Raw genomic sequence first — 46,666 nt, 5'->3', positions numbered from 1 at the left:
CACACTCCTCCTGCCTGCGCAGGTTCTAGTGTGTTGCATCGACCGGTTGAATCCACAGGCCATTGCAGTCATTAGTATCTCTGATCTCGAGTGTCGGCTATGCACCGGATTGGAGACGGGACCGAGACCGACGACTCGCCGCTATTCCCCATGTAACTCCCGCAAGCCCTCCCGGTACTGATCCTGGAGCGTCGCACATTGCGCTCACTTTTCTCTTGGCTATGCTGATGTGACGGTCCGCTCAATATTTTTCTGTCCGTCTATACCTATATCCACCGGATAGGCACTGCCTTTCTGCAAGCTCCAGGAGAATTGAAAGTGTTTACTGCCCGTAAATCGTTATTGGCCATGACCCTGATTGCGGCGAGCCTGGCGGCCAGCCCGCTGGCGCAAGCCAAAGACTGGCCCGATCCAATACTGAAAACCGCCGGCACGCCAGAAAACGTGGCCAAAGGTATGGAATACGACGCCTATGAACAGGGCTTGTCGGCCTATATCTGGGGCTATCCGCTGGTGCGCATGGAACGCGTCATGCGCGAATACATCGACGTGCCGGACCCCAAGCCCAGCACCAGCTACCGCGCACCAATGAACCAGATCGGCTGGGCGCGTGAACTGGCGACACCCAAAGCGCTGGACATGCCCACGGCCAACAACGACACCGCTTACCTGAGCGCGGTGGTTGATCTGTCCAAAGGTCCGTATGTGTTGTCGGTGCCGGACACCCACGACCGCTATTACGTGATTGATACCTTCAACATGTGGCAAGAGCTGGAACACTATATCGGCCGCCGCACCACCGGCACCAAAGCTGGCCGCTTTGCGCTGGTGGGGCCGGGCTGGAAAGGCAAACTGCCGGCCGGGGTGAAACGCCTTGATATCAAGACCAGCAAGGTCTGGCTGTGGGGCCGCATGCGCGTTTCGCCGGGCGAGGACATGAGCAAGTTGCACGCCCTGCAAGACCAGTTTGATCTGCGTCCGCTGTCCGCGCTGGGCAAGAAAGACTGGAAAGCCCCGGCCGCCTCGCTGACACCGCTGCCGGATATCGGTGACGATCCGCTGGGTTTCTACACCCAACTGGCTGCCGTGCTGAAAGACAACCCGGTGCGCCCGGATGACAAAGCGCTCTACGGGCAATTTGAGCGCATTGGCTTGACCGACAAGGGCTTTGACCCGAGCAAACTCAACGACGCGCAAAAGAAAGGCTTGATGCGCGCCGTTGAAGATGCCCCGTACATTGCCGTGGCCTCGGTCACGCAGATATCCGAGTCCCGCCAGGGCTGGAGCTTCAACAAGGGCATGGACAATTTCGGGTACAACTATCCATTCCGGGCGGTGGTGGCCGGCCCCTACCTGGGCGGCAATGGCGAGAAAGAAGCGGTCTACCCGCTGCGCTATACCGACAGCCAGAACCAGCCGCTGGATGGCAACAACGCCTATAAGGTGAAGTTCTCGGGTGAGCCGCCCAACAACGCCTTCTGGTCGCTGACCATTTACGACGCCACCACCAAAATGCTGATCGAGAACCCCATCAGCCGTTACAAGTTTGGTAGCGACACCCCGGGCATCAAGAAAGACGCAGATGGTGGCTTTACCGTCACCGTCTCGGCCGACAAACCCACCGACGGCACCAACTGGTTGCCCGCACCCAAGGGTGGTTTCTACGCCATTCTGCGCATTTACCAGCCCAAGGAAGAAGTCTTGTCCGGTGCCTGGAAGTTGCCGGAGTTTGAGCGCGAAGCCAAATAGTCAGCCCGCCAGAAAAAAAGCCCCTACGCAGTCAGCGCCGGGGCTTTTTTATCGACCAGATCAACCGGGGGTTAGAGTGTGCCCTCTTCAAAATCCGGCATCTTGAAGATGTTCTGATTCATCTCATCGGTTGAAGTGTTGCAGATTCTGATTATGTGTGTGATTGATTCCGGGTAATGCTGTCGACAGTTGCGGCTATGAAACCGGGGGGCCCCCATGGCTGTCTGCAAATCGGCCGAAGCAGACATGGCGACTTCAGTTCCTCAACGTCTGCTCCCCCACCCATTGCTGCCACACCAATCGTCCCGTTGCCCATCGGCCCTGGCTTGTCTGCGTGGTCGAATAATCCTCATCTGCCCTCTTGGCTCCCAGGCACAAATCGGCATGTCTGCCTAAGATAATTCATTGCCTTTGGAGACCTCGCATCAGTCGAGGCGCTTGTTTTTTTGCAATGGATCGACCGGGGAGAACGAAGTGGATAGACGCAATTTTTTGCTGGCAAGTGCAGCAACGGCAGTAGCAAGCACAGTGACCCTTTCTACCAGCGAAGCGCTGGCTGATACCGAACCCGTCAAACTGACGGGCGCAGCGGGTGCCAAGGGCGAGCCATTAGGTGGTCAGCCGCCTGCGGGTGCCAAAACCTCGATCAAGGATTTCGATTACGAGGTCAAATACCACCGCGCCTTTGAAGCCATTCTGTGGAACATGCCCGCGATTGCCATCTACAGTTTTCGGCGCGCGGCTATCGATGAACTGGGCCTCAAAGACAACGACATCATTACCTATTCGCGCCCCGCAACCCCGAAGCTGGAGGCCATCACCGCCAACAGCGTGACGCCGTATATCTCCGCATTTACCGATTTGCGCAAAGGGCCGGTTGTGCTGGAGTTGCCCGCAGCCGGGCCCGATGGCAGCCTGTACGGGCAGGTGGTGGATGCCTGGCAATACACGATTGCCGATGTGGGGCCGTCCGGTCTGGACAAGGGTAAAGGCGGCAAGATCCTGTTTACCCCACCCGACTTCAAAGGCGACGTCCCCGCTGGCTACATCCACGTGCCGTCGCCCAATTACCGCGTTGCCTTTGCCTTCCGCTCTGTCCCCGCTGCGGGCAAGACTGCGGCCGATGCATACCAATATGCGCAACGTTTGCGCATGTATTACCTGTCTGAAGCAGCCAATCCGCCCAAGCAACGGTTTCTTGATCCGATCGACATGCGTTACCCCACGCTGCCGTTCTACGACGAGCGCCATTTCCAGGACATGCACGAGATCATGTCGGTCGAGCCGGTCAAGGAGCAAGACAAGGTCATGATGGGCATGCTGACCTCGCTGGGCATCGAGAAAGGCAAGCCGTTCACTCCGGACGACACCGCCAAACGCGCCATGCATCAGGCCGCCATTGATGTCTGGTTCTATCTGCAGTGGTGGTTTGATACCGAGATGGTCAAACGCGTGTTCTGGCCGGATCGGCACTACGTGTCGCTGATGCAGACCGATAAAAACAAGACGTTTACGTTCACCTATGAAGATCGCGTTGACGTGACGGAACGTGCCGCCGAGTACTTCTGGTGCACCTACATGCCCAAGGTCGAAACCGACACCCCGGCCAACCAGTACATGATGGCCATGGCCGACAAGAACGGCAAACTGCTGGAGGCCGGCAAGCTGTACAAAGTGGACGTACCTTTGCACATGCCGGTCAAGCAATTCTGGGCCTTGACGGTGTACGACCGCGCCACGTTCTCGTTCATCTACAGCGAGTCCAACCGCAGTACGCTCTCGACCTACGACATGGACAAGATGAAAAAGAACAGCGATGGCAGCGTGACGCTCTACGTCGGCCCCAAAGCACCGGCCGGGCTGGAAGCAAACTGGATTCCCACCAGCGGCAAACGTCCTTTGCCTGCGTTCCGTTTTTACGGGGCCACGGATGAAATGAATCAGAAAATCTTCAAGATGCCGGACTTTGAACTGGTGAGCTGAGTCTTTGCGGTTGTTCCAGTAGTAAAGCGCTCTGCGGTTTTACCTCTTGAGTGGTCCGCCACGAATGCAGGCCACCCTGCCTTTGCCTGACCGGACACCCTGGACCGCCCACGCGGTAGTCCAGGTCGTGTCGCTGGTTTTGCGCACACCTTCCCTGTCAAAATCTGGAGAGACCGATGCGTACACGCATTCAACTTGTCTTGCCTGCCCTGAGCGGCATGGTACTGGCTCTATCTTCTGCCCAAGCCTGGTCTGACAGTGACTCAGACCTCGCGCAGAAGCTGAGCAACCCGGTGGCGGCTTTGATCAGCGTGCCCTTTCAGTTCAACTACGACGATGACATCGGCCCGTCGCGAGATGGCGACAAATATCTACTGAACTTCCAGCCGGTGATTCCGTTTCATCTGAATGATGAATGGAACCTGATTTCGCGCACCATTGTGCCGGTGGTCTCGCAAAGTGATATCGCACCGGGTGCGGGCTCACAAAGCGGGATTGGCGACGTGGTGCAAAGCTTTTTCCTGTCGCCGCAAAAGCCCACTGAAAGTGGCCTGATCTGGGGCGTTGGCCCAGTGCTGCTGTTGCCCACCGACACCAACAAACTGCTGGGTGCCGAGAAATGGGGCGCTGGCCCTACCGCCGTATTGCTGTGGCAAAACCACGGCTGGACCTACGGCGCGCTGGCCAACCATATCTGGTCTTTTGCCGGACAAAGCGACCGTCCCGAGGTGAACTCGACATTCTTGCAGCCCTTCCTGGCCTACACCACCAAGGATGCCTGGACCTACACCCTGAACACCGAATCCACCTATGACTGGACCCACCGGCAGTGGTCGGTACCCATCAATGGCATGGTCAGCAAACTCGTGAAGTTCGGCAACCAGCCGGTCAGTCTGGGCGGCGGCGTGCGTTACTGGGCCGCCTCGCCGGATTCCGGGGCGCATGGCTGGGGGCTGCGAGCGGTCGTGACCCTGCTGTTCCCCAAGTAAAGAAGGTTATTCGCTGTCACCAGGGCTGTTGATTGCACTCGTCATTTGCCTGGCTATGCTGATGGGAGCCCGCCATGTGTTGCTCACCCGGCGCAGGCTCCGCATATCCCCCTGGATCGACGCTCAGGCACGCTGACCGAGAAGCGTCACCACACCAACCCGCAAGGAGAGATCAATTGTTTAAAGCTCGTCAATCGTTGTTGGTCATGGCCATGATTGCCGCAAGCCTGGCGGCTAGCCCGCTTGCCCAAGCCAAAGACTGGCCCGATCCAATACTGAAAACCGCCGGCACGCCGGAAAACGTCGCCAAAGGCATGGAATACGATGCCTACGAACAGGGCTTGTCGGCCTATATCTGGGGCTACCCGCTGGTGCGTATGGAACGCGTCATGCGCGAGTACATCGACGTGCCAGATCCCAAGCCCAGTACCAGCTACCGCGCCCCCATGAACCAGATCGGCTGGGCGCGTGAACTGGCCACGCCCAAGGCGCTGGACATGCCCACCGCCAACAACGACACCGCCTACCTGAGCGCGGTGGTCGATCTGTCGCACGGCCCGTATGTGTTGTCGGTACCCGATACCCATGACCGCTACTACGTGGTCGATACCTTCAACATGTGGCAAGAGCTGGAACACTATATCGGCCGTCGTACCACCGGCACCAAAGCCGGCCGCTTTGCGTTGGTGGGTCCGGGCTGGAAAGGCAAACTGCCTGCTGGCGTGAAACGGCTGGATATCAAGACCAGCAAGGTCTGGCTGTGGGGCCGCATGCGCGTCTCGCCGGGTGAGGACATGACCAAACTGCACGCCCTGCAAGACCAGTTTGATCTGCGCCCGCTCACCGCGCTGGGCAAGAAAGACTGGAAGGCACCGGCCGCTTCGCTCAAGCCGCTGCCAGAGATCGGTGACGATCCGCTGGGTTTCTATACCCAACTGGCCGCCGTGCTGAAAGACAACCCGGTGCGCCCGGATGACAAGGCGCTGTATGGGCAATTTGAGCGCATTGGCTTGACCGACAAGGGCTTTGACCCGAGCAAACTCAACGACGCGCAAAAGAAAGGCTTGATGCGCGCCGTTGAAGATGCCCCGTACATTGCCGTGGCCTCGGTCACGCAGATATCCGAGTCCCGCCAGGGCTGGAGCTTCAACAAGGGCATGGACAATTTCGGGTACAACTATCCATTCCGGGCGGTGGTGGCCGGCCCGTACCTGGGTGGGAATGGCGAGAAAGAAGCGGTGTACCCGCTGCGTTATACCGACAGCCAGAACCAGCCGCTGGATGGCAACAACGCCTATAAGGTGAAGTTCTCGGGTGAGCCGCCCAACAACGCCTTCTGGTCGCTGACCATTTACGATGCCACGACCAAAATGCTGATCGAGAATCCCATCAGCCGGTACAAGTTTGGTAGCGACACCCCGGGCATCAAGAAAGACGCAGATGGTGGTTTTACCGTCACCGTCTCAGCCGACAAACCCACCGACGGCACCAACTGGTTGCCCGCACCCAAGGGCGGTTTCTACGCCATTCTGCGCATCTACCAGCCCAAGGAAGAAGTCTTGTCTGGCACGTGGAAGTTGCCCGAGTTTGAGCGCGAAGCCAAATAGTCGGCACTCCAGAAAAAAAGCCCCTGCGCACTCAGCGCCGGGGCTTTTTTATCGACCAGATCGACCGGGAGTTAGAGTGTGACCTCTTCAAAATCCAGCATCTTGAATATCTTCTGGTTCACCTCGTCTGTTACACCCAACGTCACCCCGGAGTTGAGTAGCAGAATTGGACTCTCAATCCTTTAGACCGGCGCCACGGCCATGGACCGGCTGGTGCAGTCAGGAAGCTGCCGATCACATACGGAACACCCACCGACCGCTTTGGCCGAAACTTTACCGCTGCCCGACATTGTCGAGCAGCGGGTGCTAGAAGCTATATTTCTGTCTGCTCCGATATCTCCAGAGCATCATCCACCTCGATACCGAGGTATCGGACCGTGCTTTCCAGTTTGGAATGACCAAGCAACAGTTGAATAGCACGCAGGTTTTTCGTTCGTTTGTAGATCAGCGTTGCTTTTGTTCGTCGCATCGAGTGTGTCCCGTAGACCGACGAGTCAAGGCCGGCAGCGTCAGCCCAGTGATGCACGATACGCGCATACTGCCGTGTTGAAATATGGAACGCCGGTGCTGGGCGGCTCGGAAAGAGATATTGATCTCCCCGCAGTTTGGTTTTGTCCAACCAGGCAGAGACAGCCATTCTTGTAGGTTCAGTCATTTCAAACTGTACGGGTCTTTGCGTCTTTCTCTGAATGACAATGGCTCGGGGAAGGACTTGACTCCCGTGGGCGATATCGCGGACGCGCAGACTGACGAGATCGCACCCCCGCAACTTGCTATCGATTGCCAAATTGAACATGGCGAGGTCGCGGACAGCATGGGTGTTTTGAAGGTAGATACGAATCGTCCAGATATCTTTCAACCTGAGAGGTGGTTTCTGGCCCACGAGCTTGCCCTTGTTCCAGGCTTCTCGCTTACAGATGGTTTCCATGCCGGACTCCTTGGTGGTTGAGAGGAGTCCAATTATTTGGTTCGCACACAGACGGCGGGCTGCTGCTCATCCGAACCGACAGGATTCAGCGGCTGTTCGGCCGGAGCGGTCGTTGGTGCGCACGCCAGTGCAAGTCTGCTTTGCACTGGAAATCAGCCATCCCGTGTCTTTGGAATCCAGCGCGCCTCATGGAGTCAGGATCGCAGCCCTACTCAAATCCCGGGCGAGGTCGCAGTGCGAGTTGTTCGTTGATGGAAAAGAAGGGGGCTGTTCTAACACCGAGGAAGAAGCAGACTGGCATGGCGGGCCGCTTTTTTTGAAGGCAGGCAACCGCCAGATCAACGCACGCCTTCAAAAAAAGCATCCAGCACATGCTTGATGATGTCGGCATCTTTCATTTTTGCGTACAACCGCAAGTACTCGACCGCCGGATCGCAAGTGCGGGAGTAGTAGCTGAACAGAATGACCTGCTCTGGCAGATCTGAGCGCAACTGGCCGGCCGCGCGGGCTTGGCGGATCAGTTTTTCCAGCCGGCTGTTCAGCTTGAGCACCCGTGTGACGTAACGCATGTTGCGTGTGAGCATCTCCCTGACCTGAGGGCTGGTTGAGGGCATCAGCGGCAAGCCGCCTTGTAGCCTTGTCTCAAGCGCCCAGGCCAGCAGCGCACGCAAGGTTCCAGAGGGGGGCGTATCCGCCGGCACTTTGTCCAGCCAGTCCAGCGCGCCATCCAGCAGGCGGATCATCGCCGCCCCCACGAGGTCATCTTTGGACTTGAAGTGCTTGTACAGACTTGGCTTGGAGATACCGACCTCCACCGCCACGTCGTCCAGCGTCATCAGGTCAAAACCCTTGCTGGCAAGCAGCCTGGTCGTCGCATCCAGAATGGCGATTTCCCGGATTTTGAACGCCTGATCCTTGAAGCTGAGTTTGGATAAAATACTCATTGGTAATTTTGTTTACTGTGTAGTAGCATTTTTTACATGGAAGTCACATACTGCATGTTAGCACGGGATGTAAAACGGTAAAGCGCCGTTTACCTTCCCGTCTCCATGGTGAGATTGGCCTGATATAAAGGTGCTTTCAGTGGGCATATTGCGCGAAGGGATGATCCAGGGACGGCGGCGGGTAGCTGTGGTGGGCGGCGGCATCTCCGGGCTGGCGAGTGCCTGGCTGATCGGCCGTGATCACGATGTCACGCTGTTCGAAGCCGCCTCGTATGCCGGTGGGCATACCAACACGGTCGACGTGACCGTTGATGGCGTTACCCATCCGGTCGATACCGGTTTCCTGGTCTTCAATGAGCGCACCTACCCGAATCTGATTGCCCTGTTCGCCATCCTCGGTGTGGCTTGGCATGACAGTGAGATGAGCTTCTCCGTCTCGACCCGTCAGGGCCGGCAAGAGTGGGCCGGCACCAGTCTTGATAGCGTATTCGCCCGCCGCGGCAACCTGTGCAACCCGCGCTTTCTGGGCATGCTGGCAGATATCCTGCGCTTTAACCGCAACAGCGCAGCTTGGCTCACCCAACCCGCAATTGCCGAACAAAGCCTGGGCCAGTTACTGGATGCCGGTGGCTATGGCGTGGCCTTTCGGGATGACTATCTGTTGCCCATGGCGGCGGCCATCTGGTCGTGCCCGACGACTGATGTACTGAGTTTTCCGGCGCTGAGCTTCTTGCAGTTCTGTACCAATCATGGCTTGTTGCAACTGATGAATCGCCCGCGCTGGCGCACGGTGCAAGGCGGCGGTCGCACTTATGTGCAAAAGCTGCTGCAAGGCATATGGGATGTCCGCCTGCGCACACCGGTGCTCGCGGTAACCCGCTCCGCCAGCGGGGTCAGGCTGCGTACCGCTGACGGTGAAATGGCGTTTGATGCCGTGGTGTTTGCCACCCATGCCCCCACCACGCTGCGCATTCTGGGTGATGACGCCACCGCGCAAGAAAGAGAGATTCTGGGGGCGATCCGCTACAACCCGAACCGGGCCGTGCTGCACAGCGATCCGCTGCTACTACCACGCCGGCAGAAGGTCTGGGCGGCGTGGAACTACGCCAGCGCAGAAGACCAATCGGGCCGCCAGGCGGTCTGTGTCAGTTACCTGATCAACAAGTTGCAGCCACTGCCTTTCAAGCGCCCGGTCATCGTCACCCTCAACCCGCTAACCGAACCCCGCCCGGAGCACACATGGGCAGAGTTCAGTTATGAGCACCCCCTGCTGGATCAGGCCGCTGTAGCGGCGCAGCAGCGCTTGCCGGGGTTGCAAGGCCAGCAGCACATCTGGTTTGCCGGAGCCTGGACCGGCTACGGTTTTCATGAAGACGGGTTGAAGTCCGCCTTGCGCATCGCCCGAGATTTCAGCCCGCAACCGGTCCTGGTGGAGGTGTGACATGCCCGACGCTCGCTTCATGTTCGGCCAGGTCATGCACCAGCGCTTGCGGCCAGTACAACGGCGCTTTGTCTACCCGGTGTTCAGCGTGGTGCTTGATGCCGACCAACTGACCCGCATGCCGCCACGCTGGTGGTTTGCGGTTGATCGCTGGCGGGTGCTGTCTGTGCAGCGGGCAGATTACGGCCCGCGTGATGGCAGTGATCCGGTGCACTGGGTGCGGCAGAGGCTGGGCGAGGCTGGCTTGCAGGTTGACGGGCTGATCGAGCTACATACCTTCCCCCGGCTCTGGGGCTATGTGTTCAACCCGGTCAGCTTCTGGCACTGCCATGACGCCCAGGGGCAGCTGCGTGCCTTGGTGGCCGAGGTCAACAACACCTTTGGCGAGCACCATTGTTATGTGCTGACCGCGCCCGATGGCGGGGTGGTCGACGCCAACACCGCGCTCTGCAGCCGCAAGGTGTTTCATGTCTCGCCCTTTTGCCTGACCACGGGCGAATACCGCTTTCGCATCAGACGCGGCCCAGGCACCACCTTCACCGCCATTGATTACCACGATGAGCACGGTGTTTTACTGCGTACCGCCATTGGCGGCCGACTGTTGCCGTTTTCCAGCGACAACTTCTGGCGGGCGCTGGCCCGTTACCCCTTGTTCACCTTCATGGTCATCGGCCGTATCCACTGGCAAGCACTGCGTCTCTGGCTGGCTCGTGTGCCTTTCAACAGCAAGCCCGCGCCGCCAGAACAAGCGCTGACCATGGCCATTACGGAGAACAAACAATGAGCTCGATAGGCAGCCTGGCCATCAAGGCACCCGCACCGCCCGTGCTGGCCCGCACGTTTTTGCATCTGCTGCGCAAAATCAGCACGGGTTGTTTGCTACTCAATCTGCCCGGTAATGGCCGAATACTGTTTGGCAATGCCAATACCACGCTGTCGGCCGAGTTGACCATTCATGACTGGCGGGCGTGTGGCCGGATTCTGACGGCGGGCGATATCGGGTTTGCCGATGCCTTGCAGCGCGGCTGGGTCTCTTCGCCTGATCTGACGACATTGATCCGCCTGGCCATCCGCAATGAAGCGGTGATGGCGCAGCCGGTGCAAGGCACTGGCCTGGCTCGGCTTTGGTATGCCTTGCGCCATTGGGCCAGACCCAATACCCGCCGGGGCAGCCAGCGCAATATTCATGCGCATTACGACCTGGGCAATCCGTTTTACCGGCTCTGGCTGGACGAAAGCTGGAGTTACTCCAGCGCGTTGTTCGAAGGTGATTTCGCCCGCTCGCTGGTTGACGCGCAAGCCGCCAAGAACCAGCGGGTGATCGACCAGCTGGGTCTGAAGCCCGGCATGCGGGTGCTGGAGATCGGCTGTGGCTGGGGTGGATTTGCCGAACATGCGGCGCAGCAGGGCATCCATGTGCATGGGGTGACGATCTCGCCAGCGCAATGGGAAATCGCGCAGCAACGGCTGCACACCGCCAGCCTGCAAGCGCTCACCCATATTGAGTTGCGCGATTACCGCGACATTACCGGCCAGTATGACGCCGTAGTCTCGATCGAAATGTTTGAAGCCGTCGGGCTGGCGTTCTGGGCCCGCTGGTTTGATACCCTGCGGGCCAGGCTCAAACCGGGGGCAAGAGCACTGGTGCAGTCCATCACCATTGCCGACGAGCGCTTTGAGGCGTATCGCCACAGTAGCGATTTCATCCGCGAGTTCATCTTCCCTGGCGGGCTGTTGCCCTCACCGGAGCGCTTTACCGCCGCAGCCAGCCAGGCGGGTTTTCAGCTGGTGCATGCCCTGCACTTTGGCCCGGATTACGCCGAAACCCTGCGCCGCTGGCGCGATGCTTTTCACAGCCAGTTGCATGAAGTGCGCCAGCAAGGGTTTGACGAGGCGTTTATCCGCACCTGGCAGCTGTACCTGGCCTATTGCGAAGCCGGTTTTGATGAGGGACGCACCGATGTCGTCCAGTTCATGCTCGAACGCCCTCGGTAAATGGCTGCTGTGGGGTCTGTGCGCCTTGCCTGTGCCCGCGCTGGCCAGTTGGCAGAGTGATCTGGGCACGCCGCAGTTAATTGGCCAGGGGGAGTTCAGTTACCTCGGCTTTCATATTTACAACGCCGCGCTCTACAGCACAGAGGCGCCGTTTGTGCGCCCACACCCGTTTGCCCTGCAACTGACCTACTTCAAGCACATCAGCCGCGAACGGATTACCGAAAGTTCGCTTGACGAGTTGCGCCGGATTTACGGCCCATCCCTCTCTGCGGCCACGCTAGGCAGCTGGCGCCAATACATGCTCAGCGCATTTGTGGATGTTGATAAGGGCGACCAGCTCACCGGCGTTTACCTGCCCGGACAAGGCGTGCGCTTTTATCACGGCGAGACCGAAACAGCCCACATTGACGATGCATCGTTCGCCACCGCGTTTTTCAGCATCTGGCTAGACCCGGCCACGCGTGATCCGGCCTTGCGGGCCCGGCTACTGGGGTTGGCGCCATGAACCCGTACACTTCCGCCCGGCTAGCGGCCTACGGCGCTATGGGCTTGCCGCTGGCCATGGTGGCGCTACCGGTCTATGTGCTGGCTCCGGCCTGGTATAGTGCCATGCCAGGCTTGCCGCTCTCCACCATTGGTTATCTGCTGGTCGGCGCCCGGTTGTTTGACACCCTGCAAGATCCCTTCCTGGGGCGACTGGTCGGCGGGCTAGCCCGCGCTGGCAGTTTGCAACGGCTGCTCTGGCCGGCAGGCGTGCTGATGATGATTAGTTTCTGCGCGCTGTGGTTTCCGCCTGTGTCAGGGCCGCTCGCCCTGGCCACCTGGTTTGCGGTGACGCTGGTTTGTGTTTACAGCACGCACGCCATACTCAATATCAGCTTGTTAAGCTGGGGTGCGGCGCTCAGCCCGCAGTTAGGTATCCAGAACCGGGCCGCAGCCTGGCGTGAGGGGGCCGGGCTGGTCGGTGTGATGCTGGCAAGTGCCTTGCCCACCTGGCTGACCGCAGGCCGCGGCTATACCCCGCGCTACGCCATGGCGCTGTTTAACGGTGTGTTTGCCAGTAGTCTGTTGTTCGGCATGATCGCCTGGATGCGCTGGGCACCGGCCTGGCTGGTCAGCAGCGCCACGGCGCCTGGCAGCAGCCATATCTCGGGCGCGATCAAGCGGCTGGCCCTGCCCGTGGTACTCAACGGGCTATCGGTGGCACTCCCAGCGACGCTGGTACTGTTTTATATCAACGACCACTTGGGCGTGCCGGCTCTGGCTGGCAGTTACCTGGCACTTTATTTTCTGGCGGGCATGCTGGGTTTGCCCGTCTGGTCCCGCCTGTCTGGCCAGATGGGACCGGCACGCGCATGGGCACTGGGCATGCTGCTGGCCCTGTGCAGTTTTAGCTGGGCCAGTTGGCTGGCAGCAGGCGCAACCCGGGCTTTCGCCCTGATTTGCCTGTGCTCGGGTTTTGCCGTCGGCGCAGATCTGGCTCTCCCTCCAGTGTTGTTGGCCCGCTTGTTGGCGCCCGATGAGAGCATGCCGGCGCAGTATGGCTACTGGAGTTTGCTACTCAAACTCTCCACCGCCACGGCCGGCTTTGCACTACCGTTGCTCTCCGCCCTGGGTTATCAACCAGGGCACGCCACGGGTAACACCCTGGCCTTGCCACTGGTGTACGGCGCGCTGCCAGCAATGTGCAAAGCAGCTGCGCTGATGTGCGTGTACCGGATCATCCGCAAACAGGGGGCATTATGACCGCCCGCCAACTTCTGACTGCGTTAACCCTCCTGCTGGCAGCGTGCGCGGGCCCCGATGTCACGCACTATGCGCAAAAGCAGCCCGTGCTTGATCCGGCAGTATTCTTTGCCGGGAAAAGTGAAGCCTGGGGGATTTTTCAGCAACGCAACGGCACCGTAGAGAAACGCTTTCATGTCGTGCTTAGCGGGCAACGCAGTGGCGACAAATTCGTCCTGAACGAAGCGTTTTCCTGGAGCGATGGCAGCCAGTCGTACCGGGAATGGACGCTCTGGCGCAGCGCCGACAATGCATGGCATGGCACGGCAGAGGATATCGCCGGCGAGGCGCTCGGTCACGCCAGCGGCAATGCGCTGCACTGGCAATACACGCTCCGGCTACCCGTTGATAACAAAGTCATTGATGTGCACATGGATGACTGGATGTATCTGCTAGACCAGCACACCCTGATCAACCGCACCAGCATGCGCAAGTTCGGTTTTGAACTCGGACAGGTGACCCTGTTTTTTCGCAAATTACCCCCGGACACGCCATCATGATCGGCCTGGCACCGCTGAATCCGCGGCTTGATACGCTGCCTGGCAAACGGGTGTGGATCATTGGCGCATCCAGCGGCATAGGCGCAGCGCTGGCCACGCGCTTGCTGGCCGCCGGTGCCCGGGTCGCCCTTTCTGCCCGCAATGCGGAAAAACTGACTCATGTCGCTGGCGCCAACAAAACGGCGCTTGTCCTGCCCATGGATGTCACCGACGCCACGCTTTGGGCCCAGAACCGCAACATCATCGAGTCCGCATGGGGCGGACCGGATGTCGTTATCTTTTGTGCGGCCGACTACCGCCCTCAAAGGGTATGGCAAGTCGCGGCCGAGCAAGCCAGACGGACCATAGAGGTCAATCTGGCCAGTGTTTACCTGGGGCTGGAAACCCTGCTACCGGGCATGTTGCGGGTGGGTAAGGGGCACCTGGTGATCATTGCCAGCGTGGCCGGGTATATGGGCTTACCCAATGCCACGGTATACGGTCCGACCAAAGCGGCACTGATCAACCTGGCAGAAATCCTCTACTGCGATCTGCATCCGCGTGGCCTTGGTGTGACATTGATTAACCCGGGCTTTGTCAAAACACCGCTCACCGCCCGCAATCACTTCAACATGCCCGCCATGGTTTCGGCCGATGAGGCTGCTACGCGAATCCTGCATGGCCTGGCACGAGGCCAGTTCGAAATCAGCTTCCCGCGCCGTTTTACACTGCCACTACGCTGGCTCAGCCATTTGCCCCGCCGTTGGCGGTTTGCGGCACTAGACCGCATGATGGAGCGCCCATGAAACCCGACACCCACCTGGCGTTGCAAAACCTGCTGGACTGGTATGCCACCCTTAGCCCGCAGACCGTGTCCTCCTCACGCCGCTTTTACAGCGCCGACGCCCGGTTCAAAGACCCGTTCAACGACGTCGCCGGCATTGCGGCCATTGAGAACATCTTCACCCACATGTTCAAACACACCGAGCATCCGCGCTTTGTGATCCGGGAAGTGCTCATTGATGACGACCGGGCGATGATCACCTGGGATTTCGAGTTCGGCATCAGGGGCGCCCAGTATGTGGTTCAGGGCGCATCCCGTCTGTTATTCGATCAAGAAGGAAAGGTGATGGATCACCGCGACTACTGGGACCCTGCCGAGGACCTATGGGGCAAGATGCCCATTATTGGTGGTGCGGTCACCTGGTTGCGAAGCCGATTCAGGTGCCAATGACCGCAACGAGTGTGGAGCCGACGTTGGTGCACTGAAGTTGCTATGTCCGCTTCGGCCGATAAGCCGAAGTTTCAGCGTTTGCTTAGGCCCCGTTTGACGCCGGAAGGCCAACGCTGGCGGCCTCGTCACAAGCAATCATCCTAAAGGGCTCGCACCCACCATGCTTCCAAGTTACAGAGTGGCTGATGAAACTGGCTCAATCTGGCAACGGCAAGCCACATATCACGCGAAAAGTGACAACATCCGGGATGAGACAGACAGCAGATATAAAAAAGCCCCGCTAACGCGGGGCTTTTTTATATCTGAACGTTCAGGCAACTTTCTTGTGGCGTGGCTGCTTTGTTATCGGACCCGCCAAAACGCCAGTTAACAGTTCAGTATGAGAAACCGTTAGCGACTCTACAAACCTCCCGCGAGTGGCATTCGCATAGGCGTCTAAACGTGCGCGCACACCTGCAGGCAACGTGCTCGAGGTTTCATTAACCTTGCTCTTGGGCGCTGCAGCTTTCAAGACCAGTCTAGGTTTCAGCTTGGTAGTCATGGTAAAATTCCTTTTAAATCAATATCCCACGACACAACAGCAACGTCAAGACTGTTTACCTTAGGTAACGTCGAAATCAAAGTAGAAGCTACTTTTTGTACAGAAGTCGGCTCCTTCTCATAGATTACATATTCAGATGTGTCTTCCAGTGCAATGCCTGGATGGGTATCCAGTTCGGCCAGTAGATCGTGGCGATGTATCCCGTAGATTCTCCGAAAGTCGAGCCCTAACAGCAGGACAAGTCGTTTCTTCTCATCATCTTCCGCGCAAAAGTACGACTGCAGAAACTTCTCCGCCGAGATCGAACCAATCCCCGTAACGCTTACGGTCCCGGCCGAAAGTACACGAAGAATTTTGGATTGCAGGCGACATAACCTTTCCCATGTAGTGCCCGAAAGCTCGCGTGCATTGCATTCCTGCAATCGGACCCCGCAATGGAAGCAAGCCCGAAGCACATCTTTTCGATCCTCACTGTCAAACAAACCAATCCGCAGATTCTCAATTGAAGTGACGTGTTCGCACTGAGCGCAATACCACCGCATCTGCAGAGGATGCTGGTTGCAAACCAGAAAGCAATTGAGACGCCACTCTCTCCGGAAGTAAGGAGTTTCATCCTCCCGAAGGCAAGTTGGACAGTAAGAATAAAATGCAGATGTCCCATTAAGCGTCGTCAGACTGCGGATCATCAACTCGCTGCGTAGCGCCGGTGAGCCTTCCCAGAAGTGCTTCAGGTCCTCGCTGGTTTGACCCAAAAATGGTGCGATCACTGCTCCCAAGGAATCTGAAACCGGCTTACGAAAATCAAACCAGTGGAACGGTTTTGAAAGTTTCAACACCCCCCGCAATTCGTCCGACGTCATCCTGTGCCAACGTGCAACACGGGTTGCCCATGATGAAAACAATTCCCCCGGTAGTGGCGGAGGAGAACCGTACAGACGAGGCCCCATCATTGAAGACATCGCTTGTCCTCCGCCCGCAACGCAGCGTCGAATGGTGTCTCGAAACCAAGATGGAGTTGAGTGCCGAACATGCGTAGCGAATGGATCCTGTTCCATTTCACCCATAGCGCCCGTGCACCTGCCTGATAGGCTTGTCGAACCGGATCCAAAGCATCGTCAGCCAGTTCGCGAACAACAAATCGGTGTAGAGAAGTCAGGGCACGATCAAGGTAGCTGGCCGACGTACTGTGTACGGTCACTTCGATTTTCTGCATATCCAGGAGAAAAGCGTCAGGCCAGCAAGTCAGTCTGTCCAGCGCATAGCGGGCGATCAACAACGCTTCTTCTACATTAGGGGCGTGCCGCCCTGACCGAATTACACCATCACGCAATCCGGGCAATATCCATCCCAGTAACCAGATCAGCCGGCATGCGGCGTCCGGGTCCAGCGACCGAACCCAAGGTGGCAATTCGTGATCAGTGCAGAAGTGGTGCCCGCTGATTGTGGCAAGCAACTTTGCGACAATCAACTCATCTTGCTCGGCCACAACTGGCTTTGCCAATCGGAGGTCAGCTCCGCACTTGCAGTGACAAATCTCAGACCTTCCGGGATCAAGAACTTGCTTGCATGCCGGGCAGGTTTGGCAGAGGCGGCATTGGTGCTGTGGGCAGCACGACAGCATTGAAAGTAACCACAATCCACGCTGGCATGCGCCCTCGGCCAGACAAAGAGGGCACACCACAGGCCTCCGCAGGGCAACGAAATAACTTTTGCCAAGGTGTCGCCCCGCCATATACCACCCCCATCCCTGTGCGCCCAGATGCTCACGGACCACGGAGAGCCGCGATATTTCGTCTTCAGTGCAATGGACTGCCTCGGCGAGCACGTTGAGCTCTTTGACACTTGGCCATCGGGCATGCCCAAACAGCTTCAATACAAGGGTGTGTGCGCTTGTCCTGTTCGCATGTGCTAGCCGGATCAGATACCCAGGCATTGCCTCGAATTCAAAAGGGACGGGCCGCTCTCTGAGAAATATCATGAGAGCCCCCTGAACGGATTGGTGCCGCGATAGCCCAGAAGATCAAATGCCTTTGCAACATAATCAATTTCGAGTTTCTGGTCAGACCGCCTGGCCCCGAGAAGAACTGCTTCCGCCACTAGGCGTTTCAAGAGTCGGAGATTGCCGCCAGTTGCCGCAAAGAACGCATTACTGGATTCCCTGCTATTCAGGCCTGCGGATTGTTCAAAAGGCAGCGCTTGATCCAGCGCACCCAGCAGGCCATTCCAACTCTGATCATTCTGATAATGGCGCATTGGTGCCTCGCCCCAGCGCGAATTGAACTGCGAATCAGAGCGAACCATTTCACCCACCACCGGGGTTCCGACAAACACAAAGCCGATCTTCAATTCTTCGTGAAGTCTCTTCAGCGTATCCCAGGCGGCACCCCCAAGCCGATCCTCATTACGGCGACGGCTTGAGGGCACCAGATGGCCCGCCTCATCGACGACGAGGAGTCGAACATCCAACTCTCCGAATGCCTCTTTGATGACTCTGTCGAGCTCTGCAGCTTTTGCTTTTCGAATCTGCCCCACATAGCCAATCGCTTCAAGTATGTCCTGCCGGATAGAGGTTGAGGTCGGATTCCCGTCGAGCGTGATCTTCACAATCGGGAGTTGCACTCCTCGAAGCAATTGCCGTGACAGATAACGTCGCTGAAGAAAATCTACGATGAAGGACTTCCCCGTACCACCCTCTCCATGAATACAAAGCCCACCTGGCTGCGAAGTTTCACCAACCCGGCTTATCAGATGATCCAGCGAATTCATCGCGAAAATGAATTCCGGTGTGTGAATGGGCACGTTCAGAACGTACTCGGCTTGTTCAGCTGCCGGCCTGGACATTACGGCACGGCGAGCCTCTGCCGCATTCGGCAACGGAAGGGGGGCCAATGGGCGTCTTGCAGTCAGCGTGCTCATAGCGTCCCCCACGTCATGGGTGGTGCCGAAGTGAATTCCGGTTCATCCTCTTCGATTTCAGAGGTGAGCGCAGTTGATCCAGGACGCGCAGTCAGGGCAGACAACGACTGGTCTTCACCTTCAAGAACAGATTGTGAATTGAGATCGGCGACGCGTGCGCGCTGCTCTCTTCGCTGAACCTTTTGCTTTTGCGTCAATTCATCCTGAATGGTCTGAATCAGAGACGCGCGAGCCTCCAGCAACAGGTCAACTGCTTCATGTCGGTTCAGCCGCTCCCTGCACACTTTGCGCAGATAATCGTGCTGAAAGAGGGTCAAACCGTCGGCATAGTCGGGCCGGGTGCAGGGAACAGGGAAAAGCGCAAACGTCTCGGGGTCCATGACATATATCCGTCCAAGATCGTCCGGGTTTACCTTGAACTGAAGTGTGATCTTTTCATATTTTCGGCGTAGCTCCCCCAACCGGCCCTCCGGGTCCGCATAGTTGAGGTACCTGAATCTCAAGCCTTCCTGGGAAAGTGCGCCTTCATGAGGTTCGCCAAATACTGCGTCGATCCGTTCCAGATCAATCACATAGGGCGGAGGACAATCTCCAATCAACGCGTTCCAGTGATCAAGCGGCGAGATCAGGCTTCGGGAGTTCGGCTGGATATTGTGGTAATCCACCGCCCATTTGTGGATGAGGTAAACCAGCGTTGAAAATCTGACTACGGCATCCTGTTCCGGTTTGTATTCGCTACGATCTTTCAGCGAGGCAAAAGTCTTGCCCGGCATAGTTTCAAACAAGGACTCATCAAGCGTCTTGAAGAAACGCTCGATACTGGGCTTACCCCAAGGAGTTCTTGCAGCATTGGTTTCGATATCCGAACCAAGGTGCTGGAGCGCCAGCGGAAGCGCATCCCCGATAAAATCCCGGCCGCGATCCGTCGCGTACTTCGTCGCCAAACCAAAGCTAGGCCACGGATTGAGGATTTTGTCTCCCCATCTTTTTGCCACGTAGGTGTGCGCCCGCAATGAATGCTTGATACATGCAAAGATGGCCCGTGCGCCGCCATGGTTAAAGCTGATATAAAGCCCTAGCACCATACCCGTACCTGCATCCCTGATCGCAGTGAGATATGGACGTCCAAGGGGCAGCCAGTTCAGATCATCAAGAACAATACAATTGAGCGCAGAGTGATCAATTTCGGCGACCTCAAGTGGCGCCACTTTCGTCCGATGACCTCGGATCATGCGGGTATCGTGGATCGCTCGCTGCCTTCCTTTTCTTGCGGCCGTCCTTTCGAAAAAATCCAGATCACCCACCCTGCGCCGGAACGTGCTCAAGGACATCGGCCGTATCAGCATCAGCCCTTCCTCCACTGAGCGCCTGTTTAGCGCTTTTGCACGAGTCTTGTACGTCTCATAACACGCGGCTACCGAGGGTGCCTCCATTGTCAGAAATTGATCGGCGATGACTTCTTTAGCCAGGCATTCGCTTTCCCCACAAGTCCTTTTGGAACGAATCGACGGCGTAGTTCCGAGCACAGAATAGGCGGAGTAGCCCCGCTCCTCGTAGGCCTTGAGCCACTTCCAGGCAGTGCTCACGCCGGGTAGCTTGAAGTCAAACTCGGACGACGCGGCAGCTCGATCCAGCCACTCTTTGATGTGTTTTCGCTGACCACGCGTTATGCCGGCCTTCCTGAGTCCATTCACAACCGCAAGCAACTTCCTTGCTCTCCGTCGCTTCTCCGGGGGCAGAAGAGAGATATCTATCCAGGGTGCCTTTGGAAGAAACCGGATCTCATTCGGCGACGCTGCGCTGGGTATAACTTCAATTACACCCGCTTCCTTCGCGGTAAGAAAATCCTCGATGGTAAGTTCGCGCAGATCTCCATCTCGTATGCTTTCCAGGAAGCAATGCTTAGTTGTCGTTCGGAGAAGCTCCCACTCTTGCCCCTCCATTCGAACGATCAAGCCCTTGGTTAAATAGAATGAGGTCATGATTGCTACTCCTCATCCGATACCAGCGGAGATAGGCCCCGATCAAACGAGATACCTCCACCGGCCCAAGCGCTTCGAGGTGTGGACTCTTCCGGTCGGAGATCACGTAAAGGCGTCCCTCCAGAAAATCCTCCGACAGCGCTGAAAACGCCTGCACTTGAACGCGGCCGTCGTTGAAGCGTCTGAGCCTCCAGGATCCGCCAATCTGGCGGTCGACGCCCCAAAGCCACCGCTTCCACAAGATCACCATACCTACCCGCAGCCTGAATATCCGCATATCTGAGACCTCCTGTTTGCGCGGGGAGTGCAACGAGTGCCCTACGATTGATGATCTCATTGCTGGAAAATGTAAGCTGCCGTTTTGCCAGCAGGGTATACACGTCGACCAGGTCAACATCAGCTGTATCAAGCAGTTGCTGGATTTGCATTGGGCCGCCACGCTCCAAGCACCTTGAAAGTCTCTCGACTCTATCCGCAGGAGGCATGGCGCCTTTCATGTAGCGCCAAAGGAGCAGGGCATTTTGCCGGTTTGGGCCGGCGTAAATCTGGTCATCGGTCAGAATACAAAACCGGATGCCCTGGTTCAGACACTCGTCTGCGACCTGCAACAATCTGGTTAGTGTGGGCTCCGACACTAGCACAGCAAGGGGCTTGATCTCGACCAGAATTGACTCGAGCTCTCCCTGCGTTTCGAGCTTGAGCAAAAGATCGGGGTAGTACTTCCTGGACCTTTCTGCGGTATGGATTTCCAGGACCGTGGGTTGGGTCGCAATACTTTTAACATCGTGGCAGACGCTCAATAGTTTGGCCGCGATCTGCTCAAGATAGGACTCCCATGCAAGCGGATAGGGGGCCAATCCCGGCAGGTGGCCGGTAACAATGGAACGATGGGGATTTAGGCGCACGACCTGGCGGGCTGCCTGCCTGGTTTTGCGCGCATTTCTCGTACGAACCTTGGGCATGACGATCTCCTCGCGAGCCGGATTGAATCCAGCGCGATAACGTGTGCGAACCTCCCGAATTACGGGACTTCGCGTTGTTTACGTTTTTGAGGAAAAGCCGAGCCCTGGCCTTGACCAGGAGGGACTCTTGGACGATACTAACTTTTCCAATGGTAGTATCGTGAGTTCACCTCACCGGGCAGGGCAATTCTCAAAAAAAGGGGGTTGTCCTGTTTTGTTTTCTACATAATTTGTCCTTCAAAAAATCCAAGATTTCAGTACATGGCAAGAATTGATCCTTGCCCAATTTTTGCACCTCAGAAAATCACGAAATTCCTACTGCATCCACCATTCCAGGTTATTTTTTCAGGCCAAAAATGTGTATCCAAGTCATCTCGGAAGCGCTTGAATCCCGCAGATTTTGACCAAAATCGGTGCCACCTCATTAGTAGCCAACCTGCGGAACAAGAAAGCAGGTGACAGCGCCAAAACCTCAATAAAATTCACCACAAGCCATTGTTTTACAATGAAAATACCAAAATCAACCTACATGTTGATCTGAAAAGCCTATCCCTTGCGGAGAAGCATTTCAACCCCCACTCTTTGGAAATGGCGGGCCAAACTGTGCCGCCCATCCAATTTCTTCTTACAGATCATAAAGATAAATTTTTTATAAGAAGAACGGCCTCCAAAATGGTCAAAGCCATTGCAAAAACACCCCTAAAAAAACAGAGCCAAATAGAATCTCTACTATTTATCCATAATAATTAAGTAAACATAAAAACAAACTAATTAATTATTTTAGAAAACAAAGGGAAAATACTGACTACCCAATATTTGATTTTTATTTCTTGGTTAAACCCGGGGAAGACAGCAAAAAACACCTGTGTGGAAATTCAATTCCATGGTGTTAGGCCGAGAGGGTCGAACATCGTGTAGGAGGCATGGGGGAGAACGGGTTCGAGCGGGAACTGAGAAACCCTCTTCGAGCGACTCATCTTAGAAAGGAAAAGGCAGGGACAAAAACCCAATTAAGTGGCCGTTCATCGGTCGTCCAGAAGTGGGCATGGGCCACAAACCCTGATCGGGCCTAGATTGGCGGGACTACAGCTTTTTGACGTAACTACAGAATTGAGTGGAAGACGACACAGCTCAACAGAAATTTAACCTTTCTCCCCTTGAAAACTCGGGAACCCATCCCTATTATTGGCACTCGTTAGTCGAGAGTGCTAACGGGCCACACCTACCAGATGGCCCCTGAACTTTCAGGCATTGATTTCTCAGGAGAAAAAACGATGAAGATCCGTCCCTTGCATGACCGTGTAGTCATCAAGCGTGTTGAGGCTGAAGAAAAAACCGCATCCGGTATCGTTCTGCCGGGCGCTGCCGCCGAAAAGCCGGATCTGGGCGAAGTCGTCGCGATCGGCACCGGCAAGCTGCTCGATAGCGGCGAAGTGCGCGCACTGTCCGTCAAAGTGGGTGACAAGGTCATCCTGGGCAAGTACAGCGGCCAGTCCGTCAAAGTGAACGGCGAAGAACTGCTGGTTGTACGCGAAGAAGACATCTTCGGCGTGGTTGAAGCCTGAGGCTCACCCGAACCGCGATTTTCAGTCTGGCCGCCTCTGGCCACACAAACAAGATTCAGGAGTAATCCACAATGGCTGCAAAAGAAGTCAAATTTGGCGATTCCGCACGCGCCCGCATGGTTGCTGGCGTAAACATTCTGGCTGATGCCGTTAAAGTCACGCTGGGCCCGAAGGGTCGTAACGTTGTTCTGGAGCGCAGCTTTGGCGCCCCGACCATCACCAAGGATGGTGTTTCCGTTGCCAAGGAAATCGAACTGAAAGACAAGTTCGAAAACATGGGCGCCCAACTGGTGAAGGAAGTGGCTTCCAAGACTTCCGACGTGGCCGGTGACGGCACCACGACCGCAACCGTGCTGGCGCAAGGCATCGTGAACGAAGGCCTGAAGTACGTGGCCGCCGGTTTCAACCCGACCGACCTGAAGCGCGGTATCGACAAGGCTGTTGTGGCCCTGGTTGAAGAACTGAAGAAGATCGCCAAGCCGACCACCACCAACAAGGAAATCGCGCAAGTTGGTTCTATTTCTGCCAACAGCGATGAAACCGTGGGCGCGAAGATTGCCGAAGCCATGGACAAGGTTGGCAAGGAAGGCGTGATCACCATTGAAGACGGTTCCGGTCTGGAAGACGAACTGGCCGTGGTAGAAGGCATGCAGTTTGACCGCGGCTATCTGTCCCCGTACTTCATCAACAATCCGGAAAAGCAGATTGCCCTGCTGGACAACCCGTTTGTGCTGCTGTTCGACAAGAAGATCAGCAACATCCGTGACCTGCTGCCGGTGCTGGAACAAGTGGCCAAGTCGGGCCGTCCGCTCTTGATCATTGCTGAAGATGTCGATGGCGAAGCGCTGGCGACTCTGGTGGTGAACAACATCCGCGGCATTCTGAAGACCGTTGCTGTCAAGGCTCCGGGCTTTGGCGACCGTCGCAAGGCCATGCTGGAAGATATCGCCATCCTGACTGGCGGTACCGTGATCGCTGAAGAAGTCGGTCTGACCCTGGAAAAAACCACCCTCGAGCTGCTGGGCCAGGCCAAGCGCATCGAAGTGGCCAAGGAAAACACCACCATCATCGATGGCAACGGCAACGAAGAAAGCATCAAGGCCCGCGTTGGCCAGATCCGCAAGCAGATCGAAGAAGCCACCAGCGACTACGACCGTGAAAAGCTGCAAGAACGCGTGGCCAAGCTGGCCGGCGGTGTTGCTGTGATCAAGGTTGGCGCTGCAACTGAAGTCGAAATGAAAGAGAAGAAGGCTCGCGTGGAAGATGCACTGCACGCGACCCGCGCCGCTGTGGAAGAAGGCATTGTGGCCGGCGGTGGCGTTGCCCTGCTGCGCGCTCGTGCCAACCTGGGCGAACTGAAGGGTCTGAACGCCGATCAAGACGCCGGTATCAAGATCGTACTGAAGGCCATCGAAGCCCCGCTGCGCCAGATCGTGGCTAACGCCGGCGATGAGCCGTCCGTAGTCGTGAACAAGGTTGTGGAAGGCAAGGGTAACTTCGGTTACAACGCCGCCACTGGCGAGTACGGCGATCTGGTTGAGATCGGCGTGCTGGATCCGGCCAAGGTGACCCGCTCTGCCCTGCAACACGCTGCATCCGTTGCCGGTCTGCTGCTGACCACCGACGCAATGGTTGCAGAACTGCCTAAGGATGACGCTCCGGCCATGCCGGGTGGCGGCGGCATGGGTGGTATGGGCGGCATGGATTTCTGATCGCCTGAAACTTGATTGGCCTCTTGATGAGGCTAACCAATATGAAAAGCCCGGCTTGGCCGGGCTTTTTGTTTTTGGTGATACGGCCAACCGGATGATCAGCGTGAGCCCTCAGCCACCGCCCCGGATTTTTACCACGCCTCATCCTGACCAGGTTATTGCTTCTGGAGCGTCCCTCCGGTCATCGGCCCATTGACCATGCGTCTTTGATTGTTTCCATGTCGGGACCTGGGTTTCGTACACTAGGGACACAATCGCGCTGCATCATAAATTCAATCACCACCCGCAACAACGGTTCAATCTACCTGAACAAGGAGTCGAATCATGTTTGTCGCGGTCCGTGGTTCCCTGTGGTCCCTTTCTTGCAAGTTGGCACTCGCCGCAGTATTCAGCACAGCCGCCTGCCATGTCGCGGCGTTTGTCGAGACATTCGAGTCATATCCGGAAGACAGCAGCATGCAGACGGGTAACCACGTCAGCGATGGCTGGTATGTGGTCTCAAACAACATTGTTTACACCTACTTCAATGTCGCGGACATGTCTTACGGCGTGGTCAACGGCATACCCGTTGCCCCGGCATACAGCGGCACACGGGCGCTATCTCTGCTGATTTCTGATATCGACTCGATCCGTGTCAATGGGCTGGGCGCGTTCTATCTGGCCAGCGCCTGGGCCTATGCCCCTACGGCGCCACAAGGGGCCACCATCACCGCCATCGGGTTGGGTAGTGAATGGGGCGATGAGGTCGGCAGTGAAACGCTAACCATCCCTGCCATTGCGCCGGGACAGTCGCCGTGGGTCAAGCTGTCCTTTGATGAGCGTCTTGCTTCACCTTATGGCATCGCGTTTTCCAGCAATGTACCCCTCTTCATGGACAACCTGAAGATTTACACCGCTGTACCAGAGCCAGAGACCTGGTCTTTGTTCGGACTGGGTCTACTGGGCGCCTTGCTGGGTCGCAAGCGCCTGCATAGCCACTGATCAACCAGAAGACCGCACATTCTTCCGAGTATTTCTGATCAGGAGTACCCCATGAATTCACGCTCGTTATCTTCTCTTGCGCTGGCATGCATGCTGGCCAGCCTTGCGCCTCCGGGGTTTGCCGAAGTGATGGACTTCGACGATATCCCGATTTCACCCACCATGATCAGTTCACCATCCCATACCGATTTCGCCGCTGCCGTCTCACCGCAAAACAACTTTACCGTGGCGGGCCAGTTTACCGATCTGTCCTTTGGCTCGTACAACGGTACGCCCGTGGCGCCAGCCTGGTCGGGCACGATAGCACTGAATGTCAATCCGGATGAATCCAACGGGTCCTACCCACCGGGGATCGCTATTTCGTCTAACAATGGCGACTTCTTTGCGCTTGCCAATGTCCGGGTGTATGCACCCTATGGCTCACAAGGCGCCATCCTCAATCTCAATGCGTTTGATCTGCAGGGGGACAATGCACCAGGCCCGCCCACCTCGTTCTGGTATGCCAACGTCGTGATTCCGGCGGCGCTGCCAGGAAACTCTCCTTGGGTGTTTGTGCAATTGCCCACCCCCGAGAACGATGCAGACCTTTTTTACATGAGCAGCAACACCACGCTATTTCTGGATCATCTGCAGCTTGAGCCTGTACCCGAGCCTGGCACCTGGGCCTTGCTGGGTATCGGGCTGTTGGGGCTCACTGGATGGCGGCGGCGGCATGCCGCGCCGCATCACTCAAGATCGGCGATGTCCTGAGTGTTTAGCCTGGATGTCTGGCCATGTAATCAGTCACAGCCCGCTCCAGGTCTTCGTACTCTTCGCATTGGCCGCAGAGTTGTTGTAACTGCGCCAGTTGGGCCTTGGCTTTCTCTGGCTGATTGTCCTGCAAATACGCCTCACCCAGATATTCATGCGCGCCAAGGTGCTTGGGGTTGAGGCGTAGCGCCTCTTCATAAGCGGCGAAGGATTCCGGCATATGCCCAAGATGGCGCTGGGCATAGCCGGTGTAATTCCACCAGTCCGCATTGCGCGGTTGCTGCTGGCGTACCTCATCCAGCAGCGACAGCGCACCCTGCCAGTCTTGCGCATCCAGTTTGGCCTTGATGCGGGATTCCATCGCAGAAACGGGGACCGATTGGCCACCGCCTCCCCCTCCGCCGCCAGAAGCCCATGCCGCAGCGCTGGTGCCAATCAGCAGGGCAATCAGTGTCAGTTTAATCACGCTGCGCTTCATTGCCGTCTCCTTTACCCGGGCGGGCCATCGTGGCCACTTGTTACGCAAACGCCGGGCGGGGTGCATTTATTCCGCAACATTTTTTTATGAGCCGCCGGAATAAACCGGTGCACCAACCGTTATCCGATACATTCCCGCTTATCGTGCTTACGCAGGACACCAGTCGATGCTCGACGAAGATTTATCCCGGCTGATTCCGTCGCTATTGCCACGGCTATGGCGCTTTGCCTTGCGCCTGACCGCCAATCGCCACGATGCAGAAGATCTGGTGCAGCGAGCCTGTGTGCGGGCGCTGGAACGGCCACATCAATTGCAGGAGGGCACGTCGCCGCTCTCGTGGCTGTTTTCGATCATGTATTCGATCTGGATCAGCGAAGTGCGCGCCCGCAAAGTACGCGCCGGCAGTGCGGCCGAATGGCAAGACGAAGCATTCGAGCACCTGCCTGATCCGCGTGCCAGCGACCCGGAAAACGAGATGCTGCATCAGCAAATCATCAGCGCGGTGGGCGCATTACCCGATCCACAACGCGTGGTCATGCTGCTGGTCGCGATCGAAGGTCTGAGTTATCGGGAAGCCGCCGTCGCCCTTGATATTCCGATTGGTACGGTGATGAGCCGTCTTGCCCGCGCCCGGATCACGCTGGGCGAACGTTTTGCCGTGACACGACCGCAACGCTTGCCCAAGGGAGTCAGGCCATGAAACTGAACGAAACCCTGCTGCTGGCCTGGGTAGATGGCGAATTGTCTGCGGCCGATGCGGATGAAGTCGCCAGACTGGTGGCTGAATCGCCCGAAGCCCTCGCCACGGCCCAGGCGCTGGCCGCCTCGCGCCTGCCCTATGCCGAGGCGTTTGCCAGTGAAGTGCAGCCAGACATCCCCGCCAGCTTGCGCACCAGCATCCATGTTCTGGCGCAAGCCAGTCGCGAGCGCGCTGCGCCCATGCCGCTGCTGACCGGCCGCCAGCCCGCACGCTGGCAAACTGCACGCCTGGCCGGGGCGTTCTTTGCTGGCGCATTGTGTGCACTGGGTGGTGTTCGGTATTGGGAAAGCGCGGCAGATGGCGATGGCCCATGGGTCAATGCCGTCGCGCAATACCAGGAGATGTATGTGCGCGACACGCTGGTCGATGTGCGTGACGATGCCACGCTCTCTGCGCGCACGCTGGAAGACATCAAGACGCGCGATCACATGGCGGTACGCATTCCTGATCTAAACGCCATGCACTTTGAGTTCAAGCGCGTGCAGCGGCTGCGTTACAACGACAAGCCCGTGGTACAGATGGTTTATCTGCCCACCGCGGGTGATCCGGTTGCACTGTGCGCCGCGCCAGATAACCGGCCGGACAAAACCTTGCAAGAAAGGACGGACGAGAACCAGACCATCATGACCTGGCGCAGTAATAACGTGAGTTACGTACTGGTGGGGCGCGCCCCTCCAGCCGTGCTGCGCACGCTGTCTGAACAGATTCGCAGCAACAAGCTGCCGCCGCTCTATAGCTAACCGGGCCGGCGTGCTGCGTCAGGCTTTGTTGGCCAGACCCAGACGCATCCACAGTTCGGCCACGCCGCTGGGCACTGGCTCGCTGAAGTGAAAGCCTTGCAGGTAATCCACACCCATGCCTTGCAGGAAGCGTGCCGTCTCGACCGACTCAACGCCTTCGACGATGGTCTGCAGCTGCAGACCTTGCGCCAGCTGGATGATGGCCTGCATAACGCGGCGACCTTCTTCCGTGTTCAGACGCTGCGCAAACGAGACGTCCACCTTGATCAAAGCAGCAGGCATTTCATGCAGTTGCGAGAGCGAGGAATAACCGGTGCCAAAGTCATCAATCGCCAACTGGAAACCGGCGGCGGCCAACTGACGCAAATGTTTGAGCTGGCGCGAGTAGTCTGTCAGTGCGACAGACTCGGTGATTTCCAGGATCACGTCCTGCGGACGCAAACGGTATCGCAGCAACATATCGAGCATGCCAGAGACAAACTCAGGCGCGAACAGCTGACTGCGCGAGATATTCAGCATCAGCCGCTGGGTCAGACCGGCATCGCGCCACTCGCGCAGGCGCGAGAACGCTTGCGCAGCCACCACGTCCGACAGCTCCTGGATCAGGCCGACTTTCTCAGCCATCGGAATAAAGAGTTCCGGGCTGATCCAGCCATTCTTTTCATCCTGCCAGCGGGCGAGTGCTTCGACTGCAAACACCTCACCATCACGTGAACGTACGATCGGCTGGTAGAACACCTGCAGCCGGTTCTGGCGAATGGCATCGGCCAGCCGCGCCTGAATGGCCACATGTTCGCGGCCCAGCGACTTCATATGCAACAAATCGCCGTAAAAACACACCGTATTGCGGCCTACATGCTTGGCATGGTGCATGGTGTGATCTGCGGCGGACAACAGGTCTTCGCCGCAACTGGCGTTATCCGGGAACACCGCAAAGCCGGCACTGACTGTCGGGCGTGCATCCAGTCCATCCAGCGCCAGACCCTGCCGGGTAATGCTGCGCAGACGCTCGGCCCGCTCTTTCAGCGCATTGGTGTCGGTGACATCGGGCATCAAGACGACGAATTCATCACCGCCCCAGCGGGCCAGCATGTCGTGCTCGCCCAGGACGCTCTTCAGTTGTTGCGCCAGGCCAACCAGCAACTGGTCCCCGGTGCGATGGCCGAAGGCATCGTTGATCTGCTTGAATTGATCCAGATCGAGGAAACCCAGCGCCACCTTGGTGTTATTGCGACGGGCGCGCTCGATGGCGCTGGCCAGTTGATCATCCAGCATCAGCCGGTTAGGCAGCTTGGTCAGCCCGTCGTACAGCGCCAACTGGGTAATGTGTTGTTCACTGACATGCGCAACGGTCACATCACGCAATACAACACGAATGCCATTCAGCTGGCAGTCTTCGTCAAAGCGCGGCAACAAGCGGGCTTCGACCCACAGGAATTCGCCGCTCTGCTGCATCAAGCGAAAACGAACCGGCGCGACATCGCCGTGACATTCGGGCAATTGCGCTAATGCCTGCGCCACCTGCGGCGCATCATCCGGGAAGATCCAGGTAGAGAGACGCTTGCCGATATCTCGCTGGGCTTCACGTGCTTCTACCCCACGCAACGTAGCCCAGGCCGGGCTACACTCGGCGAGGTCGTGCGCAGGCGTGAGGTCAAGAATGGCTTCTTCCAGCAGATTGAAGGTATCGAGCAAACTCTGACGACGCTGGCTATCGGCCATGTGTGCTGTCATGTCATGCACTTGAATGACCGCACCGCCGTCAGTGCCCGCAATGGGCTGCACACGGACCCGGAACCAAACCAGCGTGCCGCCGTGACGGAGCGACCAGTTAAACGATTGCACGCGTTGCATGACGCGGGCGACCGGCAGCGCTTTGCCGATCTGCGTCGCCAGACCTGCTGGCAAGGCATCTGCCAGTGTACGGCCGGGTAGCGTCGCCGCAGCGGCCAGTGCCGGGTGACCAGACCAGGCCTGACCAATGCGGCCATCGGTACGCACTTCAAACACCATGTCGCTCGTGGCGCCCACCAGTGCCCGCATGCGGGACTCGGACGCGGCCAGCCCGGATTGAAGTTTGCGCCGGGTGAGTGCCTGACCTATATGCGTGCCAAGCATGTTCAGCATACGCAATTCTTGCGTGCTGCGCTGGCGCTCTTCGCCTTCATCCAGCAAGCAGATAAAGCCGGTGAGTTCGCCGCGATCATGCAACGGAATACTGAGTAGTCGGCGCGCACCCAGTTGCGCCAGCCACATTTGTTCAGCCAACGGCAGTTCAGGCAGGGCAACGTCCAGTTGACGCCCGGCCAGCAACGAGTCGGTCAGGAACGCAAATGCGGGGTATTCGATAACACGAAGGTAATCAGGGGTGACTTCAGCGATGCGACAACCCGGATCACGCCAGACCGCCACCAGCCGCGCATGATCGTGCTCACCTTGCGGGTTCAGGTACAGACTGGCGAGGCTGGCACGCGCAGTTTGCCCGACAACGGCCAGCACAGCGGTGAGATCGGGTTGATCTTCATCGGCCAGCAACTGCGGTACTACACATTCAAGCGCATCAAAATAGGCCAGGCAAAGTGCTTGATCGCCACGTGCTGCAGCGTCAACCACCGGCTCGGGCCGTTCCGGGTTAACCATCAAAAGACTCATTCAACCTGTTTGTCGTCCTGGCAAATTCTGGCGTCAGGCACTTAACAGATTCTTACGGGTAGCAAGAGAAAACCGGCCGCCGCAGGTCGCGAGGGCCGGTTCTTGTAAGTATCACTGTTAAGTGAGAGTCTGGCGTGGTTCCGGCGTCGCGTCAATTCGCGTCTGGCGGAGAGACCTGTTCCGAGAAACCACATTCTTTCTGCGGGCATACTTTTTCCACGCCCCGACGCTTGGTGGTTTTCAGCGTCAGTACCGGCCAGGCACACTTGGGGCACGGCTCGGCAATCGGCGGGTTCCATGTCGCATAAGTGCACTTGGGGTAGGTGGAGCATGAGTAGAACAGTTTGCCGTAGCGACTCTTCTTCTCGGTCAGCGTTCCCTTGTGGCACTGCGGGCATTCCACGCCCGTGTCCTTTGGTTTTTCCAGCGGTTCAATGTGCTTGCACTTGGGGTAGTTGGCGCAGCCAATAAACTTGCCATACCGACCGCTCTTGATCAGCAATTGGCCGCCGTCCTCCGGACAAACACGGCCTTCCACGACTTCCGGCTCGGTCGGCGCAGTGTCGGCGTCTTCGTTCAGATTGCGGGTGTAGTCACATTCCGGATACGTGGTGCAGCCAATAAAACGGCCACGCTTGCCCAGACGAATGGCAAGTTTATTGCCACATTTTGGACACAATTCGTCCAGTTCTTCCTGGGTCACTTCCTTGCGTGACAACGACTGTTTTTCTACGACCTGTTCATGGAAACGTTTCCAGAACTCATCCAGCACCGGTACCCACTCGCGCTTGCCGGTCGAGATATCGTCCAGCTGGTCTTCCATGCGCGCGGTGAAGTTGTAATCCACGTACTGTGTGAAGTGATCGGTCAGGAATTTGTTCACCACCTCACCGGTATCGGTCGGGATGAAGCGTTTCTTGTCCAGATCGACATACTCGCGGTCTTTCAGCGTTTTGATGATAGACGCGTAGGTAGACGGGCGACCGATGCCGAACTCTTCCAGCGTTTTCACCAGGCTGGCTTCAGAATAACGTGGCGGCGGCTGGGTAAAGTGTTGCTCACCAAAGAGCTTGTCGACTGGCAGCACTTCGCCTGCTTCCAGCGCCGGCAGACGGGCTTCGCCCTCTTCATCGTCTTCGACATCGTCCTGGTCTTCCTGGTACACGGCAATAAAGCCAGGGAAGACCAGCGTCTGGCCGGAAGCACGGAATACGGCCTCGGGACCAACTTCGATGTCCACACCCACCGTATCAAAGCGTGCCGGGGTCATCTGGCAGGCCAGCGTGCGCTTCCAGATCATCTGGTAAAGCTTGAACTGGTCAGCAGACAGATACGGTTTAACGGCTTCAGGTGTACGCAGGATGGACGTCGGACGAATGGCCTCGTGGGCTTCCTGGGCGTTCTTGGCCTTGTTCTTGTAAACCACCGGTGCGGACGGCAGGTAGTCCTTGTCGAAGTTCGACTCGATATAACCGCGGATTTCGTCCAGCGCCTCGTTGGCCAGCGCCACCGAGTCAGTACGCATATAGGTGATCAGACCAACCGTCCCCTGGCCCACGTCCACACCTTCATACAACTGCTGTGCGGTGCGCATGGCGCGGTCTGTGGTCATGCCCAGTTTGCGTACGGCTTCCTGTTGCAGCGTGGAGGTCGTAAACGGCGCGGCCGGGCTGCGGGATTTCTTTTTCTTCTCGACGTTGGCGACCTTGGCATCCTTGCCCTGCAGGGCGCTCAGGATGGTGGACTGGGTCTTTTCGTCGGGAATATCAAACTGATCGAGCTTTTTACCTTGCCAGGCAGACAGGCGCGCACCGAACTTGCTACGTGCCTTGTGACTATCCAGGTGGATGGTCCAGTATTCCTGTGCGGTAAATGCGCGGATTTCAGTCTCGCGCTCACAAATCAGGCGCAGCGCCGGGCTTTGCACGCGGCCGGCGGACAAGCCTGAACGGACCTTGCGCCACAGCAGCGGCGAGAGATTAAAGCCCACAAGGTAATCGAGCGCGCTACGGGCTTGCTGTGCATCGACCATGTCATCGTCAATGTCACGCGGGTTGGCCACAGCAGCCTTCACCGCAGCCTCGGTGATCTCGTGGAACACCACGCGCTTGAAGGTGCGATCTTTGCCGGTCAGCTTTTTGTCTTTGAGGATTTCCATGATGTGCCAGGAAATCGCCTCGCCTTCGCGGTCCGGGTCAGTTGCCAGATAGACGTGCTGCGCGTCTTTGACGGCAGAACAGATGGCATCGACATGTTTTTTGTTCTTGTCGATGATCTGGTACTTCATTTTGAAGTCATGCTCGGTGTCGACCGAGCCATCTTTACGCACCAGACCACGGACGTGACCGTAGGAGGCCAGGATTTCAAAATCCGGGCCCAGATATTTTTTCAGCGTTTTCGCTTTTGACGGCGATTCAACAATCAGCAAGTTTGCGGACATGGTATGCCGTAACGTTTATGTTTCTATCGAGATTGAAAATGGCCAGGTCGGCCAGTGCGCAGTACGCGCTTAGTGCTGAGTCAGCCCTTCACGGCCAAACAGAATCTCTTCGATCAAGAGATTAGACAGTTCGTCGCGCTTTCGCCAAACCACCATCAGCACGATCAACTGTAGCCGCTCCTGTGAAATCTCGCCGGGCGCGGCATGCATGACCAGATCCAGCGCCATTTCGCGCTCTGCCGGACCCAGTACGCGGGCACTGGTCAGATACATCCAGTATTCCAGCGCTTCCTCGTCAAACCGGGCCAGTTCATCCGGATGCAGATGACGGCCGACCATACTGCCCAACGCGGCATAGCGCGAGGTATCAATACGGTTCAGTTCTGCCAGCCAACCCATGGCCTGAGCAATGTCATCCTGCTCGAACCCTGCGCTGGCAAGGCGTGAAGCCAGCAGCGACACATCGGGTTCTCCCTCGGTGTGGTAGAACTGTTCAAAAAGGTAAGCGAGTACTTCCAGCATTGTATGAATCGGGCCTTGATGCGTTTCTTTTTTAAATCTGTATCCGGAATTTGAAGGCAATGCAATGGCAATTCAAGCCACCCCCTCCTCCAGCCATTCAGGCACGCCGTTGATAACGGTTGCCTGGCAGGGCCAGAATTGCCCCTTGTAATTCCAGACCAAGCAGGATTGCGCACAGTCGGTCTGCCGTCAAGCCGCACCTGGAAACCAGCTCGTCAACGGTGACCGGATCGTAGCCCGCTGCCGCCAGTACCTGACCGTCCTCACCATCAGGCAAGGGCACTGGATCAGCCAGCGTCAGGCCTTTTTGTACCGGGCCACTGTCCCAACCGAGTTCATCCAGAATATCGTCCACACTCTCGGTCAGCCGAGCGCCTTCCTTGATCAGGTAATGGCAACCCTTGGCTTGCGGAGAATGAATGGAGCCAGGAATGGCAAATACATCCCGCCCCATCTCATTGGCCTGACGAGCGGTAATCAGCGACCCGCTCTGCAACGCAGCCTCTACCACCAGACAACCCTTACCCAACGCAGCGATCAGCCGGTTGCGACGTGGAAAATTGCCAGGTTTGGGCTCAGTACCTACCCCAAACTCAGACACAATCACGCCTTGCTCGGCGATCCGGTGTGCCAACGCACGATTGGATGCAGGATAAACGCGCTCGGGGCCAGTCCCGATGACGGCAATGGTGCTCCCCGGCCCGGCTAGTCCGCCACGGTGTGCCGCCGCATCAATGCCAGCCGCCAGACCACTGACGATGCCAATTCCCGCGGCACTCACCGCCGCAGAAAACTGTTCGGCATGCTCAATGCCTTGCGGTGTGGCATTGCGACTACCCACCACAGCCAGTGCCGTGTGTTTGAGCAGCGCGAGATTCCCCATGCAAAACAGCACACAGGGCGCATCAGGCAGATCAAGCAAACTGGCTGGCCATGCGTCATCGGCCAGGGTTAACAAATGATGTCCCGGCGCGCTCAACCACTCCTGGGTACGCGATACCGTATCCGGCGGCGGCGCGCTCGCTGCGGCACACCAGGTCCGCGCGGCAAGGTTATCGCCCAGGACATTGCATACGTCATAAAAAGAAGCCGCCAGTGCGGCCTGCGGCGTTTTGAACGCTTGCAGCAGGCTGGACTGGCGGCGTGGCCCGATACCGGGCACAAGCGCGAAACGTAGCCACAAGGCTACGTCCGCGTCGTCAGATTTCAAGGATTGGAAACCTCGTCGGCAACATTGACCGGCTCTGTACTATCAAGCAGCAACCCGTACGAAAAATGCGGGAAGACACGGTAAATGAACAGACTGCCACTGCGTTCGTTCGGTGTGAAGAGGTCAGGCTCGTTACTTGACTCTTTCTTGATCGGACGCCCGGCTTTCCAGGTGGCCAGCACCGTGCCGACATCCATACCATCGCCCGCACCGAGGTTCACAACCAGAGTCGTCATCGGGCCGGCTTCAGCCACGCTGCCATAGGCAGAGACCACCAGGCCGTGAACATCGTGATCCGGCGCATGCGGCGAATAATTCAGATATTGGGCGTCATTGGCCTTCACCAGGCGCGCGCCAATGCCGATTTCTTCCTTGCTGGTCTGCACGCGCATGGTCACAACCTGACCCGGCTTCTCAACCACGACGTCGCCCAGATAAGTCACTTCATGACCAATCACGCGCTTGTGATCCGGGTCCTTTGGATCAAACAGCGGCTGGGCAGGGCGGAAGGCCTGATAGACATCGCCGACTTTGGGGTCGGGCATGTTGATCGCGTAGATCTTGTCGCCAACGGCAAACACAACGCGATCATCCGGGCCGGCTGCCACGCGCGGTGCGGTCAACAGTTCATTTTCTTCCACCACCAGCGGTTTGTTCAGGAACGGCTGGATCGAGGTCAGCGGGATGCTCGGTACGGCATCGTTATCCATATCACTGGACCGGATGCGGGGCGAGAGCTTGACTTCGCCGTTTGCGCCCGCACGTTCACTCTTGAGCAGCTTGAGCCGCGGTGTGGCGCCCGAGCGGTCAAGAACCACCACGTCGCCCGGGTAGATCCAGTGAGGATTCTTGATCTGCTCACGGTTCATGTTCCAGATTTCCGGCCAGCGCCAGGGCTGCTTGAGGAAGTGTCCGGAAATGCCCCACAGGGTATCGCCCTTGACCACGACATAGCGGTCAGGCGCATTGTCCTGCATGGCCAGCGTGTCGGCATGTGCAATGCCGGCTGCGCCACTGAGGGCAAAAAGAAGCGATATAATTGTTTTACGCATGGTGGTCATACTCATCTGCTCCGGTTGATCCGGAAGGGCCGGACAATATGTTCCGGGACGGCCAACGTGAACCCATTTGTCCACGCCAGACAGCCAATTGGATTGTCTGACAGGGAAAGACTGTTTCTTCGTTGATTTCTACTGGGGCTCAAAAGCCGCGTAGATTCTGCATATAAACTTTTTGAGCCGCAAGCAAACATGGCAATTCTGAATATCCTGCATTATCCCGATGAACGTTTGCACACAATTGCAAAACCCGTCACCGTTTTTGATGCAAAGCTGCAACAGCTTGTCGATGATATGGCGGAAACGATGTACGCCGCACCAGGCATCGGGCTGGCTGCAACCCAGGTCAATGTGCATGAACGTCTTATCGTCATTGATATTTCTGAATCCAAAGACGATTTACTCGTCCTGATTAACCCCCGGATTCTGGAGATGGACGGCAAGGTCAAATCCGAAGAGGGTTGCCTTTCCGTACCGGGCATTTATGAAGAAGTGGATCGCGCTGAACATGTGAAGATCAGCGCACTGGATCAGTTTGGCAAAGAATTCGAACTGTCGGCAGAAGGTTTGCTGGCAATTTGTATTCAGCACGAAATGGATCACCTGGACGGCAAAGTATTTGTTGAAAAGCTTTCTCGCCTGAAGCTGGTTCGCATCATCCAGAAGCTGAAAAAGAACGAACGCAAGGTGATGTGACTCCCGACGGCCGTAGCCAGCCAGCCGCGCGCCGGTCAGGCTGATTGTGGCTATCGGGCAACGGTTAACGGCGCCGCCATGGGCGGCGTTTCTTTTTTGACGTTTGAAAAACTGTAGAACCTGCTGCCCATGAAACTGATTTTTGCCGGAACGCCTGATTTTGCCGCTGCCGCCCTCAAGGCGCTGATCGATGCCGGTCATGAAATTGCACTGGTCCTCACTCAGCCAGACCGCCCGTCTGGTCGCGGCATGAAACTGACGGCTTCCCCCGTCAAACAGCTGGCCCTGCAGTACAGCTTGCCTGTCTACCAGCCAGAAAAATTGCGCTTGCCCGAACAGCAAGCGCCGCTGGCCGGCATCGAAGCCGACGTGATGATCGTGGCGGCTTATGGTCTGATCCTGCCGCAGGCGGTGCTGGACTTGCCACGTTTGGGCTGCTTGAACATTCACGCCTCTTTGCTGCCGCGCTGGCGCGGTGCAGCGCCTATCCAGCGCGCCATCCTGGCCGGGGATGCCGAAACCGGCATCACCATCATGCAAATGGATGCCGGTCTGGACACGGGTGACATGCTGAGTATTCATCGCGTTCCGATCACTACTGACGATAACGCCAGCACCCTCCATGACAAACTGGCGGTGTCGGGTGCGGGTGCGATCGTGGAAGCACTGGCAAACCTGCCCGTGCTGCAAGCTGCACGGCAACAACAGCCAGAAACAGGGGTCACTTACGCAGAGAAACTGCGCAAGGAAGAATCACATGTCGATTGGCAACACAGCGCCGCCCAGCTTGATCGCATGATCCGGGCGTTCAATCCCTTCCCTTCGGCCCAGACCACGCTGGCTGGTGAGGCCATGAAAATCTGGCGTGCCGAGCCCGTCGCTGGCAACGGCGCGCCGGGTGAAGTCCTGCAGGCGGATCGTCACGGACTGATCGTGGCCACCGGGGAAGGTGCTCTCAAGCTGATCGAAGTACAAAAAGCCGGCGGCAAACGTATGGATGCTGCTGCCCTCATCGCTGGAAGTGGTATTGCCGCAGGGACTGTATTGGGTGCAGCCGCCTGATTTTGCAGGCAATGACGCGCTGTGGATGTGCATGTTTCACAGACGCGTTGAATTATTCTTGCCGGCGGCAATCTATTGATGGAAGCCGGCGCCTGCCGGTGGCAATCCTGATGAGGAAGCAATGAACAACTGGATGAAAACCACGTTGCTGATGGCAGCCATCGTGGCGCTCTTTGGTCTGATTGGCGGCATGATCGGCGGCCAGAAAGGCATGCTGCTGGCCCTCTTGTTCGGGGGCGGCATGAACGTATTCGCCTACTGGAACTCCGACAAAATGGTGCTGCGCATGTACAACGCGCACCTGGTCGATGACACCACGGCCCCCGAACTCGTGGCCATGGTGCGCGAACTGGCAGGTCGTGCCGGCCTGCCTATGCCCAAGGTCTACGTGATTGAAGAAGACCAGCCCAATGCCTTTGCGACGGGCCGTAACCCGGAAAACGCCGCAGTTGCGTGCACCACCGGTATCATGCGGGTGCTGTCTGCCCGAGAACTCAGAGGCGTGATGGCGCATGAACTGGCGCACGTGCAGCATCGGGACATCCTGATTTCGACCATCTCGGCCACCATGGCGGGGGCGATTTCGGCCCTGGCCAACTTTGCCATGTTTTTCGGTGGCCGTGACGAACACGGTCGCCCGGTGAACCCGATCGTTGGTATTGCTGTAGCCATTCTGGCACCCGTTGCGGCATCGTTGATCCAGATGGCGATTTCGCGCTCTCGCGAATTTGCAGCAGATGCCGGCGGCGCGCGGATTTCTGGCGACCCGCAAGCGCTGGCCGATGCCCTGCGCAAGATTGAAGCCTATGCCTCTGGCATTCCGATGCACACCGCAGAACAGCACCCGGAAACTGCCCAGATGATGATCATGAACCCGCTGCATGGGGGTGGTCTGGCGGATTTGTTCCGCACGCACCCACGCACGGAAGAACGGATCGAGCGCCTGTATGCCATGGCGCGCGGTCAGAACCAGACGGATTTCAGATAAGTGTTTGCAACCCAGAAACTTGCCTCCCAAGCGCTTGATGCCGTGCTTACCGGGCAAACCCTCACCGACGCGCTAGCCCGAATCTGGCGCGAAGAACCCGACTTGCGCCCCCAACAACGCGGCGCCATTCAGGATTTAAGCTACGGTTCTTTACGCCACCTTGGCTTGCTCGACAGCACGCTCAAGCAACTTTTGAACAAACCGCTGCATGAGTCCGCGCTACGCTCGCTCTTGCTGGTATGTCTTTACCAGTTGCAGTTCACCCGTGCCGCCCCCTACAGCGTGGTCGACCATGCGGTGAAAGTGGCATCGCACACAGGCACCGGCATGGGCAAGGGCCTCGTCAACGCTGTATTGCGCAATTTTCTGCGCCGCCGTGACGAACTCCTGAATCAGTCCCGCAGTACGCCTTATGGCAAATGGTCCCACCAGCCATGGTGGATCGATGCCATGAAAAAGGCCTACCCACGCGATTGGGAAAACATACTGGGCGCCAACAACACGCATCCGCCGCTGACGCTGCGGGTGAACCGCCGTCTTGGTTCGCTCGATAGCGCCATGGCTGCACTGCAAGAAGCCGGCATCGAAGCCAGAGCGCTCGACGACACTGCCATCCAGTTGCGCCATCCAATTGGCGTTGACCGTATCCCTGGCTTTTTCGATGGCCTCGTGTCGGTCCAGGACTGGGGTGCTCAGCAAGCCGCGCGCCTGCTGGATGTCGCTGACGGCATGCGCGTGCTGGATGCGTGCTCAGCGCCTGGCGGCAAAACCGGCCATTTGCTGGAACTGGCTAACCTGGATCTCACCGCCATTGATGCCGACACACAGCGCCTGGCGCGCGTGGCCGATAATCTCAAGCGACTGGGGCTGAGTGCTACGCTCAAAACCGGTGACGCGAGCCAACCCGCCGCCTGGTGGGACGGCAAACCGTTTGATCGCATTCTGGCTGATGTGCCATGTTCGGCCGCTGGCGTGGCTCGCCGCCACCCGGACATCAAATGGCTACGCCGGGCCGGCGATATTGTCCAGTTTGCGCAACAACAAGCCGCAATGCTCGATGCGCTGTGGGGTTTGGTAGCCCCGGGCGGCAAACTCCTCTATGCTACGTGCTCCATATTCCCGGCAGAAAACGCAGAACAGGCCGAGGCCTTTGCGGCCAGAACGCCGGATGCCAAGCGTCTGCCGGTGAGCCTGGAAGCTGCCGCAGACGGGCAGCTTTTGCCGAACCCGGAGCACGATGGTTTTTATTACGCCCTTTTCCAGAAACAAGCTCAGTAGCCTGCGCCGCTGGTGCGGGCTCTTTGTCTTGTGGATGGCCCTGTCGGCCGTTTTCTCGGCCGCCTGGGCAGAAAACGGCGGGATCAAGGCCCAGCAGACCTCATCGAGCTGGGGCGACAATCAGGTCGAAATTTCTGCCAATTACAAAATCAGCATTTCTCCCGCGCTGGAAGATGCGCTGCTTAACGGCCTTTCGTTGCCGTTTGTGTACGAATTCCAGCTCACCCGACCGCGCATGTATTCCTGGTATCGGCAGGTAGCAGACTGGTTCTCACCAACAGCCACCCTCACCTACCGCCTGAGTTACCACGCCTTGTCGCGCCAGTATCGCCTGCACCTGGGCAGCTTCTATCGCAGTTTCAATACGCTGGATGAAGCACTGGCGGCACTAGGCGTACTACGCGCCTGGGCCGTGCTGCAAGATACATCCATTGCTCAGGACAAGAGCGATTTCTCCGGACGCATGCGGCTCAAACTTGATGTTTCCCAATTGCCTAAAACCTGGCAACTGACCGCGCTGGGCCATAGCGACTGGCAACTGGAGTCCAGTTGGACGGAGGTCGGGCTGCATGGTGGCGAGGACGGGAAGTAAATGCGTCGCGCACTGGTCATTCTTGCCTCGTTAGGCACCATTCTTTTGTTCCTGCTGGCCACGGCCTCGGGTAACACCTCTGCGTTTGCCAAGTACTACACCGTCCTCCTGACCATCAACGCGCTGATGCTACTGGCCATGATTGTGCTGGTTGGCGTGCGCATGATGCAGCTGGTCCAGAAGGTCAAGCACAAGGTCTTTGGCTCAAGGCTAACCTTGCGCATGGTGCTGATGTTCTCGCTGGTCGCTGTATTGCCTGGCGCGCTGGTGTACACGCTTTCTGTGCAGTTTTTGAACCGCTCAATCGAAACCTGGTTTGATGTCAGGGTGGAAGGCGCGCTGGATCGTGGCCTTAACCTGGGCCATAACGCCATTGATTTCCAGCAGAACGATCTTTTGCGCAAAGCCCGCGTGATCGCGCTGGACATCCACGATGAAAACGGCACCGCGCTGTTGTCACGCCTGACGCGTTTGCGTGACCAGATCGGCGTGCAGGAAATCAGCGTATTTGACGAAACCGGCCAGACGATCGCCCACATTGGCAACGAGAGTGCCGGGCTGTTTCCAAGTGTGCCAGAGCGCAGCCAGCTACGCGCAGCTATGTTCGGGCCGCTCAAACAGCTGGAAACCGACGCCGACAAAGGCCTGACCATGCGTGTACTGATGCCCGTACATGACACCGGGCTCTCAGAGCGAACGCGGATTCTGCAGCTACGGCAGCCGGTTGATCGTGCGCTTGCGGCCGATGCCGAACTGGTCGAACAGGTGCGGGCGGACTACAAACAGCTATCGCAGTCGCGGCAGGGCCTCAAGCTCATCTACAGCCTGACGCTGACACTGGCCCTTTTGATGGCATTGCTGGGCGCAGTCGCGCTGGCGATTTATCTCTCTGACAAGCTGGCCGCGCCGCTCTCCGTTCTGGCTGAAGGCACGCGCGCGGTGGCTTCGGGCGATTATTCGCAACGTCAGCCGGTGATCAGTCGGGATGAATTGGGTATCCTGACTCACTCGTTCAACCGGATGACCCGCCAGCTGGCTGACGCACGCTCTGCGCTGGAGCAGCATCAGGCCGAACAGGAGGCAGCCAACGCCTATCTGGAAGCCATGCTGGGGTCGCTCACCGCCGGTGTGATGTCATTTGACGACAGCTGGACACTGGCTTCGGCCAACCAGAGCGCGCTTCGTATTCTTGGCATTGACCCCTTGCAACTGGGCAGCCTGGCGTTGCCCCGCTGGCATGAGCTTTACCCGGCGTTGATGGCGCTGTGCGACGAAGTCATGCTAGGTTTTGCTGGTCGCGAGGAGCATTGGCAAAAATCAGTCGAAGTCGCTGATCAGAAGCGCATTCTGCAAATTCGCGGCACGCGCCTGGCTGTGGGCGAGAGCCGAACTGGTTATCTGGTGGTGTTCGACGATATTACCGATCTGATCTCTGCCCAGCGTGATGCTGCGTGGGGCGAAGTGGCGCGGCGTCTGGCCCATGAAATCAAGAACCCGCTGACCCCGATCCAGCTTGCTGCCGAGCGCATGGAGCTCAAACTGGCCGACAAGCTCGACCAAAGCGGAAAAGACTTGCTGAGCCGCAATTCGCAAACCATCGTAAAGCAGGTGGCGGCCCTCAAACAGATGGTCGATGCGTTCCGCGACTATGCCCGTAAACCTACCGGCAAGAAAAAAGCGCTGGATTTACGCCAGCTCTTGAGCGAAGTACTGGTACTGTACGAAGCTGCACCCGTGAAATACGAAGATACAACCGAAGGTGCGCTGACTGTGGACGGCGACGCGACGCATTTACGCCAGGTGATCCATAATTTGCTGCAGAATGCACAAGATGCGATCCATTCCCAGGAAAGCGGACAGACGGCAGAAGGTGCTGTACGAACGCCACAAATTTGCGTCCGGACCGAAAAAACCGATAAATTTGCCAGACTAGTCGTTGAAGACAGCGGAAACGGCTTTCAACCCGATATACTGCCTCGGGTTTTTGAACCGTACATCACAACAAAACAAAAAGGTACGGGCTTGGGATTGGCGATAGTGAAAAAAATTATCGACGAACATCACGGCCGCATTCAGGCCGGAAACCGCGAAACTGGCGGAGCCTGGGTTCGTATTGATCTGCCGCTGGCGGAGGAATGAAGTTGCATAGTCAGGATATTCTGGTAGTTGATGACGAGATCGGCATTCGTGAATTGCTGTCCGAGATTCTGCAGGACGAAGGCTATAGCGTTGCGGTGGCTGAAAATGCCGAAGCCGCGCGCCGGTTGCGCAATCAAGCACAACCGCGGCTGGTCTTGCTGGACATCTGGATGCCGGATACCGACGGCGTAACCCTGCTCAAAGAGTGGGCACGCAATGGCCAGCTCACCATGCCGGTCATCATGATGTCGGGCCACGCCACGATCGATACTGCGGTGGAAGCCACCCGGATCGGCGCGCTGGACTTTCTCGAAAAGCCGATCGGCCTGCAAAAGCTGCTGGCTGCGGTCAAGCGCGCGGTCACCATGCAGCAAGAGGCGCCGCGCCCGGTGATGACGCTGGCCCGCCTTGGCGAGAGCGAGCACATCCGGGAGCTGACCCGCATGCTGCAGGCAGCGCAGGCGCAAACCGCGCCGGTGCTGCTGATCGGCCCGCCGGGTGTCGGTTTCGAGTACTGCGCACGTTACGTCAATCCGGATGGCAAGCCGTTTGTGGCGCCGTACTCCAATGAGGAATTCGCGCTCGCCCCGCAAGAGCTGTTGAACAAGGCAACGGGCGGCACGCTGTTCTTGCGCGATCTGGCCTATCTGGATACCCGTGCACAAGCGGGTCTGAAGTCTGTGCTGGGCAAGCTGGAAAAAATGAAAGTGCGTCTGGTGTCGGCCTCCAGCCGTCCGCTGGATCAGCTCAGTGCTGATCTGGACCCGGAACTCTTCCGCCAGCTGTCGCAATGGATCGTCCCCGTGCCTGCCCTGCGTGAGCACAAGGAAGATATCCCGCGCATGGCTGAAACCATCCTTGCCGACACGGTTGCACAGCACAAGCTGGGCGCACGGCGCTTCAGTCATAACGCGCTGCAGTTGCTGGCCCAGCAAGACTGGCCGGGCAATCTGGATGAGCTCACCAACGTGGTGAAGAGCCTTGCGCTTTCTTGTCGCGATGGTGAAATCGATATCAATCCGGTATCGCGCATCCTGTCGCAGTTCTCGCCCAGTGTAGAGGCCTCCTCGGTGCAGATTTCTGCACCAGCACCGGCGCTCTCTGCAGTGGACATGAACCTGCCATTACGCGAAGCACGGGACCAGTTCGAGAAATTCTATCTGGAACGCCAGATTGAACTCTCGGGTGGCAACATGAGCCGCGTGGCAGAGCGCATTGGCCTGGAACGTACGCACCTTTACCGCAAACTCAAGCAACTGGGCGTGAACATGCCCAAGAAGAACAAACCGGTTGAAGATGACTGAACGACGCACAAGTCGCACATTGATGCGGCTGTGCTAGTCTGAACGGGAAGCTGATCCTTGTGATCGCTTCCCGTTTTCATTTGCGGCGCCCGCAAGCCCGGCCCACCGCAACAGCGGCCCCAGAACAACAACGGAGCTACACGCATACCGTGTCCAATATCCTGATTCTTGGCGCTGGCCGGGTTGGCGCAACCGTGGCCGAACAACTGGTGTACGAACAACACAACGTCACCATCGTTGATGACAACCCTGCCAATCTGGCCCCGTTGACCAGCAAGCTGGATCTGCGCGTGGTGGCCGGCTCAGCCTCTAGTCCAACGACATTACGTGAAGCCGGCGCAGCCGACGCGGAGTTACTGCTGGCGGTGACCCCCACCGACGAACTCAACATGGTGGCCTGCAAGATTGCCTATCAGTTGTTCCGTGTGCCCACGCGCATAGCCCGCATCCGTAATGCCGACCTGCTGGCGCATGAAGACCTGTTTTCCGAAGAAGACGGGTTTGCCATTAGCCACACCATCACGCCCGCGCAGGTCGTGACCGATTACCTCAGCCGTCTCGTAAAAATGCCCGAGGCATTGCAGGTACTGGATTTTGCCAATGGCCTGGTACAACTGGTGGTGACACGCGTCACCGAAGGCGCGCCAATGGCCGGCAAAGCGCTCACCGCCTTCAACGACGTCCTGCCCAATACCGACCGCCGCGTCGTGGGTATTTACCGCAACAACCGATACATCAGGCCGGACGGTGACAGCGAACTGCATGCTGGGGATGAAGTCTTTGTGCTGGCCGAGTCCCGGCAGATGCGCAAGGTGATCGGTGCGCTGCATGTCGTGGAGTCACCCATCAAGAATGTCTTGCTGGCTGGGGGCGGTAATGTCGGCTACCGCCTTGCCAAGGCCTTGCAGAAGGACTACAGCGTCAAACTGGTAGAAGCGGACCCCGTGCGCGCGGAGTGGCTAGCCAATGAGCTGGCTGGCGTCCTGGTACTGCATGGCGATGCGACCAATGAAACCATGTTTGAAGCTGAACAAATCCACCGTACGGATATGTACCTGGCTCTGACCTCCGACGATGAAGACAACATCATGTCCGCGCTGCTGGCACGCCAAATGGGCGCACGCAAGGTGATCTCCATCATCAACCGCTCGCGCTATGTTGATCTGTTGCAAGACAGTCGTATCGACGTGGCGATTTCTCCGGCCCAACTCACGATCGGCACGTTACTGGCCCACGCGCGTCAGGGCGATATTGCAGCCGTGAAGCCATTGCGTCGGGGTGCCGCCGAGGCCGTTGAACTGGTGGTTCATGGCACCAAAAACGTCTCCCGCGTGATCGGGCGGCGGGTGGATGAAATCCGTATGCCGGCCCATGCATTCCTCGCCACCATCGTACGAGCGGGCAAAGTCATCATGGTCCATCACGATACCGTCATTGAACCCGACGACCGTTGCATCGTGTTTGTTCATGACAAGCTACGCACCCGTGAGGTCGAACACCTGTTTGCCGTCAAATTGGGGTTCTTCTGATGCGCCTCTTGCCCACCCTGAATATTCTGGCGCGGGTGGCGCTGATGTTCTCTTTGACTTTGCTGGCGCCAATCGGTCTGGCCTGGCTAGGCCAGGACGCCGGGTTCCTGCCGCTGGCCGAGGGGCTGACGATCAGCGTGGTCAGTTGTTTGCTGATCCTGTTGATCACCCATCCGTTCCGGCGCGAGCTGCATGTGCGCGACGGCTTTTTGCTGGTGGTTGGTATCTGGCTCCTGCTGCCACTTTCTGCCGCTGCGCCACTCATGCTGTATGACCCGCATATGGGTTTCACCTATGGCTACTTCGAAGGCATGGCAGGGCTGACGACTACCGGGTCGACGGCAATTAGCAACCTGGATGCATTGCCGCCCTCGCTTAACCTGTGGCGCCACATGCTCAGCTGGCTGGGGGGCATGGGTGTGATCGTACTCGCAGTGGCGATCCTCCCCATGCTCGGTGTAGGCGGCATGCAGATGTTCAAGGCCGAGATGCCTGGCCCGATCAAAGACGCCAAGCTCAAGCCCCGTATCCGTGAGACCGCCCGCAATCTGTGGCTGGTGTATTCCGGCCTCACCATTCTGTGCATGCTGTTGCTCAAGCTGGCCGGCATGACCTGGTTTGATGCCGTTTGCCATGCCATGACCACCGTCTCGCTCGGCGGCATCTCCACCCACA

Annotated in this window: 41 protein-coding genes (1 of these 41 running past the window's edge); 27 read left to right on the top strand and 14 right to left on the bottom strand. The window is 57.7% G+C overall.

From position 1 onward, the window contains the following. Positions 1–318: 318 nt before the first annotated feature. From IEX44_RS09750 to IEX44_RS09735, 4 genes are all read left to right on the top strand, one after another. Entirely contained in the window at positions 319–1,749 is a 1,431-nt protein-coding gene (locus tag IEX44_RS09750) for a DUF1254 domain-containing protein (protein WP_229678888.1), read from the top strand. A 474-nt stretch (positions 1,750–2,223) separates the two neighbouring features. Further along, entirely contained in the window at positions 2,224–3,732 is a 1,509-nt protein-coding gene (locus tag IEX44_RS09745; protein ID WP_188692424.1) for a DUF1254 domain-containing protein, read from the top strand. Positions 3,733–3,908: 176 nt separating this feature from the next. Continuing rightward, positions 3,909–4,721, top strand: coding sequence for a transporter family protein (locus IEX44_RS09740; RefSeq protein WP_229678886.1), 813 nt, complete (start codon positions 3,909–3,911; stop codon positions 4,719–4,721). 176 nt (positions 4,722–4,897) lie between these two features. Then, complete coding sequence (locus IEX44_RS09735) at positions 4,898–6,328, top strand: DUF1254 domain-containing protein (RefSeq protein ID WP_229678885.1); 1,431 nt, start codon at positions 4,898–4,900, stop codon at positions 6,326–6,328. 313 nt (positions 6,329–6,641) lie between these two features. Here IEX44_RS09735 and IEX44_RS09730 read toward each other — a convergent pair whose 3' ends face one another. Together IEX44_RS09730 and IEX44_RS09725 are read right to left on the bottom strand one after the other, a co-directional pair. Then, on the bottom strand, positions 6,642–7,256 hold the full coding sequence (locus tag IEX44_RS09730) for a tyrosine-type recombinase/integrase (RefSeq protein WP_188692421.1): 615 nt from the start codon (positions 7,254–7,256) through the stop codon (positions 6,642–6,644). 338 nt (positions 7,257–7,594) lie between these two features. Then, positions 7,595–8,200, bottom strand: a complete 606-nt coding sequence (locus IEX44_RS09725) for a TetR/AcrR family transcriptional regulator (RefSeq protein WP_188692418.1) — start codon at positions 8,198–8,200, stop codon at positions 7,595–7,597. A gap of 139 nt (positions 8,201–8,339) precedes the next feature. Here IEX44_RS09725 and IEX44_RS09720 point away from each other — a divergent pair, with 139 nt between their 5' ends. From IEX44_RS09720 to IEX44_RS09685, 8 genes are read left to right on the top strand one after another with little or no spacing between them, the layout of a single operon-like run. Further along, the gene (locus IEX44_RS09720) at positions 8,340–9,641 is read left to right on the top strand and encodes an NAD(P)/FAD-dependent oxidoreductase (RefSeq protein WP_229678883.1); all 1,302 of its coding nucleotides are present in this window, start codon (positions 8,340–8,342) and stop codon (positions 9,639–9,641) included. Position 9,642: 1 nt separating this feature from the next. After that, complete coding sequence (locus IEX44_RS09715) at positions 9,643–10,425, top strand: DUF1365 domain-containing protein (protein ID WP_188692415.1); 783 nt, start codon at positions 9,643–9,645, stop codon at positions 10,423–10,425. Beyond that, a complete protein-coding gene (locus IEX44_RS09710) occupies positions 10,422–11,636 on the top strand; it encodes an SAM-dependent methyltransferase (RefSeq protein WP_188692412.1) in 1,215 nt (404 codons plus the stop codon). The genes IEX44_RS09715 and IEX44_RS09710 overlap by 4 nt, the downstream gene beginning before the upstream one ends. Continuing rightward, positions 11,602–12,141, top strand: coding sequence for a chalcone isomerase family protein (locus IEX44_RS09705; protein ID WP_188692409.1), 540 nt, complete (start codon positions 11,602–11,604; stop codon positions 12,139–12,141). The genes IEX44_RS09710 and IEX44_RS09705 overlap by 35 nt, the downstream gene beginning before the upstream one ends. Continuing rightward, entirely contained in the window at positions 12,138–13,382 is a 1,245-nt protein-coding gene (locus IEX44_RS09700; protein WP_188692405.1) for an MFS transporter, read from the top strand. Before IEX44_RS09705 ends, IEX44_RS09700 begins: the two co-directional genes overlap by 4 nt. Beyond that, positions 13,379–13,921 carry a DUF3833 domain-containing protein gene (locus IEX44_RS09695; protein WP_188692404.1) on the top strand — a complete coding sequence of 181 codons (543 nt, stop codon included), beginning with the start codon at positions 13,379–13,381 and terminating at the stop codon, positions 13,919–13,921. The genes IEX44_RS09700 and IEX44_RS09695 overlap by 4 nt, the downstream gene beginning before the upstream one ends. Beyond that, entirely contained in the window at positions 13,918–14,706 is a 789-nt protein-coding gene (locus IEX44_RS09690) for an SDR family NAD(P)-dependent oxidoreductase (RefSeq protein ID WP_188692401.1), read from the top strand. The genes IEX44_RS09695 and IEX44_RS09690 overlap by 4 nt, the downstream gene beginning before the upstream one ends. Continuing rightward, positions 14,703–15,134, top strand: a complete 432-nt coding sequence (locus IEX44_RS09685) for a nuclear transport factor 2 family protein (protein ID WP_188692399.1) — start codon at positions 14,703–14,705, stop codon at positions 15,132–15,134. Before IEX44_RS09690 ends, IEX44_RS09685 begins: the two co-directional genes overlap by 4 nt. Before the next feature lie 310 nt (positions 15,135–15,444). Here the strand turns inward: IEX44_RS09685 and IEX44_RS09680 are convergent, their stop codons facing one another. The 6 genes from IEX44_RS09680 to IEX44_RS09655 are packed head-to-tail and all read right to left on the bottom strand — an operon-like array spanning position 15,445 to position 21,535. Beyond that, positions 15,445–15,675, bottom strand: coding sequence for a hypothetical protein (locus IEX44_RS09680; protein ID WP_188692396.1), 231 nt, complete (start codon positions 15,673–15,675; stop codon positions 15,445–15,447). After that, complete coding sequence (locus IEX44_RS09675; protein WP_188692394.1) at positions 15,672–16,634, bottom strand: TniQ family protein; 963 nt, start codon at positions 16,632–16,634, stop codon at positions 15,672–15,674. Before IEX44_RS09675 ends, IEX44_RS09680 begins: the two co-directional genes overlap by 4 nt. Beyond that, entirely contained in the window at positions 16,622–17,653 is a 1,032-nt protein-coding gene (locus IEX44_RS21390) for a TniQ family protein (protein ID WP_188692391.1), read from the bottom strand. Before IEX44_RS21390 ends, IEX44_RS09675 begins: the two co-directional genes overlap by 13 nt. Continuing rightward, positions 17,650–18,591, bottom strand: coding sequence for a TniB family NTP-binding protein (locus IEX44_RS09665; RefSeq protein ID WP_188692388.1), 942 nt, complete (start codon positions 18,589–18,591; stop codon positions 17,650–17,652). The genes IEX44_RS21390 and IEX44_RS09665 overlap by 4 nt, the downstream gene beginning before the upstream one ends. Then, positions 18,588–20,573, bottom strand: coding sequence for a TnsB C-terminal domain-containing protein (locus IEX44_RS09660; RefSeq protein WP_188692385.1), 1,986 nt, complete (start codon positions 20,571–20,573; stop codon positions 18,588–18,590). The genes IEX44_RS09665 and IEX44_RS09660 overlap by 4 nt, the downstream gene beginning before the upstream one ends. Positions 20,574–20,578: 5 nt before the next feature. Beyond that, positions 20,579–21,535, bottom strand: a complete 957-nt coding sequence (locus tag IEX44_RS09655) for a TnsA endonuclease N-terminal domain-containing protein (RefSeq protein ID WP_188692382.1) — start codon at positions 21,533–21,535, stop codon at positions 20,579–20,581. A gap of 1,274 nt (positions 21,536–22,809) precedes the next feature. On the opposite strand from IEX44_RS09655, the gene IEX44_RS09650 reads away from it, so the two are divergent. The 4 genes from IEX44_RS09650 to IEX44_RS09635 all read left to right on the top strand — a co-directional run bounded on the left by IEX44_RS09650 (position 22,810) and on the right by IEX44_RS09635 (position 26,543). Then, the gene (locus tag IEX44_RS09650) at positions 22,810–23,100 is read left to right on the top strand and encodes a co-chaperone GroES (protein ID WP_188692379.1); all 291 of its coding nucleotides are present in this window, start codon (positions 22,810–22,812) and stop codon (positions 23,098–23,100) included. Positions 23,101–23,171: 71 nt separating this feature from the next. Beyond that, entirely contained in the window at positions 23,172–24,812 is a 1,641-nt protein-coding gene (gene groL / locus IEX44_RS09645) for a chaperonin GroEL (RefSeq protein WP_188692377.1), read from the top strand. A 324-nt stretch (positions 24,813–25,136) separates the two neighbouring features. Continuing rightward, positions 25,137–25,793, top strand: a complete 657-nt coding sequence (locus IEX44_RS09640) for a PEP-CTERM sorting domain-containing protein (RefSeq protein ID WP_188692375.1) — start codon at positions 25,137–25,139, stop codon at positions 25,791–25,793. A 51-nt stretch (positions 25,794–25,844) separates the two neighbouring features. Beyond that, positions 25,845–26,543, top strand: coding sequence for a PEP-CTERM sorting domain-containing protein (locus IEX44_RS09635; RefSeq protein ID WP_229678879.1), 699 nt, complete (start codon positions 25,845–25,847; stop codon positions 26,541–26,543). Positions 26,544–26,547: 4 nt separating this feature from the next. On the opposite strand, the gene IEX44_RS09630 is transcribed toward IEX44_RS09635, so the two are convergent. Then, positions 26,548–27,021 carry a tetratricopeptide repeat protein gene (locus IEX44_RS09630; RefSeq protein WP_188692371.1) on the bottom strand — a complete coding sequence of 158 codons (474 nt, stop codon included), beginning with the start codon at positions 27,019–27,021 and terminating at the stop codon, positions 26,548–26,550. A 166-nt stretch (positions 27,022–27,187) separates the two neighbouring features. Here IEX44_RS09630 and IEX44_RS09625 point away from each other — a divergent pair, with 166 nt between their 5' ends. Both IEX44_RS09625 and IEX44_RS09620 read left to right on the top strand, forming a co-directional pair. After that, positions 27,188–27,721, top strand: coding sequence for an RNA polymerase sigma factor (locus tag IEX44_RS09625; protein WP_188692368.1), 534 nt, complete (start codon positions 27,188–27,190; stop codon positions 27,719–27,721). Beyond that, complete coding sequence (locus IEX44_RS09620) at positions 27,718–28,521, top strand: anti-sigma factor (RefSeq protein WP_188692365.1); 804 nt, start codon at positions 27,718–27,720, stop codon at positions 28,519–28,521. The genes IEX44_RS09625 and IEX44_RS09620 overlap by 4 nt, the downstream gene beginning before the upstream one ends. An 18-nt stretch (positions 28,522–28,539) precedes the next feature. On the opposite strand, the gene IEX44_RS09615 is transcribed toward IEX44_RS09620, so the two are convergent. The 5 genes from IEX44_RS09615 to IEX44_RS09595 all read right to left on the bottom strand — a co-directional run bounded on the left by IEX44_RS09615 (position 28,540) and on the right by IEX44_RS09595 (position 36,397). Further along, positions 28,540–31,173: a sensor domain-containing phosphodiesterase gene (locus IEX44_RS09615; RefSeq protein ID WP_188692362.1), complete on the bottom strand. Its 2,634-nt coding sequence runs from the start codon at positions 31,171–31,173 to the stop codon at positions 28,540–28,542. Positions 31,174–31,324: 151 nt separating this feature from the next. Continuing rightward, on the bottom strand, positions 31,325–33,613 hold the full coding sequence (gene topA / locus IEX44_RS09610) for a type I DNA topoisomerase (protein ID WP_188692359.1): 2,289 nt from the start codon (positions 33,611–33,613) through the stop codon (positions 31,325–31,327). A gap of 69 nt (positions 33,614–33,682) precedes the next feature. Next, positions 33,683–34,135: a DUF494 family protein gene (locus tag IEX44_RS09605; protein WP_188692356.1), complete on the bottom strand. Its 453-nt coding sequence runs from the start codon at positions 34,133–34,135 to the stop codon at positions 33,683–33,685. Between the two features lie 97 nt (positions 34,136–34,232). Continuing rightward, positions 34,233–35,345, bottom strand: a complete 1,113-nt coding sequence (gene dprA / locus IEX44_RS09600) for a DNA-processing protein DprA (protein ID WP_188692353.1) — start codon at positions 35,343–35,345, stop codon at positions 34,233–34,235. Next, on the bottom strand, positions 35,342–36,397 hold the full coding sequence (locus IEX44_RS09595; protein ID WP_188692350.1) for a LysM peptidoglycan-binding domain-containing protein: 1,056 nt from the start codon (positions 36,395–36,397) through the stop codon (positions 35,342–35,344). The genes dprA and IEX44_RS09595 overlap by 4 nt, the downstream gene beginning before the upstream one ends. A gap of 198 nt (positions 36,398–36,595) precedes the next feature. Here IEX44_RS09595 and def point away from each other — a divergent pair, with 198 nt between their 5' ends. The 9 genes from def to IEX44_RS09550 all read left to right on the top strand — a co-directional run. Next, positions 36,596–37,099 (top strand): peptide deformylase, encoded by a 504-nt coding sequence (gene def / locus IEX44_RS09590; protein ID WP_188692348.1) that lies wholly within the window; start codon positions 36,596–36,598, stop codon positions 37,097–37,099. Between the two features lie 129 nt (positions 37,100–37,228). After that, positions 37,229–38,161: a methionyl-tRNA formyltransferase gene (gene fmt / locus IEX44_RS09585; RefSeq protein WP_188692345.1), complete on the top strand. Its 933-nt coding sequence runs from the start codon at positions 37,229–37,231 to the stop codon at positions 38,159–38,161. A 121-nt stretch (positions 38,162–38,282) separates the two neighbouring features. Beyond that, positions 38,283–39,149, top strand: coding sequence for a zinc metalloprotease HtpX (gene htpX, locus IEX44_RS09580; protein WP_188692342.1), 867 nt, complete (start codon positions 38,283–38,285; stop codon positions 39,147–39,149). Next, complete coding sequence (gene rsmB / locus IEX44_RS09575; protein ID WP_188692340.1) at positions 39,150–40,427, top strand: 16S rRNA (cytosine(967)-C(5))-methyltransferase RsmB; 1,278 nt, start codon at positions 39,150–39,152, stop codon at positions 40,425–40,427. Beyond that, complete coding sequence (locus IEX44_RS09570) at positions 40,387–41,019, top strand: DUF4390 domain-containing protein (RefSeq protein WP_188692337.1); 633 nt, start codon at positions 40,387–40,389, stop codon at positions 41,017–41,019. The genes rsmB and IEX44_RS09570 overlap by 41 nt, the downstream gene beginning before the upstream one ends. Continuing rightward, a complete protein-coding gene (locus IEX44_RS09565) occupies positions 41,020–43,158 on the top strand; it encodes a sensor histidine kinase (RefSeq protein WP_188692334.1) in 2,139 nt (712 codons plus the stop codon). It begins immediately after the preceding gene. Then, a complete protein-coding gene (locus IEX44_RS09560) occupies positions 43,155–44,462 on the top strand; it encodes a sigma-54-dependent transcriptional regulator (protein WP_444544658.1) in 1,308 nt (435 codons plus the stop codon). Before IEX44_RS09565 ends, IEX44_RS09560 begins: the two co-directional genes overlap by 4 nt. A 59-nt stretch (positions 44,463–44,521) precedes the next feature. Continuing rightward, positions 44,522–45,991: a Trk system potassium transporter TrkA gene (gene trkA, locus IEX44_RS09555; protein ID WP_229678876.1), complete on the top strand. Its 1,470-nt coding sequence runs from the start codon at positions 44,522–44,524 to the stop codon at positions 45,989–45,991. Further along, positions 45,991–46,666, top strand: partial view of a TrkH family potassium uptake protein gene (locus tag IEX44_RS09550; protein ID WP_188692328.1) — the beginning only. Its footprint extends 779 nt past the window's final position; only the first 676 of its 1,455 coding nucleotides appear in the window; the start codon lies at positions 45,991–45,993; its stop codon lies beyond the right edge, outside the window. The genes trkA and IEX44_RS09550 overlap by 1 nt, the downstream gene beginning before the upstream one ends.

The organism is Silvimonas amylolytica (genome assembly GCF_014645555.1).
Lineage (GTDB): Bacteria > Pseudomonadota > Gammaproteobacteria > Burkholderiales > Chitinibacteraceae > Silvimonas > Silvimonas amylolytica.
Note: the sequence above shows the minus strand (reverse complement) of the source record. Positions and strands in the feature narration are given on the sequence as shown.

What these genes read in the sequence shown, in the direction of transcription:
- IEX44_RS09570 (WP_188692337.1), top strand. Translation starts at nt 40,387, where the DNA reads ATGGTTTTTATTACGCCCTTTTCCAGAAACAAGCTCAGTAGCCTGCGC.
- IEX44_RS09650 (WP_188692379.1), top strand. Translation starts at nt 22,810, where the DNA reads ATGAAGATCCGTCCCTTGCATGACCGTGTAGTCATCAAGCGTGTTGAG.
- htpX (WP_188692342.1), top strand. Translation starts at nt 38,283, where the DNA reads ATGAACAACTGGATGAAAACCACGTTGCTGATGGCAGCCATCGTGGCG.
- IEX44_RS09660 (WP_188692385.1), bottom strand. Translation starts at nt 20,573, where the DNA reads ATGACCTCATTCTATTTAACCAAGGGCTTGATCGTTCGAATGGAGGGG.
- def (WP_188692348.1), top strand. Translation starts at nt 36,596, where the DNA reads ATGGCAATTCTGAATATCCTGCATTATCCCGATGAACGTTTGCACACA.
- IEX44_RS09565 (WP_188692334.1), top strand. Translation starts at nt 41,020, where the DNA reads ATGCGTCGCGCACTGGTCATTCTTGCCTCGTTAGGCACCATTCTTTTG.
- IEX44_RS09665 (WP_188692388.1), bottom strand. Translation starts at nt 18,591, where the DNA reads ATGAGCACGCTGACTGCAAGACGCCCATTGGCCCCCCTTCCGTTGCCG.
- IEX44_RS09625 (WP_188692368.1), top strand. Translation starts at nt 27,188, where the DNA reads ATGCTCGACGAAGATTTATCCCGGCTGATTCCGTCGCTATTGCCACGG.
- IEX44_RS09605 (WP_188692356.1), bottom strand. Translation starts at nt 34,135, where the DNA reads ATGCTGGAAGTACTCGCTTACCTTTTTGAACAGTTCTACCACACCGAG.
- IEX44_RS09710 (WP_188692412.1), top strand. Translation starts at nt 10,422, where the DNA reads ATGAGCTCGATAGGCAGCCTGGCCATCAAGGCACCCGCACCGCCCGTG.
- fmt (WP_188692345.1), top strand. Translation starts at nt 37,229, where the DNA reads ATGAAACTGATTTTTGCCGGAACGCCTGATTTTGCCGCTGCCGCCCTC.
- IEX44_RS09560 (WP_444544658.1), top strand. Translation starts at nt 43,155, where the DNA reads ATGAAGTTGCATAGTCAGGATATTCTGGTAGTTGATGACGAGATCGGC.
- IEX44_RS09685 (WP_188692399.1), top strand. Translation starts at nt 14,703, where the DNA reads ATGAAACCCGACACCCACCTGGCGTTGCAAAACCTGCTGGACTGGTAT.
- IEX44_RS09705 (WP_188692409.1), top strand. Translation starts at nt 11,602, where the DNA reads ATGTCGTCCAGTTCATGCTCGAACGCCCTCGGTAAATGGCTGCTGTGG.
- IEX44_RS09635 (WP_229678879.1), top strand. Translation starts at nt 25,845, where the DNA reads ATGAATTCACGCTCGTTATCTTCTCTTGCGCTGGCATGCATGCTGGCC.
- IEX44_RS09620 (WP_188692365.1), top strand. Translation starts at nt 27,718, where the DNA reads ATGAAACTGAACGAAACCCTGCTGCTGGCCTGGGTAGATGGCGAATTG.
- IEX44_RS09640 (WP_188692375.1), top strand. Translation starts at nt 25,137, where the DNA reads ATGTTTGTCGCGGTCCGTGGTTCCCTGTGGTCCCTTTCTTGCAAGTTG.
- IEX44_RS09700 (WP_188692405.1), top strand. Translation starts at nt 12,138, where the DNA reads ATGAACCCGTACACTTCCGCCCGGCTAGCGGCCTACGGCGCTATGGGC.
- IEX44_RS09680 (WP_188692396.1), bottom strand. Translation starts at nt 15,675, where the DNA reads ATGACTACCAAGCTGAAACCTAGACTGGTCTTGAAAGCTGCAGCGCCC.
- IEX44_RS09715 (WP_188692415.1), top strand. Translation starts at nt 9,643, where the DNA reads ATGCCCGACGCTCGCTTCATGTTCGGCCAGGTCATGCACCAGCGCTTG.
- IEX44_RS09655 (WP_188692382.1), bottom strand. Translation starts at nt 21,535, where the DNA reads ATGCCCAAGGTTCGTACGAGAAATGCGCGCAAAACCAGGCAGGCAGCC.
- IEX44_RS09725 (WP_188692418.1), bottom strand. Translation starts at nt 8,200, where the DNA reads ATGAGTATTTTATCCAAACTCAGCTTCAAGGATCAGGCGTTCAAAATC.
- IEX44_RS09690 (WP_188692401.1), top strand. Translation starts at nt 13,918, where the DNA reads ATGATCGGCCTGGCACCGCTGAATCCGCGGCTTGATACGCTGCCTGGC.
- IEX44_RS09675 (WP_188692394.1), bottom strand. Translation starts at nt 16,634, where the DNA reads ATGTCTTCAATGATGGGGCCTCGTCTGTACGGTTCTCCTCCGCCACTA.
- IEX44_RS09730 (WP_188692421.1), bottom strand. Translation starts at nt 7,256, where the DNA reads ATGGAAACCATCTGTAAGCGAGAAGCCTGGAACAAGGGCAAGCTCGTG.
- IEX44_RS09740 (WP_229678886.1), top strand. Translation starts at nt 3,909, where the DNA reads ATGCGTACACGCATTCAACTTGTCTTGCCTGCCCTGAGCGGCATGGTA.
- IEX44_RS09595 (WP_188692350.1), bottom strand. Translation starts at nt 36,397, where the DNA reads ATGCGTAAAACAATTATATCGCTTCTTTTTGCCCTCAGTGGCGCAGCC.
- IEX44_RS09615 (WP_188692362.1), bottom strand. Translation starts at nt 31,173, where the DNA reads ATGAGTCTTTTGATGGTTAACCCGGAACGGCCCGAGCCGGTGGTTGAC.
- IEX44_RS21390 (WP_188692391.1), bottom strand. Translation starts at nt 17,653, where the DNA reads ATGATATTTCTCAGAGAGCGGCCCGTCCCTTTTGAATTCGAGGCAATG.
- groL (WP_188692377.1), top strand. Translation starts at nt 23,172, where the DNA reads ATGGCTGCAAAAGAAGTCAAATTTGGCGATTCCGCACGCGCCCGCATG.
- topA (WP_188692359.1), bottom strand. Translation starts at nt 33,613, where the DNA reads ATGTCCGCAAACTTGCTGATTGTTGAATCGCCGTCAAAAGCGAAAACG.
- IEX44_RS09630 (WP_188692371.1), bottom strand. Translation starts at nt 27,021, where the DNA reads ATGAAGCGCAGCGTGATTAAACTGACACTGATTGCCCTGCTGATTGGC.
- IEX44_RS09695 (WP_188692404.1), top strand. Translation starts at nt 13,379, where the DNA reads ATGACCGCCCGCCAACTTCTGACTGCGTTAACCCTCCTGCTGGCAGCG.